Raw genomic sequence first — 55058 nt, 5'->3', positions numbered from 1 at the left:
CAGCGTGGGCGCCATCCAGCGCGGCCTGTTGCAGGTCGAGCAGCAAGGCGGCAGCAACTTCTTTGGCGAGCCCATGCTCAACATCGACGACATGATGCAAACGGTGGGCACGCAAGGGGTGATCAACATCCTGGCGGCCGACAAGCTGATGAATTCGCCGCGCCTGTATTCCACCTTTTTGCTGTGGATGCTGTCCGATCTGTACGAGAAACTGCCGGAAATTGGTGACCCCGACAAGCCCAAGCTGGTGTTTTTCTTTGACGAAGCCCACCTCTTGTTCAATGACGCACCCAAGGTGCTGCAAGAGCGCATTGAGCTGGTCGTGCGCCTGGTGCGCTCCAAGGGCGTGGGCGTGTATTTCGTCACGCAAAACCCGCTGGATATTCCCGACAGCGTGCTCGCCCAGCTGGGCAACCGCGTGCAGCATGCGCTGCGCGCCTTCACGCCGCGCGACCAGAAGGCCGTCAAGGCCACCGCCACCACCATGCGCGCCAACCCGGGCTTGAACATTGAAGCGGCCATCACCGAGCTGGCAGTCGGTGAGGCGCTCGTCAGCTTTCTCGACGAAAAAGGCCGCCCCAGCGTGACCGAGCGCGTTTATGTGCTGCCGCCTGGCAGCCAGATCGGCCCCATCAGCACCGAGCAGCGCCAGGCCTTGCTGAAAAATTCGCTGGTCGCTGGCGTCTATGACGCGCCGGTGGACCGCGAGTCGGCCTACGAGATCCTCAAGGCACGTGCCGGACAGGCCACGGCTGAGCAAGGCGGCAAGGCCAGCGCGGGCGCTGCAGGCGGCGCCGCAACCCCTGCTGATGGCGGCCTGATGGGCAGCATCAACGACATCCTGTTTGGCACCACCGGCCCGCGCGGGGGCAAGAAGGACGGCATCGTGCAGTCCATGGCCAAGTCCACGGCCCGCTCCTTTGGCACCAAGCTGGGCAACCAGATTCTGCGCGGCGTGCTGGGCAGCATCATGGGTGGCAAAAAATAAAACTGCCCGCCTGCGTGACCTGGCAAACCTGGCAGGCCTAACAGGGCGCAGGCAAAGAAAAAGCCGGCAATTGAACTGCACCCCAAAAGTTGGACATCCATCCAACCTTTGGGGTGTTTTTCATGGCGAAGTACGACGAGAGTTACAAGCTGGAAGTTGTCCAGGGCTACGTGCAGGGGCAGCATGGGTTCAGAGCACTGGCCCATGCTCACGGTCTCGACCAAGCGACAGTGCGACGTTGGGTAAAGAGCTACCAGCAGCATGGCCTATCAGGGTTGCGCAAGAAGTTCAGTCGCTACAGCGCTGACTTCAAACTGGCAGTGTTGCAGCGGATGTGGCGAGATGATCTGTCTGCACGAGAGACGATTACCTTGTTTGATATCCGGGGTGGCACGGGTGTCATCAGCGCCTGGGAGCTGCAATATCATGACGGTGGGCCGCAAGCACTTGCACCCCGGCCAAGAGGACGCTCCAAGAAGATGCCAAACCCACCCACAGCCAAGCCCGCACAGGCACAAGCAGTTATGTCTGCGGACGACACGCGTTCGCACGCAGATTTGCTCAAAGAGGTGAAGTACCTGCGCGCGGAGGTGGCGTACCTAAAAAAATTGGAGGCCTTGGTTCAGGCGAAAAAACAAGCTGCGCAGAAAAAGCGCGGATAGTGCTTGAGCTAAGGCCAGATCACGACCTCAAGGACTTGCTGCGGGCAGGTAAGCTGGCGCGCAGCACCTTCTATTACCAGGCTCAAGTGCACAGGAGAGGCGACAAATACGCTGAGCTCAAGGCTCAGATCCGATCTGTCTACGAGCTTCACAAAGGATGCTATGGCTATCGGCGCATTGCGCTTGAACTCAAGCGCAATGGCTGTCATGTGAACCACAAGAGCGTGCAGCGCCTGATGCAGGTAATGGGGATGAAGTCCCTGGTTCGGCCCAAGAAATATCGCTCCTATCGCGCCGGGCAGCACGCGGACGTGGCCAATGTGTTGCAGCGCCAGTTCATGGCCGAGCAGCCTAACCAGAAATGGGTGACGGACGTGACAGAGTTCAACGTCTTGGGTAAAAAGCTATACCTGTCGCCTGTCATGGATCTATTCAACGGCGAGGTGGTGAGCTATCAGATGAATACGCAACCGCGCTTGAAGATGGTGGGTGACATGTTGCGCAAGGCGCTAGGCAAGCTGGGCAGGGAGGAAAAACCATTGCTGCATTCCGACCAGGGCTGGCAGTACCAAAGTCGTGCCTATCGCCGCTTGCTGGCCGATCATGGCCTGGTGCAAAGCATGTCACGTCGGGGCAATTGCTTGGATAACGCAGCGATGGAGAGCTTCTTCGGAACCTTGAAGTCCGAGTTCTTCCACCTCAACAAGTTCAGCAGTGTGGCGCAGCTTCAAGAAGGTCTTCACCACTACATCCATTACTACAATCACCAACGCATCAAGCTAAAACTAAAAGGCCTGAGTCCGGTGCAATACCGGATTCAGGCCTTCAGTCCCTAGCTTCCAACTGTCCAACTTCTTGGGGTCAGTTCAAATGCCGGCTTTTTGTTCGCTTATGCGCTGCGCAGTCAAGTGCGATCGGTGCGTGCCAGGTGGTTTTCCAGTGCCCGCAGGCCCAGGGTCAGCATAAAGGTCATCAGCCAATAGGCGAGCGCCACAGCGAGGTAGGGCTCCCAGTAGCGGCCATAGGCGCCGGCCACGGTGCGCGCGGCATAGGCCATCTCGGCCAGGCCGATGGCCGAGACCAACGAGGTGTCCTTGAGCAACGAGATCATGTTGTTGCCCAGCGGCGGCAGCATGCGGCGAAAGGCCTGCGGAATCACCACATAGCGCATCATCTGGCCATGCGTCATGCCCAGCGACATGCCCGCCTGCTTCTGGCCCATCGCAATCGACTGGATGCCGGCGCGGAACACTTCGGAGATATAGGCCGCCGAGTTCAGCGTCAAGGCCACGACCCCCGACATCAGCGCGCCATGGTCCTGCTTGAGCGTGCGCGCCAGGTCACCGCTGATGAACAGCCCGTTGACCGGGTGCACGAACAAGGGCATCACGGCAAAATGCATCAGCAAGATCTGCACAAAGAGCGGCGTGCCCCGGAAAAAGCTGACATAGGCCGTCGATGGCCAGCGCAGCAGGTATTTGCACACGCCCTTCCAGGGCTGGTGACGCGTGTCGGCCAGGCGTGCCAGGGCCAGCATCAGGCCCAGCGCGCAACCCATGATCACGCAGGCCACCGTCATGCCGATGGTGACCATGGCACCCTGCCAAAACATCTGCTTGTATTCCACCAGGATATCGGGGCGGAACCAGCCGAACCACTCTACGGGGGTGTTGTTGTCCATCAATCCATTCCTTCAAACAAAATGACGGCCACAGGGCCGTCATTGCAACTGCGCCAAGCCTTGCCTTATTGGGGCTTGTAGTCCTGGTTGAACCACTTCTTGTAGATCACGTTGTAGCTGCCATCGGCGCGGATGGCGGCCAGGCCGGCGTTGATCTTGTCTTGCAGGGCCTTGTCGCCCTTGCGCACGACGATGCCGAAATGCTCCTTGGGGAAGCTCGCATCATCGACAGTCTTGAGCGCCGGGTACTGCGAGACGCGGTAGGCGATGACGCCGTTGTCGCCAATCGCCGCATCGACGCCGCCGGCGGCCAGCTCGGAGATGATCAGCGGTGTGCTCTCGAAGCGGCGGATATTGGCGCTGGTCTTGCCGACTTCGCGGCTCATCACATCGTCACCGGTCGAGCCGCTGACCACCGACACCTTCTTGTCCTTGAGGTCCTTGAGCGAGGCCACCGTGCTGTCCTTGGGCACGGCAATCAGCTGGCGGGCATCAAAGTAAGGCTGGGAGAAATCAAAGCTCTGCTTGCGCTTGTCGTTGATGGTCACGCCGGAGATGACAAAGTCCACATCGCCATTGTTGAGCGAGGCAAAGATGCTGCTGAACGGTGTGTTGACGATGCGCAGCTTCATGCCCTGCTGCTTGGCGATGGCATTGACGATGTCGATATCAAAACCCACGATTTGCTTGTCTTTGTTCTCGAACGCAAAAGGTGCGTAGGTCGCGCTCGAGGCCACCACGAGATCACGGCCCTGCGCTTGCGCCGCGCCCGCTGCCAACACCGAGACCGCTGCGGCACCGATGGCCAGCGCAAATTTTTTGTTCCACATACCCCAACCTTTAGCAACATAAGCCGATACAAGCGGCCGATTATACGTAAACGCCTATAGGCAACGGTGGTTACAGCCTGCCCGCCAGCGTTGCGCACAAGCTTGTCTGCCAGCCTCGCGAGCCAGGTGTCGGGCGCCGCAGCGACCCGCAGCGCTGCATGCAGCCTGCAGCACCCCCAAGGCGGACCACCAGAGCGACACCAAACCGCCAAAAAGCCACTACCATGAATCCCTCGATGCCTCTGCCACCCTGATCGACCATGAACGCCACCGCCGCCGCCACCCCGCTCCCCACTTTTGACGATGTGCAGGCCGCTGCCCAGCGCCTGCAGGGCGTTGCCCACCGCACGCCGGTCCTGCGCTCGTCCACCCTCGACCAATTGACGGGGGCAGAGTTCTTCTTCAAGTGCGAGAACTACCAGCGCATGGGCGCCTTCAAGTTTCGGGGCGGCTACAACGCGCTGGCCCAGTTCTCGCCGCAGCAGGCGCAGCGCGGCGCGCTGGCCTTTTCGTCGGGCAACCATGCGCAGGCGATTGCGCTGTCGGCCCGCATCCTGGGCATGCCCGCGGCCATCGTGATGCCCGAAGACGCCCCGGCGGCCAAGCTCGATGCCACGCGCGGCTATGGCGCCGAGGTCATCACCTATGACCGTTTTAGCGAAGACCGCGAGGCGATCAGCCAGCGCATTGCCCAGGCGCGCGGCATGACCCTGGTGCCGCCCTACAACCATGCCGATGTGATTGCCGGCCAAGGCACCAGCGCGATGGAACTGTTCCAGGACGTGCCCCAGCTCGACTACCTGTTTGTCTGCCTGGGCGGCGGCGGACTGCTGTCGGGCTGCCTGCTGTCGGCCAAGGCCATGGCACCCCAGTGCAAGGTCTATGGCGTGGAGCCGGAGGCCGGCAACGATGCCCAGCAATCGCTGCGCAAGGGCGAGATCGTCAAGATCGCCACGCCCCGCACCATTGCCGATGGCGCGCAGACCCAGGCACTGGGCGATCTGACCTATGCCATCATCCACCGCAATGTGACCGACATCGTCACCGCCAGTGACCCGCAGCTGGTGGACTGCATGCGTTTTTATGCCGAGCGCATGAAGATGGTGGTCGAGCCCACCGGCGCGCTGAGCCTGGCCGGGGCCCGCTTTGGCGGAGTCGATCTGCAGGGCGCCCGCGTGGGCGTGCTGATCAGTGGCGGCAATGTGGACCTGGGCCGCTACGCCCAATTGCTGGGCAGTGCCTGAGCCGCGGTTGGGACTGCAAAAGCCTACCATTCGGTAAATATATTCACCGGCAGCGCACGGCCACAGAGCGGCACTGCTACCATTGCGGCCAAAAATGACATTGGCAACTACCATGAGCACCGTTCACCTCATCGACCACCCGCTGGTCCAGCACAAACTCACCCTGATGCGCCGCAAGGAGGCATCGACCAACAGCTTTCGCCGCATGCTCGGCGAGCTGTCCACCCTGATGGCCTACGAAATTACACGCGATTTCCCGCTGCAGGATCTTGAGATCGAAACCCCGATGGAAAAGATGGTCGGCAAGGTCATCGATGGAAAGAAGCTGGCCCTGGTCTCCATCCTGCGCGCCGGCAATGGCTTTCTCGACGGCATGCTCAACGTGGTGCCCGGCGCCCGTATCGGCCACATCGGCCTCTACCGTGACCCCGAAACGCTGCAACCCGTCGAGTACTACTTCAAGATGCCCGACAACATGGGCGAGCGCGATGTGATCGTTGTCGACCCGATGCTGGCCACCGGCAACTCGGCCGCCGCCGCCGTGCAGCAGCTCAAGGACAAGTGCCAGCCCAAGTCGATCAAGTTCATGTGCCTGCTCGCAGCCCCTGAAGGCATCAAGACCATGCAGGCCGCCCACCCCGATGTGGACATCTACACGGCCGCCGTGGACCGCCAGCTCAACGACCACGGCTACATCCTGCCGGGCCTGGGCGACGCGGGCGACCGCATCTTCGGCACCAAGTAAGCCCAGCCACACCGCCTGCCCACCGCGCGCTGGGCATGCGAGGTCCGACGACGCCGCAGCTTGCCCATGGCAGGGCGTAGGACAAATCGCACACCCAACACGCAGCAGCTTTGGTTAAATGGGCTTCGGGGCATCATTGCCGGGAGACCACACCATGAGCTACCATCTGCTGGTTTTTGCGCCCACTGCCGCGCCCAAGGAGGCGTCGGCCTTTGGTCTCTGGTTCCAGGCGCAGACCGAATGGCCTGAGCACCATGACTATGAGGACCCGGCCGTCGCCACCTTGTCGCTCAAAGCCTGGTGCCTGGATATGATGCAGCGCTTTCCCCCCCGGTCAGGCCCTTACCGGGAAGAACTCCCACCCGAAGACAAAAGTCTGCTCGCCGACTACAGCATTGGCCGCAATATAGTTTTTGTGGCCGTGCAGCCGTCGCAGGCCAAGGCCGCACTGCAATTGGCGCGTGCGCTGGCAGCGCAGCACTGCGTGGGCCTGTACGAGGCCAGCGCATCGCCAGCCGCCGTGCGCCTGCCCGATGGCAACAATGGCTTGCAGGCGGCGTTTGACTGCAAGCCGGACATGGGCTGAGCAGGCCTCCAGAGTCAGCGCGCCGACTCGCTATCGCGGGCCTTGAGCACCATGCTATTGCCCGAGATGCTCACATCAAAGTAGCGCAGGAAGTTCTGCCCCAGCAGCGCATCGCGTGCGCTCTCACCGGTGTAACCGGTGCCCACGCGCAAGTCGTTGACGGCCAGCGGCCCCACTTCGATACGCTCGGCCCGGCTCATCATGCCCTGGCGCACGCCATTGGCCGTCTGAAAGCTGATCGGCACGCCTTCGCCCAAGTTCGCACGCTCGGCCACCGTATCGGTGATGCTGATCAGGCTGGCGCCAGTATCGACCATGAACTGCACCGGCACGCCGTTGACCGAGCCTGCGACGCGAAAGTGCCCGTCGCGGTCGCGGGGAATCTCCAGCACGCCATGGGCCATGACCTTGCCTTCGCTGGGCTTGCGGTAGACCTCGGTCACCAGGTAGATCGCCAACATCACGCCAATCCAGATGGCCAGCAGCAGCCAGGTCGTGCGCCGGCTGGCATCGGGTGGCGTGCGCACAGACCCTGGGCCGCCAGCGGGCTGCGGGCTGCCCGGCCATGGCGATGGATGCGCCGCGCCTGCGGGCTGTGCTGAAGAGGAGGAATTGGGGCGTCGGGTGCGTAAACGGCTCATGGATCAGGATTTTTTGCCTACGCAAGCAAACTGTGCGACGGCCGGTGACAAAGCATAAATCATACTGGCATGGCCCGGGCCACGCCGCTGCACTGTGCGCGCGGGCTTGTCGCGCTTCATTGGCGCCCGGCCGCAGCCGCCTGGCGGACAAGGTGAGCAGCAGGGACCGGGCTGGACTGGGGTAGGATTGCCGCCAGTTATCACCCTGCCCTGTTATTCATGACCATCGACCGTCGCCATTTGCTGCAATCCCTGGCGGGCTTTGCCGCCGCCGCTGCCCTGCCTGCGGGCTGGACCAACGCCCATGCAGCCCAGGCCCATTGGCCCAGCAAACCCCTGCGCTTTATCGTTGGCTACCCGGCGGGCTCCTCGCCCGACATGCAGGCACGCATGATCGCCCAGCCGCTGGCGCAGATCCTGGGCCAGCCCGTGGTGGTCGACAACCGGCCCGGTGCCAGCGGCAATATCGGCGCTGACCAGGTGGCCCGCGCGAGCGATGACCACAGCTTTGGCATTGTGGGCAATGGCCCGCTGACCTCGTCGCAGGCGCTGTACGCCAAGCTGCCCTACGACCCGGTCAAGGACTTTGCGCCGCTCGCCCTTGTGGGCGTATCGCCGCTGGCCTGGGTGGTGCCCGCCAGCGCGGGTGCGCAGACCGACAAGGCGCTCGCCAGCCTGCGCCAAAAAGGCAATGCCGCCAGCTATGGCTCCACCGGCCTGGGCTCGGGCGGCCATCTGGGTATGGAGCTGCTCAAAGATGCGCTGCATTTCGAGGCCGTGCACATCCCCTTCACCGGTGCGCCCGGTGTTGTTGGCGCGCTGATGGGCGGCCAGCTCGACTGCGCGCTGCTGCCCATATCTTCGGTGCTGCCGCTGGTGCAAAGCGGCAAGCTGGCGGCGCTGGCCGTCACCTCGGCCCAGCGCACGCAGCTGATGCCGCAGACGCCCTCGATGCGCGAAATCGGCGCCCAGGATGTGAATATCGAAGTCTGGAATGCGCTGATGGCCCCCGCCAGCATGCCGGCCGCCATCCGCAGCCAGTTGAGCGAGGCCTTGCTCAAGGTGCTCAACACCGCCGATATCCGCGATCAGCTGCTGCGCCAGGCCTGGACCTTGGAGGACGCGTCGCCCGCTGCGCTGCAAACGCGCATCAGCAGCGACCGCAAGATGTACAACGCCTTGATTGCGAAAAAGAAACTGCAGCTGGAGTGATACCCGCGCTGCTGCAACACCAAGGGCCCTCGCAGGGCCCTTTTTTTGTGCGCTAAGCCGACTTAGCGGCGCACCTGCAACGCACCCGGGTTGACGATATTCGACGGCCGGCCCCTGATGAAGTTGACCACGTTGTCGAAAGCCACGCCAAAGTATTGCTCGTAGCTGTCCTGCTCGACATAGCCAATATGGGGCGTGCAGATGCAGTTCTCCAGCCGCAGCAAGGCATGGCCCTGCAGGATAGGTTCGCTCTCGAACACATCGACGGCCGCAATGCCGGGGCGTCCCCGGTTGAGCGCGGCAATCAGCGCATCGGGCTGCACCAGCTCGGCCCGCGAGGTGTTGACGAAGGTGGCCGAGGGCTTCATCTGCGCCAGGTCCTCAAAGCTGATGCAGCCCTTGGTCTGCTCGCTCAGGCGCAGATGCACCGTCAGCACATCGCTATTGGCAAAAAAGAACTGCTTGCTCGGCGCCACCTTGTGGCCGTCGGACAGCGCCTTGGCGCGCGAGCCATCGCTGCCCCAGACCAGCACCTCCATGCCAAAGGCCTTGCCATAACTTGCAATCAGCTGGCCAATGCGGCCATAACCCCAGATGCCCAGCGTGCGCCCACGCAGCACTGTGCCGAGGCCAAAATTGGGCGGCATATTGGCCGCCTTGAATCCCGACTGCTGCCAGGCGCCATGCTTCAAGTTGGCAATGTACTGCGGCAGGCGGCGTGCTGCGGCCATGATCAGCGCCCAGGTGAGCTCGGCAGGCGCAACGGGAGAACCCACGCCTTCGGCCACCGCCACGCCGCGCTCGGTGCAGGCCGTCAAATCCACATGGGAGCCGATGCGCCCGGTCTGGGCAATCAGTTTGAGACGGGGGAGCTTGTCGAGCAGCAGGCGGTTGATATGCGTACGCTCGCGGATCAGCACGATGATGTCGGCATCCTTGAGGCGCACCGACAACTGTCCTAAACCCTTGACGGTATTGGTATAGACCTTGGCCGAATAGGCGTCGAGAACGGATGCACACTGCAGTTTGCGCACTGCATCCTGATAATCGTCCAAGATCACTATATTCATAGGAAGACCATTCTCGTCGAACGCCAACCAGGCTGCTTTGCCCCACGCAAGCCACCTGTACACGGCAGCGCGCTGGCAACATTCACCGAAAAACCGGTTTCTGAGCACCGCTGAGTACCGCATCAGCTATGAACATCATAGCATTGAATAATCTCGGCCCTTTGCCATGCCCACCAACTGGCGACATGCCTGCAACAACAGGCGGCTGCGCCACCCGTCCGTGCCGCCGCGCGCTATGCAAATCTTTGCACAAGCCGGTGCGGGGGCGCTGTCATCGCCCTGGCCGCCTGCTGCGTTGTGCACAGTGCGTCCAGCGCCCGCCAGACTGTTGCTTTCAACGCAAATTTAGATGCCGGGGCGCTGCAACGCTAGCGCTGGCTCACGCCGAGCGCTATAACAATTGCTTGTTACTTTGCTTTGTTGGTTGATAGCACTATGACGAATTTGGTCGCTCCATCCCGCAGTCGTTGCCCACAACAGATGTTGGCGCAAACCATGCAGGAATGGGGAGGAACAGACGACCTCTGGGTATTTGCCTACGGCTCGCTGATCTGGCGCCCGGAGTTCGAATTTTTGGAATGCCGCCACGCGCGGGTTTTTGGCTGGCACCGCGCGCTCAAGATGTGGAGCCACATCAACCGGGGCACGCCCGAATGTCCGGGTCTGGTGTTCGGCATGTTTTCGGGTGGCAGCTGCCGGGGCATGGCATTTCGCATCGCCCGCCAGCATGTGCCCGAGATGATGCCCCGCCTGTGGCAGCGCGAAATGGCCACCGATTCCTACGATCCCAAGTGGCTCGATTGCCAGACCGAAGACGGCCCCGTCAAGGCACTGGCCTTTACGCTGTCCAAATCCAGCCCGCGCTGCACGGGCACCTTGAGCGAAGAAGACTACCGCCGCATCTTCGCCCAGTCCTGCGGCATTTATGGCACTACCTTGGACTACGCCGAGTCCACCTACACGGCCCTCAAGAGCCGGGGCATCCAGGACCGCGCCTTGGAGCGCCTGCTGCGCCTGTCCGCCTCACGTGCCCATGCGGGCCAGCAAGCGCGCAGCCTGCTGGGCCAGCCAAGCCTCAGCACAGCCAGCTCTGCCACTTAAACCCCATTGCAACTGCTGAACCAGCGCGCCTGGTGCGCTGGCCTGAAGGCTGATCTCCCTACAACTGCGCCAGAAAAACAAACACCCCGCCTTTCTACAGCCAGATGGCCACGGAAGCGAGGTGCATGTTGAGAACGGATGGACTGTCTTTGGTCCATCCCGGGCGGGAATGTGCAGCTTCCGCGCCCTATTCGCAAGTAACGGCTCCATGGAGGAGCCGTCTACTGGGGTGGGTTGCCGGATTCAGTATCGGCAAGCAGGAAAAAAGAGCTACTGGCGCCAGTGCTTAGCGCTTGCGATCACGTTCGTCTTCTGGCCAGATGCTGAAAACATTTGCGGTGGTCATGTGAACAATCTCCTAAAGATGGGTGTTCAACGCCGGGGCTGACGAGGCGGTTGACAGCAGGCCTTAGAAATTTAAATGTTTACACATTGTTTACCTAGGTTGATTTAACCCATGAAAAACAACGATGAGAAATGTATCAAAAACTTGATTTAGGCTACATTTTCAGCATGTTATTGATATATATCATTGGCTTAAATCGTAAACGTAGAAAGTAACTTAAATTTACAGCAACACCATTTGATGTTTAGTAAATATTGCGTTCCGTCGTAATCTTGACAAATTTCAGGTCATTTTGATTTTAAATCGTCAATTATTTAGCCATTTAGACGTAAATATGGACGAAAAATCGACTGCGCAGCCACCCTGACTGCTGCTTACAGAACCCGCCAAGCGCAGGTGTTCAACGCACAATGACCTGCTTTTGCGGGTTCCAGCCATGGTTCAGTGGGCCATGGCCCTGGCCGGTATGCACATCGGCACCCGATTCAATGGCGCCCAGAATGTACTGCCGCGCCAGGCTGACGGCGGCCGGCAGTGGCTGCCCCAAGGCCAGCTGGCAGGCAATGGCCGATGACAGGGTGCAGCCGGTGCCATGGCCGTTGTGCGTGTGGATACGGGTGGAAGCCAGGCGCAGGCGCGCGCCGTCGGCAGTGGCCAGCAAGTCCACCACCTCGTCGCCCGGCAAATGGCCGCCCTTGATCAGCACGGCCTGGGCGCCCAGGGCCAGCAAATCCTGCGCCGCCTGCTCGAGCTGGTCGGCATGCACCAAGCTGCGGCCCAGCAGCAAACCCGCTTCGTCCAGGTTAGGGGTGATGAGTGCAGCGCGGGGAAACAGCTCGCGCACCAGCTCAGCCACTGTGGCCTCGGCAATCAGGCGGTCGCCGCTGGTGGCGACCATCACCGGGTCCAGCACCACATGGGGCAAGGCATAGCGGTCAATCGCCGCAGCCACCACTGCGACAATCTCGGGCGCGTGGAGCATGCCGATCTTGACGGCATCGCAGCCAATGTCCTCCAGCACGGCAGCGAGCTGCTCTTGCAGAAAGACTGGTGGCACGCCATGGATGGAGCGCACGCCTTGCGTGTTTTGCGCCGTCAGCGCCGTGATCGCGGTCATGCCAAAGCAGCCCAGCGCCGACATGGTCTTGAGATCAGCCTGGATACCGGCCCCCCCGCCGCTGTCGGAGCCTGCAATCGACAGCACCCGGGCATAACGGGGCAAGGAGACAGGAGAAGATGGGGTCAGTGAGGCCATGGCTGCAGTCCAAAAACAATGCCGGGCAACACTGGCCCGGCCTGGGCAAAATTATCCACGATTGTGACGACGGCTTGACACTGCACGGTGGTTGCAGCGCAGCGCTGTGCTTTAATGCAGCTTGAGACGAAACAGGGGTGTCCCTGCAGCGCTTTGGCTGCAGCGCGACTGAGATCAGACCCTGGAGCGCGCCGCCACGGTAGCGCTCCGCAACCCGATCCAGGTCATGCTGGCGTGGGGAGTTTTCGGCAGCTGCGCGCACTGTTTTGTCTATTGCCAAGCACAAAACATGTCCTCTCCGCCCTTCATTTCTCCCCAATCCCACATCACCATTTTGGGCGCTGGCCTGCTGGGCCGGCTGATGGCGCTGGAGCTGTCGGGGCGCGGCTTTTCCATCGATCTGTACGACCGGGGCGGGCCGGACGCTGAGCATGCTGCAGCGCGCGTGGCCGCGGCCATGCTGGCGCCCCTGGCCGAATCGGCCGTGACCGAGCACGGCGTGGTGCGCATGGGCCATTACGGGCTGCAGCGCTGGCCCGCGTTGCTTGCGCAGCTGGAGGCGCCGGTGTTTTTGCAGCAGGCGGGCACCCTGGTGGTCTGGCACCGGCAAGACGCACCCGAAGCCCAGCGCTTTCATGGCATCTTGCAGCGCACGCAGGCTGCCATTCCGGAGCTGCCGCATTTGCAAATGCTGGACCGTGCGCAGATCGCCGAGCTGGAGCCAGCGCTGGCGGGGCATTTTCAGGCGGCCTACTACCTGCCGGGTGAAGGGCAGTTGGACAACCGCCAACTGCTGGCCGCACTGGTGCCGGCGCTGCAGGCCCGGGGCGTGCGCCTGCACTGGCACCAGGCGCGTGAACTGGATGACTTCTCGCCCGGTGCGCAGGGCCAGCCCGACCTGCTGATCGACACCCGCGGCCTGGGCGCCAAACCCCAGTGGAGCCAGCTGCGCGGCGTGCGCGGCGAGGTGCTGCGTGTGCATGCCCCAGAGGTGCAGCTGCGCCGCCCCACGCGCCTGATGCACCCGCGCTACCCGATCTACATCGCGCCCAAGCAGGACCACCATTTTGTCATCGGCGCCACCGAGATCGAGTCCGATGACATGTCGCCGGCCAGCGTGCGCTCGGCGATGGAGCTACTGAGCGCCGCCTACACCGTGCACAGCGGCTTTGCCGAGGCACGCATCCTGGAGATCAACACCCAGTGCCGCCCGACTTTGCCCGATAATCTGCCAGCCATCCGCCAGGTGCGGCCAAGGGTGCTGGAGGTCAATGGCCTCTACCGCCACGGCTTCATGATCTCGCCAGCGGTGCTGGACTGCGCGGTCGAGCTACTGCTGACCGGCCAATCACCCCTGGCAACGCGCTTCGATCTGGATGTGCGCCTGCTCGCGGGCGCCTGATGGCCCGCAGCCCCCTGATGAGCCTAGACAAATGACGATACAGATTCTCTTGAACAACCAGGCCACCGCCTTGCCCGAAGGCGCCACCATCGCCGTGGCCCTGGCGCAGCTGCAGCCGCGCCCGCCGTTTGCCGTGGCCGTCAACACCGAATTTGTGCCCAAGGGCCAGTACGACAGCCGCCAGCTGCAAGCCGGTGACAAGCTCGAAGTCATCTCGCCCGTCACTGGCGGCTAAGCGCCGGCGCCATCTGCCCGGGCCACCCCCGCCCGGCCCCTGACCCGTATTTACCCAAGGCCTTTGCCATGAACGCCACTCCCTCCTCCGACGACGCCCTGGTGCTGTATGGCCAGCGTTTTCAAAGCCGCTTGCTGCTGGGCACCTCGCGCTACCCATCGCCCGCCGTGCTGGAAGCGGCCGTCGCCCGCGCCCAGCCTGCCATGGTCACCGCATCGCTGCGCCGCCAGGGCAGCAACGCTGCCGAGACCGGCAGCGATTTTTGGGCATTGCTCAAACGCCTGAATGTGCCGGTCCTGCCCAACACCGCCGGGTGCATGCGCCTGCAAGAGGCCATCACCACCGCGCAAATGGCGCGCGAGGTGTTCGAGACGCCCTGGATCAAGCTGGAGCTGATTGGCGACGACTACACCTTGCAGCCCGATACCTTGAACCTGGTGGAGGCCGCCTCCATCCTGATCAAGGACGGTTTTCAGGTGCTGCCCTACTGCACCGAGGACCTGGTGCTCTGCCAGCGCCTGGTCGATGTGGGCTGCCAGGCCGTCATGCCCTGGGCTGCCCCCATTGGCACGGGCCGTGGCCCCGTCAACCCGTATGCGATGCAGACCTTGCGCGAGCGCCTGGATGTGCCGCTGATCTGCGACGCGGGCCTGGGCCTGCCCAGCCATGCCTGCCAGGTGATGGAATGGGGCTTTGACGGCGTGCTGCTGAACACCGCCGTTGCGCTGTCGCAAGACCCGGTCGCCATGGCCGGCGCCTTTGCCGATGCCACCACCGCTGGCCACGCCGCCTTCCGCGCCGGCGCGATGCAGGCGCAGGACATGGCCCAACCCAGCACCCCGGTGCTGGGCACGCCGTTCTGGCACCAAAGCAGCTAAAAGGCCATGCCCATGCACGCCTCCGCCACCCCAGCCCAGATCGCACAGGCCATCACCGCCGCCCACCAGGCCGCCTTTGCCAGCTTTCCGCCGCAACCCACGCCCGCACTGCCCGCAGACCGCCAGCACGATGCCGTCTATGCCGGCGCCTTGGCCGCTTGCAGCGCACTGGGCTTTATCGCCATCGATGCCGAATGTCTGGCCAGCGCCTGGAGCGCGCAGACCGCCCGCACCGGCCAGTTCGATCCCCAGGCCTGGCCCACGCAAGCCGCCGATTTTGGCCTGCTGACCAGCGGCGGGCCTGAGGCCTTTGCGCCCTGCCCCCAGCGGCTGGGCCTCTATGCCGTGCTGCCAACGGCCGAATGGGTGGGCCGCATGGCCCGCACGGGCGTGCCTACGGTGCAGTTGCGCTTCAAATCCGACGACGCCCAGGCCATTGCTGCAGAGATCGCCGCAGCCGTGGCCGCCGTTGAGGGAACCGGCGCCCTGCTCTTTATCAACGACCACTGGCGCCAGGCGATTGCGGCGGGCAGCTATGGCGTGCACCTGGGCCAGGAAGACCTCGATGCGCTCAGCCCCGAAGAGTTAGCCGAGCTGCGCGCCAGCGGCGTGCGCCTGGGCGTCAGCACCCATGGCTATGCCGAGATGGTGCGTGCCAGCCAGGCCCAGCCCAGCTATATCGCGATGGGGGCGGTCTTTCCGACCACCTTGAAGAAAATGGCCACCGTCCCGCAAGGCTTGGCGCGCTTGGAGCGCTATGCCGCATTGACGCGCAGCTATCCCCAGGTGGCTATTGGTGGCATCTCGGCAGCAGAGTTTGCGCAGGTGCGCAAGAGCGGTGTCGGATCGATCGCCGTGGTGCGCGCCATCGCCAACGCAGGCAACCCCGAGGCCGCTGCCGCCGAGTTGATGGCGCTGATGGGCTAAGCGCGGCCCGCGCTACACCACATAAAGCAGCACGGCATCACGCCGCTGGGCCGCTGCCTGCCAAAAGCCGCGCAACGCGGCCTGCCGGCGCACCCACAGGCGCAGGGCTTCCAGGTCGGGCGCGCTGCCATCCTGCGTCTTTTGCCAGGCATGCATACGCTGCACCAGCTGGGCTGCGCTGATGGCGGCCAGCCGTTGCGCACTGTCCGTCACCAGGTCGGCCGGCCAGGCCCAGCACTGCTGGGCCAAGGTGCCCTCCACCGCCACACCGGGCTCGATCTCGGGCAGGCGCTGCATGTCCTGCTGCCACAGGCTGCCCTGGTCCAGCATGGCGAGCGGCCCGCCTTGCGCAGCACTGCGCTGCAGGTAGTCATCCATCGCCGATGGCTCGACCAGCAAGCCCCGCAGGCCATGGCGCGGCAGCGCATAAAAAAGTCCTTGCACGCTCATGCCGCCTCCCTGATCGCTGTTTTGAGCTGTTGCAGATGCGCGCTGTTGTCCGGGTCACAGATCTGCACCAGCAGCAGCGCTTTTTTCAGGTAGCTACGGCGGGCATCGGTCTGCCCGTGCGCCGCCAGAAAATCCGCAAACACCTCATAGGCACGCGCTGCTGCCAGCGAGTAACCCCGGCAACTGCGCTGCTGTATGCGCAAGGCCTGCTGCACAAGGGGCTTGACCCGCGCGGGCTGGAGGCGGATGGCAAACGCTGCGTAGCCGGCCAGCATGACAGACACCGCCTCCGGATCGGGCATGCGCTGGCCTTGCTGGTCCAGCCGGTCAAAGCTGTCCACGTACAGCGCCAGCCGCTGCCAGCATTGCAGCGCCTGCGCCGTCTCGCCCAGCGCTGCATGGCTGGCGGCCATGCGCTGCAACAGCGCGCACAGTGCCAAGGCCTGGGCTGCGGCGTTGACCCCGCTGCGCACATCGACCAGCGCCAGCGCTTGCGCATAGTGCTGCGTAGCACGCTGGTGCTCCCCCTCCGCCTGGTACCCATCTCCCAGGCGTTCCAGCGCCTGGCGCCGCAGCGTGGCGGGCACAGCAGCCCCCTCGCGCACGGCCAGCGCCAGCAAGGCCTGGCCATGCCCACGTTGGCGCGCCGTATCGCCCAGATGCTGGGCTAGCTCCATCGCATGCAGATGGTGCTGCGCCAGATCGGGCAGATCCCCGTTCTGGGCGGTCTGCAAGCCAATGGTCTGCTCACACAGTGCCAATGCCTGCGCCCAGTCCTGCACTTGCATCAGCAGCGGGTACTGCCCTGGCTGCAGTGCAGGGGTGGCAGTGGTGCCCGGCGCCATCTTGGGCGCGCGCAGGCGCTGCAAACAGGATTGCGCCTGCTGCACCGGTTGCGCCAGCTCGGCAAAAGCCGCGCCCAGATGCACCCCCATCTGCAGTTTTTTGCGCGCGGCATCGAGGTGTTCGGTTTGGTAGAAGGTCATCCCCTGCAGCAGATAGGCCATCGCCAAATGGGGATCGTTTTGCGGTTTACGGCTACGCTGCGCCAGGTACCTGACCAAGGTGTCCGCCTCGGCATGCGCGGTCTGGATATCCCGGTGTGCCAGCGCATCGCTAATATGCTTTTGCGCCATCTGGATGGCCAGCGACTTTTTGTCGGCCTGTAGATCGGCTGCAGGATCGGACTTGGGGTGCGGCAAGGGTGCTGCAGCCACCAGGGACTGGGCCACAGAGGCAAGCGCCGGGGCTGCTGCAGCCTGCACGCTCGCCGCTGGCTGCGATGCCTGCGCATCGAGCTGCGACTGGGCAAAGGCGGACAGGCGCGAATCCATGTCTTCCTCGACCCGAAAGTAGTCGAACAACCAAAAACCATCCCGCAGCAGCCAAAAGACCACCGGCCCGAGCAGGTAAGGCGCGTAGCGTGCAAGGGGACCTCCCCATAGCCACAGCGCCGCGCACAGCACGCTGATGCCCAGCTGCGCCACGGCGCTTGCATAACGCCCCAGATAAAAGCGGTGGGCGCCCAGCCACCCCACCGCCAACAACAGGCCCAGAGCCCATCGCGGATTTTTTTCCCCCATCCCTCATCCCTTGTGCTTTGTTTGGTCTGCACTTTGCCGCCCAGGCATGCACCGTATTGGCGCTGCCCAAGGCGGCATATATCGCGGGAAGTATAGCAACCGCTACCGGCTCCGCCAGGGCTGCCAGCGGGCGCGGAGCTTCAGTTGGCAGGCGCTGCCGCTTTGGCACCAGAGGGATTTAGCAAGAAAATCAGGCCTGCGCGAGGGCGCCATAGGGGCATGCCGCCGCTCTGCTGCCGCGCAATACCGATCGGCAGCGACCAGCAACGACCAGCTGCCGCCGGCATTGCCGTATCAAACATTTACCAAAACGGGCGCGTCGGTTTGGCGTTCGGGCTTGGTGAGTGCCGCTTGCATGACCTCGTGCGGTGGCAGATGCTTCATGCGGTGGTCGCTCCAGACCTGGCGCCAGCGGCGCGCACCGGGCATGCCCTGGCGCAGGCCCAGCATATGGCGGGCAATGGCGTACCAGTGCGTGCCGTGCTCGGCAGCCTCGCGCTCCATGTAGCGCACCATCGCCTCTTCGACCGATTCACGGCTGATGTCGTTGTTGGGCTCGGCGCCATAGAACAGCGCATCCCAACGGGCCAGCCACCAGGGGTTGTGGTAGGCCTCGCGCCCCACCATTACGCCATCGACCTGGTCCAGCTGTTCCAGCACCGTGGCGTCATCGGCAATGCCGCCATTGATCGCGATGGTCAGCTGCGGAAAGTCCTTTTTCAGCTGCGCCACCACCTCATAGCGCAGCGGCGGAATCTCGCGGTTCTCCTTGGGCGACAAGCCCTTGAGCCAGGCATTGCGGGCATGCACGACAAATACCTCGCAACCGGCCTCGGCCACCGTACCGATGAAGTCACGCACAAAGGCATAGCTCTCATTTTTGTCAATGCCAATGCGGTGTTTGACCGTTACGGGAATGTCCACCCCATCGCGCATGGCCTTGACGCCATCGGCCACCAATTCCTTCTCGTTCATCAGGCAGGCACCAAAGGCGCCGCGCTGCACACGCTCGCTGGGGCAGCCGCAGTTGAGGTTGACCTCGTCATAGCCCCAGTCCTGCGCCAGCTTGGCGCATTGGGCCAAGTCTGCGGGCTCACTGCCGCCCAACTGCAAGGCGACCGGGTGTTCCTCTGCAGAAAAGCGCAAATGCCGCGCCACATCCCCATGGATCAGCGCACCGGTCGTCACCATCTCGGTGTAGAGCAAGGTCTGGCGCGTGAGCAGACGGTGAAAATAGCGGCAATGGCGGTCGGTCCAGTCCATCATCGGCGCAACGGACATGCGTCCTGGCCAATGAAGAGGCGTTTTCCCTATGGAAACCAACGATTTTTCAACTGTCTGATTCGATGCCATTTGATCTAATTTCATGCCATTTTTAGCACTTTGGTGCTACATTCAGTGCAACAATTTTTCAATGTTGCACCGAGACTAAGGGAACCATAATCCGCCGTGAGCGCAAAGACGGAAGCGTGGGCTACACCGCCCAAGTCCGCGTCAAAAAGGGGGCAAGGTCGTTCACGCTGAAACCCAGACCTTTGACCGCGAAGCAGCCGCCAAAACCTGGATCAAGAAGCGCGAGACAGAGCTTGCGGAACCTGGCGCCCTTGATAAACCTGAAGACCCAATCCTATCTGTCGTCATCCAGAAGTACCTGGGGGATAAGCTCAAGCCACACGGGAAGACCAAGGATCAGGTTCTGCGCACAATTGCCAACTCTTGGCTTGGTGAGACACATTGCTCTCAGATCGACAGTGCGACGGTCATCAAGTACCTAGAAGGCCTTACCAGTCAGCCCCAAACCCGAGGCAACTACCTTTCCCACCTTTCCGCGATTTTCACTGTGGCCCGTCCTGCTTCGGGCTACCCCCTAGACAAGCAAGCTTGTGAAGACGCACGCGTGGTGGCTGAAAAGCTTGGGCTCATTTCCAGGTCAAAGCAGCGCACACGCCGCCCAACTCTTGAGGAGTTGAACAAGCTCATGACCTACTACTCGGTCTATGAGCGAAAGCGGGAGGATTCTATCCCGATGACCTACATCATACTGTTCAGCCTATTCTCCACGCGCCGACAGGAGGAAACCTGCCGCATCTTGGGCGAGGATGTGGATGCGGAAAACTCTGAGGTCATCGTTCGCGACATGAAAAACCCGGGTGAAAAGATAGGCAACGATGTCACCACCCTCCTCCCGCCAGAAGCTCTCAAGCTCATTCAGAATCGCAAGGTGGCAAAGGGTCGCATCTGGCCCTACAACGCTGAGTCTGTCAGCACGAGCTTTACTCGAGCATGCAAGCTACTCGGAATTGAAGATCTACATTTCCATGACCTTCGACATGAAGGGATCAGCCGGTTGTTTGAGATGGGCTGGAACATTCCTCATGTTGCGCAAGTTTCAGGGCATCGCTCTTGGCAGAGCTCGCAGCGCTACACCCAGTTCAAGAAGGTCGGAGACAGATACGAAAATTGGGAATGGAAGACCAAGCTTCTGGCTGGGTAGAGTTTTAGCCTGGTCGAACATGAGGGTGCGGCCCTCGCTTGACCTCCTTGTATCTCGCGGAGAGCCAGTGCGGCATCTCCCCCAAGATCTCATGCATCTCCCGGAGATTGGTGCCGCACATCCAAATTTGCGGCCAGCGCTGAAGCTCTCCCTCGTCAAACTCGAAACCTCGTAACAGGAGAGTCCCCGATTGGCGTTGCCGCCATACCTCGACACGCTCCAGCCCATGAATGATGAGCCGCATAGGCTCATTGCGATCTACCAGCCAAGTTTGGAAGCTGCCATCTGTCATTGCGGTACTGAGCAGCATTCCCATGGACTTAGCACGCCTGGCCAGTATTTCAGCCGGCAGGTAGACACCATTGAAGCACAGCCGAAGCACATAGGCATCACACCCAACCCGGCGCTTGCCCTCCAAATCTAGCTCAGTGCCAGGTGTCGCCATACCCAGGTATAGCCCTGGCAAATCTTGACCCGCAAATTTCCTGACTGCTTCCATTGCTCGCTCCATTTACTGTATAAATATACAGTCTTTTGGAGGTGTCTATGGATCAATCAAGATACTGGCGCTGGCACATCAAGAACGGCCAGGGGTGGCTGCAGACCACCGAGCACGAGCGATGGGATGGCATCAAGCCAGACTTCCCAGAGGCTATGCCGGTCTTGGGCACTATGATCTTGCACAGCACGCCACTGTCTTCTGATGCAGTGGCCCTTTATGAAAGCTTGGAGCCAGATGTCCCTTTCTGAACGCCGCGGTGTAGTCATTGGTCTTTGGCGGCCCTGGCGCCAGAACATGCGCGACCTTAGCGACGGCTGGTTCCCGTATTACGACTCGGGAAAGCAGATCCATCTGTTCTCTGAGTACCTGCAGGCCAGTCACCCTCACCTACTCGACATGCCAGGGCAGGCATATCAAACGATCCACCAGTGGATTGCGGAGGATGTCGAGGGTTAGGCGCGGGCCCAGCCGCAAACACCTCGACCGGTGCCAACGTCAGCAGCGCCTTGGCGTCCTTGATTGATCCTTCAAGCCACTGGTCCACATCAGCCAGCTCGATAGGTATCACGCTCCGCTTTTCTTGCTTGTCGAGAGTGAGCTTCGGGTCTGGCTTGTGCATGCGGCTCATCAGCGGGTGCTCATCTGCGTTGAGCGTGAGCATGGTGTAGCTCTCGATCAGCTCGCCGGTTGCCGGATCCTTCCAAGTATTCCACAGCCCCGCCAGGCCCCACGGGTCGACATCAGCCCGGGCAAACCGCCACCACACATTTTTCCCGCTCTCCCAGTTCGGCTCATCAAAGGTGGTCGCCGGGATGATGCAGCGCTGGCCGCGTTTCCACGGGTCTTTGAAGCTGGCCTTGTCCGCCACCTCCTCGGCACGGGCGTTGTTGGTGCTGTACTTGATGTCAGGCGTCTTGCTGAACCAAGGGATCAGGCCCCATCTCCCCACGGCAAGCTCTTTGCTGTAGCCAGGATCATCCACGGCGCGCCGGATGAATCCACCGGGTGATCGCGGGAACACATCGCGGGCCCCCAGGCCCAGCTGCCGGGGGTTCAGCCGCCAGTACTGCTGTATATAGCCTTCGTCTGGTGAGTGGTAGCGATTGCACATTGGAGCCTCTTGGCGCCAAGGTACAGGGGCCGGGATCTGGCCGATGTCATCCGAAATCGATTTTCGCGCACCGGGCCTCGTTCTCGCTTTTATTGACGCATGATTGCATGCGATGTACGCTGGCTGCTTCGATACAAATTATTGGAGAGAGAAGAATGAATTTTAAAAAGTCATTTTTGAAGTTGGCAGTGCCATTTAGCATGGCTTTTGCATTCATAATGCGTAAACGCTCAAGTCAAACCAGAATACCCGACGAAAGTCACATTTTCCAGAGCTATTGTCAATGGCACCCCTGTAGATCGAGTTCGGGAAACCTATTCTTGGGGCATACAAACTTTACCAGCTCATCGAATTTCCAGGGCAAATTCTGGATTTTTGCATCACACTTTTGCAACTGAAAAGCCAGCTGGAGCTTCAACGCAAGAATTGAAGTTCCGTTTCAGAACTGTCGGCACATTTACATCAAATCCTGGAGCGCACTTTTTTGCAATGGCAAGAGCTGAAAGCACGGGATGGTACAACCGAGGCAAGGGCTTGATCGTAGGTGGTCTAAGTGCAACAGCTAATCCCTGCCCTAGTGGCGTAACAAGCCAGCCTGAGACCTGGTTCATAGATCCAGCGAGCGGTAATGCGACCAACTACGTCTGGGGTGGCGCCAACTGCGGTAGTCCGCTACTAGATAATGTTTGGTACGATGTATTCATTCATGTGGCCGACAAAAACTGGTTTGCCTATCAAATCAAAAACCCAAGTGGGCAGTTGGTGGCAAATATTGCAATCCAAGACACAATTAACCAAGAGAATTCACTTATTAACAACAGGCTTAGCGGCTTCAGCTTCGGCCTCGTCTTTGCTAATAACATGTCCCAAGCCTGGACATTGGAATTCGATAATATTCAAATTACTTGGTTTTAACGTCACATGGGGCCATGTTTATGTTTGGCATCTACTGACTTGAAAACACGTTAGAAAAAATAGCCTCCCCAGTGCCGTAGTGGCGCCGGGGAGGCTCTCGCCGTGTGCTTTCAACCATTCGTCACGCGACAGTTATTCAAATGTCAAAAAACCCTCCGAAGAGGGTTCACGGATCAGCTGGATTTCCGTCGGCGCATGAAGCCTATGGATCCGGCTACGACCCCGGAGAGCAGCAGCATGCCAACGCCGCCCAGGGCGGGTACTGGTGTCGGGGTAGCTTGAACCACTGGTGCAGCAGTGATCACGATGGTGAAGGTTTGTTCTGCGACATGAACTGCCTTGGCCGCGAGTGTTGGTTGCACCGCGCTATCCATGGCCATGACCGAGAAGCTGTAAGTGCCAGTGGTCGTGGGCGTCCCGGAAATGATGCCGGTTGCCGTGTCGAGAGCCAGCCCAGGTGGCAGCTCGCCCGTCACGGAGAAGGTGTATGGAGGCAGGCCGCCTGTTAGCTGCAGAGGTTGAGAATATGCCGCTGCAACAACACCGCCTGCGAGCGTGATGTTTGGACCTGCACCCACAAACATCACGTCTGCGAGTGGAATAGCTTCTGCACTTTCGGGTGACGGAGCGCTGTCACCAATTGCGTTGGTTGCCACGACCGTGAACTTGTAGGGCGTACCATTGGTCAAGCCGGTGATCGTGCAAGAAGTTGCTGGCTCGGTGGCAGGGGCCACGATCTCGGTTGTGCATGAGCCGCCAGGAACGCCTGTCACGGTGTACTTAGTGATGGGGGAGCCGTTATCACTAGCAGCAGTCCAAGTGACAGTCAGCGATCGATCCGCAACATTTGAAACACTCACGGACGGAACAGGGTCCGGGCTTGTGACGTTGGCGGTATAAAAAACGCGCTCAAAAGCTGAACTTTCATTCAGCCCAGTAGCCCCGCCGCATCTCCAGCCCCCGCTCAAATTGCCTTGATTGGTATGAACACACATGCGAGTAGCACTTCCTTCACCCGAAGAATTTTGTGTGTCACAACTTGATCTGCTTACAGCCTGCCCTTCCGCAGCAAAACCCCAAGAATAGCTCGAATTGAAATACCATGCGACTCCATTGGCTTGGTGGGTGATAGCAAAGGCTGTTCCCGTATCCGTCATCACGTCGATTTTGGGAGCTTGGGCCAACACCTGCAGGCTGTTGGTCCCGGTGGCGCGACAGGCCATCATCAATTGCTTGCCACCGCAAGCCGTGGATATTTCTTCTATAGATTTCCCGTTTTTGTCAAATGTTTCTTTGTAACACTCCGACCACCCGCCATCTGTCACCGTTTGCACGGCAACGTTTTGCTGCACACCTACAGGGTTGTAAGTAGGAGTGGCAGCATTTGCTGCGGCCATGCATAACATCGACAAGCCCAGAAATGTCCCGCGTTGATAGAGATACATACGAACGCCTCAGTTAAAAATTGGAATAAGTTATCAGTTTAGTATTTTTAACATTTACAAACAACTGTTTCTCTATTTTTTTTGTTAGAGGTGTCCCGAGCATAGAGCTGCGCTATCCACAACTCATTGGAATTGGATTGTCGCAATGTGGACCGTGTTTACCGGCTGCAAGCTTGGCCGCTGTCGTCACCGCTCAGCCGGCGCTCGATGTTCACCTGGTCACGCAGCGCGGCTACTTCGGAGTTTCTTCGTCTAAGGTCGCTCCCGAGGATTGCGACCACACCGAGGCCTTCTGCAAGCTGGCGGTCGAGGGCTGCCGCTTTATCTGCGAGATCGCTGCGGGCAGCTGCGTCGGCTTGGGCTTGCGCGCGATAAGTGGCACTTCGACTGGCGGTGTCGCGGTGCAGGCGCTCAGCACGGGCAAGCTCAGCGCGCACATCAACATCAATGCCCGTCTTGAGATTCGCCAGTCGGTCGGCGTTGTAGATTGTGTCTTGGGCATGCTTGCTTTCCTTGATCGAAGTTTTCGTGTTTTCCACCAGCGCCGCATTTGACCTGGTGGATTCTTCTTTTGCTTGCTCGGAGCGGATTGATTCAATCTGCGCGCCCAGACGCCAGGCCTGCACATTCCAAGTGCCAATGGCGGCCAGGGCCATCCCAAGCAAGAGAGCAGCAGCATGTGTGTAGACCATGTTTACCCCTGTTCTGCTAAGCATTTGGCTTGCCTTTCTAGCTGCCGGGTCCACACGCCCTTGCAGCCTTTCGGCCCCCAGTTCTGCGGCAGCGAACAATCCCGGCCCGCTTGCTTCCGCCAGGCTGGCAGCGCGTTGCAGGCCTGCAGGTATTCACCGTTCAGCAGGTTGCGCCGCATCGAGCTCGAGCGCCAGTTTGTGATGCCGAACTGGTAGGTGAAGTCCATGTAGAGGTCATATTCGCCCTGGGTGAGCTTCACCCCTGGCAGACTGGCCCGGAACATGGCTTCGTCCTTGCTCTTGTGGCGCTTTGAGCAGTCTTCGCTGTGGAAGGATGGCCAGGCCTACGGCGTGCGCCGCTGGAATGGCAGCACCGGCACAGTAGCTGGCCAGCAAGGGCCTGGCCAGGGCGCATACAGCGTTGCCGATCCCCGACACTATGGCCCTGCAAAGCACAGCAACGAATTTCGCATCGTCCGCTGGGACAAAGCTGCTATGGCAGTAACCAGTGCCCACGGCAGCGGCCAGGCGGTGGCGGACCCGCGCGGCGGTAGCGATCCCACCCTGTTGCATGGGAAGCGCCATGTGACTGAATGGACAGGGCCGACCCGGACAGTGATTGCAGGCAGCACCTCGGGCGAAGGCGCATACGCAGTGGCAGATCCACGCTCAGGCATGGATGCCGGCCGTGCAGCATATCTCACTGGTGGGCACTATGGCGTAGTGCCCTGGGCCACGTCCGCCGGCGCAGTCAGCGGATCAGCTTGTCACGACAACGGCCGCTGGTCGGTCGCGGATCCACGGCCCATGCCAGCGCCTGCTGAAAAGCTGGTTTGCAGAATCGTGGCCGAAGACGGCTCCTGGCACCGCCCATTGACCAATCTGGAGCTTGCAGCGCTGCAGAGTCTGGTAGACCCTGAATAGCAGCTGGAACTGGATGGTCTGAGCGACCAGGCCTGGCGAGAGCGCATCGGCAACGCGGTGCCCAGCGCAGCCGGCGAAGCCATAGCGCACGTCATGGGCGAAACGCTCTTGCTCGCTTGGTCTGGAGAAACCTTCCTGCTGTCGGCCCAGCCAGTTTGGGTCAAACCCATGGCCGTCGCACTTTCTCTGCCAGTAGCTGCTTGGTAGCTGCCTGCTTCACCCGTACCATTGCCCGCCTTGAGCGGGCATTTCCACTTTTGGAGCCCCAATGTCTGAAACCACCCCTTCCGTTCCCCTCAAGACTGCACCCGGCTCTGCAACTTGGGATTTAATCGAGCAGCTGGTGCAGCTGGAGAGCAGCAAAAACCGACTGCACCTCGAATACATGGGTAAGGCCATGCCGGCCGATGTGTACCTGCGCTTCCAGAAGCTGCGCGACGAGCGTATCCCGGCACTGCTGGACCAGCTGCGCGCTGGCCTAGCCGAAGCCCCTGATCAACCGCCTGCCCATTTTGCTCACGCCTATGCGGACCAGCTCCTGTTGCGCTGCTTGGTGCCGAGTGAGTCGGCACCCCAAGCTCAACCCGCTGATGCACTGGATTTTGAAGCCGCAGCAAAGGTAATGGCCCAGCGGATGGATTACCCCTGGGAGCACATGCCAGAGGAAGGCAGATCGCACATGCGCGAGAGCGCAAGAAAAATTGTCAACGCCGCCATGGCTGCCGGCCAGGCCAAGTAGGAAGGTTGAAAGGCTACAGACGGTCTATCTCAGCAACAGCCTTAGTGAACAAGTTCAAGGCAGCATCGCTATCAATTGTGGCCATTAGATCGATGTCCAGCTCGTCAAGGCTAACGTCGCTGTACCCCATGGACCATGTCGCGTAGCGGCGCTCTTCCAGATCATCACCTGCATTCAGCTGCAGGAAGTCTGTATGCCTGCTGTCCTTGGGGAGCTTAGCCACCAACGCATCGACCTCGCTCGCAGGTCCTTCAATATATTGCGTAAAGCGCTCACCATCGAAAACCAGAATGCCAGTGATGCCGTGCGAGGCGTTGAACTCACGCGCCACCTTCACGATGTTCCCCACCTCAGTGGGGTCGCAGTCAGGTGCCAGCCGACTTGAATAGAGGAAAAAACTCAGTGGAGTGGACATAGCAGCACCTTTCATGAACTGATCCACTGTACACCCTCCCGAATTACATCTTTGCTTTTATGCAAATTCCTTTGGAAAACACACGAAACTTAATCAAGGTTGCACCATGACCACCCTGCACCTACCGCTCAAGCGCCAATACTTCGAGGCCATACGCGACGGCACCAAGCTCGAGGAATTCCGCTTGTGCACACCATACTGGGCCAAGCGCCTGGAGGACCGCGCGTATGACCGGATCATCCTGACCTCGGGCTACCCCGCCCGCGACGATCTTGCTCGGCGCCTGATAACTCCTTGGCGCGGCTTCATGGTGAAGACGATCATCCACCCGCACTTCGGCCCTAAACCTGTGCGGGTCTATGCTATCGATGTGAAGCAACCTTCGTGACCAAGTCACTTTTCCGAGTCGGTCACTGGCATATATGGCATCTTGGTTCAGGGAGCATTTTTGATGAGAAGAATTCGACACCTGACAAACCGACATCGAGCAAATTCCACCAACTTGGCTCTTGGATGGTTACTGGCTTTCAACGCTGGTGCAGTTAATGCGGGTGGCTTTCTAGTCCTGCACATGTACACCTCGCACATGACAGGATTCGCGTCACAGATAGCTGATGGCCTGGTCCTGGAAAACATGAAGATGCTTCTGAATGCGCTGGGCGCCATCTTGTCCTTCATGACCGGCGCAGCCGTCTGTGCTGTTTTGGTGAACTGGGGTCGAGAAAAGCATCTCTACAGCGTTTACGCGCTGCCGCTAATGCTGGAGGCATTGATGCTCTTGCCCTTCGGTCTGATGGGCGCTGTCACCCTCTCCTGGAACACGCCATTCGCTGTTCCCATCACGGTTCTGCTGCTCTCATTCATGATGGGACTTCAAAACGCTGTGGGCTCAAAGACCTCTGGTGGAAGCATTCGCACAACCCATATGACTGGGAACTTCACGGACCTGGGAATGGAATTGGGCAAGCTATTCTTTTGGAAGCGTAGTGGCACTGCTTGTAGGGTTCCAACAAACCGTGTGCAGCATAACTGGGTGCGCATGCGTGCCTCTGCTGGTCTGATTGGCATGTTCGTGCTGGGAAGCATTACGGGCGCAGTTGGCTTCAGCTACATCGGGTTTTTCTGTGTGGTGCCGCTGGCCGCGCTACTGCTCGCGGTGTCAGTGCCGCCATTTATTCATGATGCCAAGCACTCCAACGAGATGCGCGCATTTTTCCAAAAAAGGTGGTGATCACTGAATCACCACCGTCTTAAACAGCAAACCCGCCTAGTGAATTGACCCCAAGAAGTTGGACAGTTGGAAGCTAGGGACTGAAGGCCTGAATCCGGTATTGCACTGGACTCAGGCCTTTTAGTTTTAGCTTGATGCGTTGGTGATTGTAGTAATGGATGTAGTGGTGAAGACCTTCTTGAAGCTGCGCCACACTGCTGAACTTGTTGAGGTGGAAGAACTCGGACTTCAAGGTTCCGAAGAAGCTCTCCATCGCTGCGTTATCCAAGCAATTGCCCCGACGTGACATGCTTTGCACCAGGCCATGATCGGCCAGCAAGCGGCGATAGGCACGACTTTGGTACTGCCAGCCCTGGTCGGAATGCAGCAATGGTTTTTCCTCCCTGCCCAGCTTGCCTAGCGCCTTGCGCAACATGTCACCCACCATCTAATACGGCATTTCTGCTCATGGCTCAGTACAACGCCATGGCGGTGATTCCGCTTGATCAAGTAGTCAAGGACTACTTCCCGCACCTGGGAACGCAAAAGTTCCTGCGCAAGATCGCAGCGGGCGAAATCAAGCTCCCTTTGACCCGCATCGAGCCCAATTCACAGAAGGGGGCAAAGGGCATCCATCTCACTGATCTGGCCACCTACATCGATGCTCAACGAGCAGCCGGTGTAAAGGAATCGAAGCAGCTAAATGGCGAACGGGTGCAACAATAAAGCAACATCGAAAAAGAGAATCCCCATAAGTCTTTGTACTTATGGGGATTTTTTTCGTTTGCCTGTCCGATCCATCATCGGCGCAACGGACATGCGCCAGGGGCTGTGGGTAGAGAATCAGTCATGGTGGTTGCGCGGCCAAGGCGTGGCCCTCGAATGTGGTGGCCCACACAGGCAGAGGCAGCGCCTGCGGGCAATCGGCTATTTTAAATCCTGCGCAGCCAGGGCGCCGAGCAGCACCCCAAAAGCCTGTCATGGCGGGCCGACCTGTTCGCTCCACTGCCAAGCTTGACGCCCTAGTAATAATTGCCCAGCAACGACGCCACCTCGATGAGCAGCAAGATGGCAAACATGCGCGCAAGGCCACTGAGGTCCGAATCGGGGCCCAGAACCTCATCCTGGCGCGTGCCGTAGGGCCGGTACATGGCCGATGCGGTGGGTATGAGTGCAACGGCCAGACCAAACAGCAGGGTTTTGAGGCCAAACAACCAGGTCACCATGGGCGTGAACACGCTGGCAAACATGCGCGTGTACAGGTCAAAACCGACCCAGCTCAGCCCGTAGACGCTGAGGTAGACCATGACCAGCGAAACCACACAGGACAGCGCAGCCAGCGTAATCGAGGCATACATGCTGGCGACCACCAGGGGCAGCATCTCCGTGCGCACAGGGTCATAGCCGTGCTCGCGCAGGCGCTCAAAATGCCCCGCCTCGCGCAACTTGGTCAGTTGCGCACCTGCCGGAATCGAGCAGCGCATCGCGACAAACAAGGCCGCCGTCAGCGGGATGAGCTCGAGCACCAGCACGCGGATGACCATCTCGACAGCGACGCGCGAGAGGCCATAGCTCGTGGCGGTTACAAAGACGATCCGCGCCACCACCAGGCACAGCAAGGCGGCCAACGCGGTAAAGCCCAGCAGGATGGGCGCGGTGTCGACATACATGCGGCGCATCAGCCGCGCGCGGGTCTGCGGGCCGTAGCTGGTGGGCGACATCAGCATCACCAGCACGACCGCACCCAGGTAAAAAATACGCCACCAGGCCACCGCCCAGCGGCGCGCCGTGCGCCAGGTCCGGTGGGGCCATTGGGGTTGAAGCAGACTTGCCAGCATCAGGCGATCATAGGCGATCGGCGCCATCGTGGGCACCTGCCAGCAACATGGCTGGCAAGCCCAGACACTGCCACCGCGCCATGAAAAAGTGGCTCAAGACTTCTGGCGCGCCTTCCAGGCCTGCACCGCCTTCAAGGTCTGCTGCACATGCTCGAGCGGATCGCTGCCCTCATGCGCATAGATCACCTTGCCGTCAGGTGCAATCACGTAGGAGATGCGTGAAGCGGTGCCCGGCCGTGCGGCGGAGCCTGCGTCATAGGCCTGGATGGCCTTGGCATCGGGGTCGGAGGCGACGCTGAACTGGTCACGGCAGGCCTCGCTGGAGAAGCGCTGCATCGTGGCAATGTCGTCATGCGAGATACCGACGACCTGCGCGCCGGAGGCCGCAAAGCTCGGCGTGGCCTCGGCAAAGGCATGGGCCTCGATCGTGCAGCCCTGGCTGAAGGCCTTGGGGAAGAAGTACAGGACGACGGGGCCGCGCTTCAAGGCCTCGGCCATGTCAAAGCGCTGCACCTTGCCGGCCAGTGCCGACTGTGTGCTGAACATCGGTGCCTGGGCACCAACAGCCAGCGCCGCCTGGCTGGGCAGGCTGACCAGCGCTGCGCAGCCCATCACCACCGAGGCCAACGCCCCCACGAATTTTGCTTTCATAGTCGATCCTTCTGTTGTCATCTAGATACGCCCCAAGCCTGGGCCATTGGCGGCAGGCTCTGTTTTTCGCCTGCGCTCCATCGCTCCACACCACAGCCCCTAGAATATGCCACCTGGCGTGATGGCATACATCATCACCCCTTTGACTGTTTATGCAACTACCTCCTTGGCCGACTGTGCGAAAGCCATGCGAAGGTGTGACCCTCAAGGAGACAACAAGATGATGAAACACATTCTGCAATGCGCCGCCGTGGCGCTGACGGTGGGGGCCGCTTCGGGTGCCATGGCCCAGGGCTCGGCGACGGACTACCCCGGCAGCAAGCCGGTGCGCATGGTCGTGCCCTTCCCACCAGGCGGTGGCACCGATATTCTCTCGCGCATCATCGCGCAAAAGCTCAGCGAACAGAACCACTGGACGGTGGTCGCTGACAACCGGGCCGGCGCGGGCGGCACCATCGGTATCAGCGAAGTCGCCAAGGCCCAGCCAACGGGCTATGACATCGTCATGGGCCAGAAGGACAACGTGGTGCTGGGCTACTACCTGTACAAGGGCCTGCCCTGGAACCCCGCCAAGGACTTGACGCCCATTGCCCATGTGGCCTACTCGCCGGTCATCATTGCCACCTCGGAAAACAGCAAGTTCAAGACCTTGAACGATGTGATCGCCGCCGCCAAGGCCGACCCCGGCAAGATCACCTACGGCTCGCCCGGCAATGGCACCAGCATCCATATCGCTGGCGTGCTGTTTGAGAAGGCGGCCGGCGTCAAGCTGACCCACGTGCCGTACAAGGGCTCCAACCCCGCGCTGCTCGACACCTTGTCCGGCAATGTCGATCTGCTGGTGTCGTCCGTGCCCTCGGCCATTGGCCAGATCAAGGCCGGCAAGCTGCGTCCGCTGGCTGTTACCTCGGCCAAGCGCAGCAGCTCGCTGCCCGATGTGCCTACCGTTGCGGAACTGGGCATGAAGGGCTTTGATGTGAGCACCTGGTATGGCCTGTTTGGCCCCAAGAACCTGCCCGCCCCCATCGTCAGCAAGCTCAACACCGAGGTCAACAAGCTACTGGGCCAAAAGGAAGTGCAGGATTCCATCCTGGCCCAAGGCGCCGAGCCCCAGGCCATGTCCGTATCGGACTTTGACAAGTTCTTCCACAAGGACTTCCAGGATGCCAAGGCCATTGTTGAAGCCTCGGGCGCGACCATCCAGTAAGCCCCAGGGCTGGGATACGGCAAGGGCACCTCGCAGGTGCCCTTTTTTTATGACCAGGCCAATGGCCCGATGGTGATCAATGGCAATGCCAGCGCTCAGGCACCGTCGCCCTGGAAGGCCTGGCGGCGCAAGGTCACCACCAAGGTATCGCGGTGGCCGGGGGCATCGCCCAGCGGCTGGATCGGCGTGCTCTCATGGATCATCCGGGCGTCGTCGAGCAGCATCAGCGACCAGGGCTCGGTGAGCGTAAAGCGCAGGCCTTGCGGGCCCTGGGCGTCGAACACCCGCGTCTCCCCGCCTTTGATGCCCTCGCGTGCCACCAAAAACACCGCCACCAGATCCACGCCATCGCGGTGCGCACCTTCGGGGGTGGGCCGGCCAATGCCCTCGGCGGTGTCGATGCGGAACTGGTGGGCCTCGGTATACCAGGGCGCGTGCTCCGCACTGGGAAACAGTGCCTGCGCCGTGTGACCCAGCGCACGCATGATCTGGCGCCAGGCGGGCAGCGACTGGGTGCTGGCTGCGACGGGCTCAAACCAGCGCTGCATGCCGCCATGCAAGGCGTTGTACTCCACCGGCTGCCAATGGGCACGGTGGGCTACGGACTCAACCTGGTCATCCTGCACCACATAGCAGGAATGGCGGCGCTTGCGGTAGCGCCCGCCGTCTTTGAGGTAGGCATCATGGGGCATGGCCTCCCAGTGGCTGCCGAGCGCTGCCAGGTCATCGGGCGGGCAGGCTGCCCACTGCGCCACGGCGGCGGGGCTGAGCACCGCATAGCCATAGGCGCGCAAAGTGCCGTCCACCTGGTCGGCATCACAATAAGGAGGAGGAAAGGACTGCATGTAAAACTCCGTCAAGCGGGCGAGCTTACGGCGGTCACAAAAGCATTGCGTGCTGCACAACTTTGGGCAGCGCCGCAGCGCTGCCCGGTAGCCATCCACTCAACGAAAACGGCAACAAGCCGGGTGCCGTCGCTGACATTACTGGCGAACGACCAGCACGGGGATCAGGCTGTCGCTCAGCACGCGCTGGGTCACGCTGCCCAGCACCAGCTTTTCCAGGCCCTTGCGGCCGTGCGAGCCCATCACAATGAGGTCGGCGCCGGTGGTTTTGACCGCTTCCATCACCCCGTCGTGTACGGAGTGGCCTTCGCCCATGACGGTGTCCACAGGAATACCGGCCTGCTCCATCGCAGTTTTGACCGCGTCCAACGCGGTGTGCGCATCGGCAGTGGCAGCAGAAAGGTACTGCGCCTGGCCATAGGCAAAATCGGCGCCCACGCCGGTGAAGGGATAGGGATCTATCACATACACCGCAGTGACCTGGCTGCCAAAGGCCTTGGCAAGACCGGCGGCCTTGTTGACCGCGAGCATGGAGGTGGCAGACCCATCGACCGGCACCAGAATATGTTTGAACATAGCGTCACTCCTTTTTGTTGTTGCATGCATAACTTACTCTAAAACGCAGGGCCCGGCAAACCTGGCAGGCCCTGCAGCACTGCCACCTATGCGGCAGTTGCAAGCGGTTTGCGCTGCATCAACGGGTGGCGCCGCGCCAGCCCGCGCCGCATAATGTTTGCACCGCCCTGCTGGGCCCTAACCCCTCTTCAAACGATGACAACATCCCTGCGCTCCCTGGGTCGATCCGCCCTGCAAGTCTCGCCGCTGTGCCTGGGCGGCAATGTATTTGGCTGGACGGCTGACGAGGCCACCAGCTTTCGCCTACTCGATGCCTGGCTGGATGCCGGCATGAACTTTGTCGATACCGCTGACGTGTACTCGCGCTGGGCGCCTGGCCACAGCGGCGGTGAATCGGAGCGCGTGCTCGGCAAATGGCTGCGCAGCTCGGGCAAGCGCGCGCAGGTGGTGTTGGCCACCAAGGTCGGCAAGGATATGGGCGAAGGCAAGGTCGGCCTGCGCCCGGAGTACATCCGCCAGGCGGTCGACGCCTCTCTGCAGCGCCTGCAGACCGATTACATCGACCTCTACCAATCGCATGACGACGACGCGCAGGTACCGCTGGCCGATGTGATGGGCACCTTTGGCGAGCTGATCGCCGAGGGCAAGGTGCGTGCCGTGGGCGCCAGCAACTACAGCGCAGCGCGCCTGGCAGAGGCGCTGCAGACCAGCGAGCAGCATGGCCTGGCGCGTTATGAGAGCCTACAGCCGCTTTTCAACCTCTACGACCGTGCCGTGTTCGAGCAAGAGCTGCAGCCGCTGTGCGTAGCGCAGGGCGTGGGCGTCATCAATTTCTACAGCCTGGCTGCCGGCTTTTTGACCGGCAAGTACCGCAAGGCCGAGGATGCGAGCAAAAGCCCGCGCGGCGCCAAGACCACCCAGCTGTATCTGAACGACCGGGGCTTGCGCATTCTGGCCGCGCTCGAACAGGTGAGCAGCCGCACGGGCGCCCCGATGGGCGAGGTGGCCGTGGCCTGGGTCATGCGCCAGCCGGCCATTGCCTCGCCGATTGCCAGCGCCAGCAACCTCGAGCAGCTGCAGTCGCTGATCCGCGCCAGCCAATTGCAGCTCGATGCCGATGCGATGGCCACGCTCAACGCCGCCAGCGCCGAAGCTTGAGCGAAGGCTGGCGACAAGCCTAGGCCAGCAGAGCCGGCAAAATCTGCGCCGAGGGCAAGCGCCAGCAGCGGTCGGCCACGCTGTCGAGCGCGGTCGGCTCGGGGTTGATGACCACCACATGGGCGCCGCCCCGGGCGGCGATATGGGCCAGGCCAGCCGCCGGGTAGACATGGCCGGAGGTGCCAATCACCAGCATCAGGTCGCAGGCCTTGGCGGCATCTTGCGCCTGCTGCAGCTCGGCATGGGGCAAGGCCTCGCCAAACCAGACCACCGCCGGGCGCAGGTAGTTGCCGCAGCCAGGGCATTGCGGCGGTGCATCGCCTTCGGTAAAGCGGGCGTCGCAACAGGGCTTGGGCGGCAGCAGCCAGCGGTTGTCCATCAGATTGCCATGCAGGCACAGCACTGGCGTACTACCAGCACGCTGGTGCAGGCCATCGACGTTCTGCGTAACCAGGGTCATCCGGCCGGAGTGGCGCGCCTGCCATTGGGCCAGCGCCACATGGCCGGCATTGGGCATCACCTGGCGGACCAGATCGCGGCGGTACTGGTACCAGTCCCAGACCCGCTGCGGATGGGCCAGAAAACCCGCCTCGCTGGCCATCTCCTCGGGGCTGAACTGCGTCCAGTAGCCCGTCTGCGCATCGCGGAAGGTGGGCACGCCGGACTCCGCACTGGCCCCCGCCCCCGTCAGCACCAGCAGATGCCGCGCATTGTGCAAGCGCTGTCGCAGGCTGGCAATTTCTGTATCGGCAAGCGGCAGCGCTGCGGAGGTATCCAAAGGAGCAAAAGACATAGAGGCGGCAGTGAAGAACAGGCGCCCAGCATACGGCAAGGCTTGGGCTCCACCGCTCCAGTCCAGCATCGCCGTGCAGGGCGAGCTCTAGGCGGCTTACATTCAGAAACGGTCATCACGATTTGGAGATGGACACGATGGACGGGCCGAGCCCAGAATGGCTGACCCACGACGAGGAGACAAGAATGCAATTCATCCCCTATCTGAACTTTGATGGCGATTGCGCCGAAGCCATGGCCTTTTACGCCCAGCTGTTTGGCGGCCAGATCATGCACCAGATGCGCTTTAGCGACATGCCGCCTGGCGAAGGCATGCCACCGCTCCCGCCTGAGGCGCAGTCGCGCCTGATGCATGCCCACCTGCAAGTGGGCAGCCAGGCGATCATGGCCTCGGACACGATGCCTGCGATGCCTGGCGCCAGCGCCGAGACCTGTGGTGGCGGCTATCTCAAACCCCAAGGCATTTGGGTGTCCATCGGTGTCGATTCCGTAGCAGATGGCGAGCGCATCTTCAACGGTCTGGCTGACGGTGGCCAGGTGGCCATGCCCTTTTCAGCCACCTTCTGGTCGCCCGGTTTTGGCATGGTGACCGACCGTTTTGGCACCCCGTGGATGGTGAACGTCCAGACGCAGCCCGCTGCATAAGGCCCTCGTCTCCTCACCGCACAACCGCACACCACCTGCACCGAACCACACCCTATGTCTCTACAACCCCATCCCCAGGATCTGGTGCTCAGCCGCCTGATCCATGCCCCCGCCGCCACGCTCTACCGCTGCTGGACCGAGCCCGCCCTGCTCACCGAGTGGTTTGTACCCAAGCCCTGGACCATTGCCAGCGCCCAAGTGGATGTGCGTGTGGGCGGCGGCAGCCAGATTGTCATGCGCGACCCGCAAGGCAACGAGTACCCCAATGCCGGCGTGTACCTGGAGGTAGTACCCAACCGCAGGCTGGTCTTTACCGATGCCTACACCGCTGGCTGGGTGCCCAGCGCCAAACCGTTCATGACGGCCATCATCGAGTTTGAGCCCGAAGCGGGCCTGACCCGCTACACCGCCACCGTGCGCCATTGGAGCGAAGAGACCCGCAAGCAGCACGAGGCGATGGGATTCCACACCGGTTGGGGCGTGGCCACCGACCAGCTCGTGGCGCTGGCTGCCAGCTTGTAGTTGCGTCCTCGCGCTGCGATGTAGCGCCCACCCATAACAGCGCCGCTCGAGCGCCCAGGAGACTACCATGCCTTATGTCGATGGATTTGTGCTGCCCGTGCCCCGCGCCAAGCTCGACGCCTACCGAGCCATGGCCGAGGCGGCCGGCAAGGTCTGGATGGAGCACGGCGCACTGCAGTACTGGGAATGTGTGGGCGACGATGTGCCTGACGGCGAAGTCACCTCGTTTCCGATGGCGGTCAAGCTTCAGGCGGACGAGGTCGCTTGCTTTTCCTGGATCGTCTACACCTCGCGCGCTGAGCGCGACCGCATCAATGCTGCGGTGATGGCCGACCCGCGCCTGGCAGACATGCAACCGGCCAACATGCCGTTTGATGCCAAGCGCATGATCTTTGGCGGATTTACGCCGGTCGTGCAGCTGGGGACTTGATAAGGCCACCAAGCCCACCTAGAGCCGCTGCGCCGTATCAGGCCACTACGCCGGCCATCTCCACGCGCACCAGCAGCCCCTTCAAGGCCTCGCTCTTGCGCCATTGCAACCGGCCTTCGTAGCCTTGCACGATTTGCTGGGTAATCGACAGGCCCAGGCCCGTGCCATCAACCGTCTCATCAAAGCGCTGGCCCCGCGCGCCGGCTGCCTGCATTTGTGCGGCCGTCATGCCAGGGCCGTCGTCCTCCACCTGCAGCACCAGGCCTTGGGTGGCGCTGCCATGCACCGTCAGGCGCACCTGGGAGGCTGCCCATTTGCCCGCGTTGTCCAGCAGATTGCCCAGCAGCTCTTCCAGATCGGCGCGCTCGCCCCGCCACCACAGCGCGACACCCTCCTCCACCAGTTGCCAGTCCAGGTCGCTGGCCTGGTGCAGTTGGCGCAGCATCGCCAGCATCTGCCGCGCGCAGGCCAGCACATCCACAGGCAAGCCGGCGCTTGGCCCATGCACCAGGGTGGCATCGCTGAAGGTACGGGCCTGGTAGCGGTCAATCAGCCGCGCCATCGCCGTGGTCTGCTGCAGCACCAGGTCCGCCGGCAGGGCTGCACCGCTGCCGGCATGGGCCATCAGCAGCGACAAGGGTTTTTTCAGCGCATGGTTGAGGTCGGCTGCATGCGAGCGTGATCGCTCCACCACCTGGGTATTGCGCGCGAGCAAGGCGGCCAGCTCCTGCTGCAAGGGCTGCAGATCGGCACCCAGCGGCAGCTGCGCAATCTGCTCGGTGGCGGGCGCAGCGCCTGGCAGCGGCTTGTCCAGGCCGGCAATCACACTGACCAGACGCTTGAGCGGCGCCAGGCCCACGCGCAGCTGCAGCCAGACCAGCGCGCCAATCAGCAGGATCAGCATGGCGCTAGTGATTCCCAAAATCTGGTCAATGCGGCGCAGGCTGGCCATCAGCGGCTGAGCCGGGCCAAAGACCTGCAAGTGCATCGGCGCGGCGCCCGCTGCCAGCTGCACCGAAAAATGCTGTACCAAAAGCGGCTCCTGCTGCGGGCCCCGGGCCTGCTGCAAGCGTTCGCTGCCCCACAGCCGGGCTGGGCTCACCACCAGGTCGGGCTGGTCCCACAGCGAGCGCGAGCGCGCCAGCACCACCGGCTCTGCGGCTGTTCGCAGGGGCGCGCGCGCCTGGCCCTGCAACTGCCAGTACCAGCCCGAGAAAATGGCGCTGAACTCGTCGCTGCCGCCCGCCGCCTCTTGCACCCGGCCATCGGGCAGCAGCGCCAGGCGCGCGTGGATGCGCTCGGATTTTTCCTCCAGGCTGCGCGACATGCTGCCCAGCAAGCTGGCATGCACCTCATAACGCAGCCACCAGCCGCCCAGCCCCATCACCAGCAAACTGGGCACGATGACCAGGGCGGCCATGCGCGCAGCCAGCGACCAGCGCCGCGCAGGTGAGCGCCGCGCGGGCGGCCGCTCGTGGGCAGAACTGGGAGGGAAGGCCATGGTGCGGCGGGGCTACAGCAGCAGCTAGCTGGGCGCGTTCAGCCGAAAGCCCTGGCCGCGCTCGGTCACCAGCAGATCGGACTGGCGCAGCTTGCGCCGTATGCGGCCGATCAGCACATCAAGCGTGTTGGAGTCCGGGTCCAAATCGCGGGCATAGACATGCTCGCTGATCTCGGTGCGCGTGAGCACCCGGTTGGGGTGGTGCATCAAATAGGCCAGAATCTTGTGCTCCTGCGCCGTCAGCTGCAAACCCTGGCCGTCGTGCAAAAAGCGGCCGGCCGTTACGTCGTATTCTAGGCAGCCCGCGCGCAGCACGGTGGCCGCACTGCCAGTGCTGCGGCGCAGCATGGCACGCAGGCGCAGCACCACCTCGTCGAGCATGAAGGGCTTGGTCAGGTAGTCATCGGCACCGGCGCCAAAGCCGGCCACCTTGTCGCTCCAGCGGTTGCGCGCCGTCAGGATCAGCACCGGCCAGTGGCAACCCGCCTCGCGCCAGTCGCGCAACACCGTCAGCCCATCGCGCTGGGGCAGGCCCAGGTCCAGCACGGCTGCGTCGTAGGGCTCGGTGCTGCCGGCAAACGATGCGGCATCGCCATCGGCTTCCACATCCACTGAGAAACCGGCACGCGCCAGTGCCTGCTGCATTTGCGCGGCCAGTTCCGCATCGTCTTCGACCACCAGAATTCGCATCAGCGCTCAATCCTCCATCTTTTGTTGGAGCACCTGCAGGCTGCGTGCATCCACCTTGAGCTTCAAGGTGCTGCCATTGCCGTGCAGCAGTTCGATCTCGTAATAAGAGCCCTGGCCCTCGTCATGCTCCAGCTCCACTTCGAGCACCTGGCCCGTGAAGCGCGGTGCCAGCGCCTGCAATACCTCGTCAGCCCGCTTGAGCGGCGCCGGGTTGCGTGCCTTGGCCTGGGCGGGGGGCAGCACTTGGCCGGTCGCGGCCTCCATCACCAGCTTGCGGTAGCCTTGCTGGTCGGCGCTGAGCTTGATTTCATAGACGCCCCGGCCCTGGCTGTCGCGCTCAAACTCCACATCGGTGATGCGGCTGGCGTGCTGCTGCGCCAGCTTGGCCAGGTACTGGGCCAGCTCCCGCATCCCCAGCGCCTGCGAGCGGTCCTTGGCCACGCGCTGCACGGTCTGGCCACTGGCCGCGTCGATCAGCAGCTCCTGCTTGAGGCCCTGGCTGTCCACCAGCTTGATCTCGTAGCGCAGCTCGCCCTGGGGGCCGCGCTTGGTCTCGACATCCACCACGCGGCCGGCCTGGCTCGCGGCAATGTCGCTCAGGATCGCGGACAAGGGCTTGTACTGGCCAGTGGCCACCGCCGCACGCACCGCGTCATGCTCGGCGGCTTGGCTGGCGCCGCCCAGCAGCAAGCTGCAGGCCAGGGGCCAGGCAGCGATGCGAGAAAAGCGGGGGGGAATTTGCGCCATGGCAGGCATTATGACAAGCACGATTAAACAGACCATGAACGGTCGCTTCACACTGCGTTTAGGCAAGGTTTTCAATACTTCAGTCCATGACGAATCAGCCAGCTGCTGGTTTGCATGTCACCACATTGAAGGGATTGAACCATGAAGAAGACCACCATCGCCTGCATCCTGGGTGCCGCCAGCATCGCTGCCAGCCTGCCGTTTGCCGCCCAGGCCTACAACGCCCAGGAAGTGCTCAACAGCATCAGCGCCAGCGGCCTGGTCGCAGCGCAAGACCTGGAAAAGCAATACGGTTACTGGACTGCCAAGGCTACCCAGCAAGACGGCAGCCGCGCCTATGTGCTGGTGAGCGATGCCGACGGCAGCCTGGTGGCCCTGCGCAAGGCCGAGCTGGGCAGCACCTACCCCGGCGCCAGCCAGGTCGCTGCCAAGCTGCAGTCGCTGGGCTACGGCCAGATCAAGGAAGTAGAGTTTGACGACGGCTTCTGGGAAGCCAAGGTGCGCGGCGCCAACGGCGTTAAGCAAAAGCTGGTGCTGCACCCGGTAAGCCTGGATGTGCTGTCCCAACCCGGCCAGCCTGCTCCCACGCCGGGCGCGGGGGCCGGCAGCGCGGTCTTGAGCGCGGCGCAAATCCAGCAGCTGCTGACCCAGGCGGGCTACACCCACATTCACGACCTGGAGCTCGATGACGGCATCTGGGAAGCCGATGCGATCAATGCCCAGGGTTTCCGCGTGGATCTGAAGATCCACCCTGAAACCGGTGCGGTGCTGCGCGAGAAGCTGGACGACTAAGTCGCCCTCGCCCTTGCGCGCACGCGCTGCGGTCTGCACAAAACAAAAAGGCTGAGCCCGCTAGGGTCCAGCCTTTTTTTCGATGCCCCCGCGCCTCACGCGGTGAGCCAGCGGAAACAGCGTTTTAACCGGCCTTTGCAGGCGTGCGCTGGCGCAGCGCTTCATACAGACACACGCCACTGGCCACCGACACGTTGAGGCTGGAGACAGCGCCCATCATCGGGATGCCGATCAGCTCATCACAGGTCTTGCGGGTGAGCTGGCGCATGCCATCGCCTTCGGCACCCAGCACCAGGGCCACGGGGCCCTTGAGGTCCACCTGGTACAGCGTGTTGGGGGCGTCGTCGCTGGTGCCGATGATCCAGACATTGCGCTCCTTGAGCTCTTTCAAGGTACGCGCCAGGTTGGTCACCATGAAGTACGGTACCGTCTCGGCAGCGCCACTGGCGACCTTGGCCACGGTGGCATTGATGCCGACTGCATGGTCCTTGGGCGCAATCACCGCATGGGCACCGGCACCATCAGCCACGCGCAGGCAGGCACCCAAGTTGTGCGGGTCGGTCACACCGTCGAGCACCAGCAAGAGCGGCGAGGTGACACCGGCTTCTTCCAGGTCGTCGAGCAGCTCATCGAGGGTGCGAGTATCCTTGATCTCTTCGACGCGCGCGGCCACACCCTGGTGGCCATGCGAGCCCGCCAGCTTGGCGATGCGTGGTGCATCCGCCTCGATCAGCCGCACCCCCGCCTCTTTGGCGCGCTCCAGAAATTGGCGCATGCGCGCGTCGCGGCGCGTGGACTCGAAATAGACTTCGATGATCGATTTGGGCGCAGTCTTCATGCGCACACCAACGGCATGGAAGCCGAACAACACTTTGGGGGATGACATAGGGCAGCATTATCGCTGCTTGCCCATACCCCGGGGGGCGCAGCGACCATCCCATGCAGGGGCGACAAGCTGCGCCTTGGCAAACCCGGCCATATCTGCGACGCTTGCAGCGACTTTGAACAGGCTCCCCCCATGACCTCTACCGCCTCCGCGGCCTTTGCGGCCCACCTGATCGATGTGCATGGCAGCGATGCTGCCCAGCCCGTGCCTGAGCCCCATCTGCAGCCCTTGCAGTTTTTGCAGCACCTGTACCGGGTTGCCGTGCGCGATGCGCTGCCGCTCGAAGGCCTGCGCAAGCATTTGCCAGCCGTACCCAAGGGCCGCACCTTGGTGGTTGGCGCGGGCAAGGCCGGCGCGGCGATGGCGCAGGCGCTCGAGCAGCTCTGGCCCGCGCAGGCACCGCTGTCGGGCCTGGTCGTCACCCGCTATGGGCATGTTCCGCCGCGCCCGCCGGGCCTGGTCCAGCGCATCGAGGTGGTGGAAGCGGCCCACCCGGTGCCCGATGCTGCCGGCCTGCAAGCGGCCCAGCGCATGCTGGCCTTGACCGAAGGGCTCAGCGCCGATGACCTGGTGATTTGCCTGATCTCGGGCGGCGGCTCGGCATTGCTGACCCTGCCGGCCGAGGGCCTGACCCTTGCCGACAAGCAGCGCATCAACCGCGAGCTGCTCGACAGCGGCGCCCACATTGGCGAGATGAACTGCGTGCGCAAGCACCTCTCGCGCATCAAGGGCGGGCGCCTGGGCGCAGCCTGCCATCCGGCGCAGGTGGTCAGCCTGCTGATCAGCGATGTGCCGGGTGATTCGCCGGCCATCATCGCCAGCGGCCCGACAGTGCCAGACCCCAGCACCTGCGCCGATGCGCTGGCAATCCTGGAGCGCTATGCGATTGCGGTACCTGAGCCGGTGCGCGAGGCGCTGCACAGCGGCTTGCTGGAAACCCCCAAGCCCGGCGACCCGCGCTTTGCCGGCCACCAGGTGCAGCTGATTGCCACCCCGCAGCAGTCCTTGCAAGCAGCAGCCGCTGCCGCGCGTGACGCGGGCATTGCCTGCCATGTGCTGAGCGACGAGATCGAAGGCGAATCCCGCGAGGTGGCCAAAGTGCATGCTGCGCTGGCGCGGGCTGTGGCGCTGCATGGCCAGCCCTTTGCCCGGCCCTGCGTGATTCTGTCAGGCGGTGAGACCACGGTGACGGTGCGCCAACCAGCCGAAGGTGCTGCGCGTGGCCGGGGCGGCCGTGCCGGCGAGTTCTGCCTGGGCCTGGCCCAGGCACTGCAGGCCGTGCCTGGCGTATGGGCGCTGGCCGCTGATACCGATGGCATTGATGGCGTGGAAGACAATGCAGGCGCCGTGGTGACCCCCGACACCCTGGCCCGCGCCGCCGCCTTGCAGCAAAAGCCCTCTGCCTACCAGGACCGCAATGACAGCTATGGCTTTTTTGGCCCACTGGGCGATCTGGTGGTGACCGGCCCCACGCACACCAATGTGAACGATTTTCGCGCACTGCTGATTCTGCAGCCGCTGGAAACCGCCATGAAAAAAGCGGCCAGCTAACGCCGACCGCTTGGTCGTGGTTTACCTGGCTCAGCGGCTGCCAAAACGCCCACGGCAACCGCGCGTGACCCAGATGCGGCGCGCGCGGTCGTCATAACCCCAGGTATAGCCTTCGCGGCAGCTGTCGCTGGACAACTGCTCCAGCAGCACCGGACGGCCCCAGCGCGCATTCCAGTCGCAGCTGTTGTCGCGGCGGTCGTCGCTGCTGCAGGTCAGCTCCCGGCCCTGGCCATATCCAGGATTGGGCCGGCCGCCGCCGTAGCCGCCACCGTAACCGCTGCTGATGGCAAAATCGGCGCGGCAGCCGCGGCTGACCCAGACCATATCGCTGCGTTGGCCCCAGCTGCGGCCCTCGTCGCAGCGAGCGTCGGAGAGCTGGCGGGCAACCTCGACCCTGGCGCCACGCGGAATGGCGCATTCGCGCATGCGCCCGTCGTTGCTCTCGCAGCGCACCAGCTGGTTACTGCCACCGCCACCACCCCAGCCACCGCCGCCACCTCGGCTATCGGCAAAACGGGCCCGGCAACCATCGGTCACCCAGACCACGCCGCCACCGCGGTGGCCCCAGCTGCGGCCTTCGACGCAAGAGGCGCTCGACAAGGTCTCGCTCACCAACGGATCGCGAAACGGCGTGCGGCATTCGCGCGTGCGCCCGTCCTGGCTCTCGCAGGTCACCTCGCCGTCGCGCCCATACTGCGCCTGTGCGGTGGGGGCGATGGCCGCCAAAGCCAGTGCCAGTGCGCCCAGTGCAGCGCCGCTCCATGTGGTGTTTTGCATTGCTCTGTCCTCATTGTTGTCTTCGATGGGGGCCAAGGTTAACCCGAAATGGCTGCCGGTCATGTAAGCGAAGTCAGCAAAAAGGCGAGCCGCAGCTCGCCCGGGTCATGGCCGGTTGCCACCTAACGATGCTCAGGGCATCACGGGCGGAATATAGGCCAGGGTCTGCCCCAGGAACCACAGCAGGAACAGCACCACCGGGATGTGCACCAGCAGCTGCACAAAGGTAAAGCCGATCAGGTCGCGCGCCTTGAGGCCCAGCACGCCCAACAGCGGCAGCATGTAGAAGGGGTTGATCAGATTGGGCAGTGCCTCGGCGGCGTTGTAGATCTGCACGGCCCAGCCCAGGTGGTACTGCAGGTCGTTGGCCACCTGCATCACATACGGCGCCTCGATGATCCACTTGCCGCCGCCCGACGGAATGAAAAAGCCCAGAATGGCCGAGTACACGCCCATCAGCAGCGCATAGGTGTCATGCGTGGCGATCTGGGTGAAGAAGGTCGAGATGTAGTGCGCAATGGTGTGGCCATCGACGCCCTTGACCTCTGTCATGATCGCAGCAATCGAGCCATACAGCGGGAACTGGATCAGCACACCGGTGGTGGTGGGCACGGCGCGCGCGACCGCATCCAAAAAGCTGCGCGGGCGCCAGTGCAGCAGCGCGCCCACCATCAGAAAAATCAGGTTGTAGGTGTTGAGGCCCGAGATCGCCTGGATCGCCGGCTTGCTGGAGAACTCTTCGACCATCCAGCCGACTGCCAGCAGCACCAGAAAAATGATCAGCAGCGGGCTGTGCTCCAGCCATTCACCGGGCCGCGTGGGCTTGGTCACCGGCTGCGCCTCGGCGCTGATGTCCACCTGGCAGGCGGCAGCATCCTTGGCGTTGGCAGCGCCCGGGGCCGTCACATAGGCAATCACCAGCGAGATCAGCACCAGGGCCAGCAGCATCACGCCCGATTGCCACAGGAAAATCGTCTCGGTAAACGGGATCACACCAGTAATCGCCAGGATCGACGGCGGCAGGCTGGCCGGGTTGGCCTGCAGCTGCGCGGCCGACGAGGAAATGCCCAGCGCCCAGACGGCACCCAGGCCCAGGTAGGCCGCAGCGCCGGCGGCCCGGTAGTCCATTTTCAGGTCGGTGCGGCGGGCCAGCGCCTTGACCAGCAGGCCGCCAAACACCAGGCTCAAGCCCCAGTTGAGGAGCGAGGCCACCATCGAGATCAGCGCCACCCAGGCCACCGCACTGCGGCCATTGCCAGGCACCTTGGCCAGCGCTTCAATCAGGCGCGACGCGGGCTTGGAGCTGGCCACCACATAGCCGCCAATCACCACAAAGGCCATTTGCATCGTGAACGGGATCAGGCTCCAAAAGCCCTTGCCAAAAGCCTTGCTCGTCTCTTGCACCGGCACACCAATGGCCAGGGCCGCTGCCACCACAATCGCAATCCCCACGACCGCAAACACCCAGGAATCGGGAAACCACTTCTCGGCCCAGGCCGCACACCGCATCGCAAACCGCGCCGAGCGGCTCTCTTCCAATTGCACCGACATAGTCACCTTTCTGTCTCGCGTTAATTTCAAAGCGCGGCGATCTTCTCATGCGGACAGGTCAATTTCGTTAAGTGCGACTACGTACCGCCATGCGAAATGGTCAGAGTGGCGAAGTGCTGGCTGCTGTGCGTACGCAAAAAAGCCCCCTGCATTGCAGGAGGTTCGTTGGGGGATGCGAAGCGGCTTAAGGGGCTATCAGACCCGCTCGGCCACCCAGGCCTGAACGCCCGCCAGCGCTTGCGCCAGGCCCGCTGGGTTGGTGCCGCCAGCCATCGCCATGTCGGGCTTGCCGCCGCCCTTGCCGCCCACTTGCTGGGCGACAAAGTTCACCAGTTCACCGGCCTTGACCTTGCCAATACTGTCCTTGGTCACGCCTGCGGCCAGCTGTACCTTGTCGCCGTCGATAGCCGCCAACACGATGGCAGCGGTGCCCAGCTTGTCCTTGAGCTTGTCCATGGTGTCGCGCAGCGCTTTCGCATCGGCGCCATCCAGGGTGGCAGCCAGCACCTTGATGCCCTTGACGTCCACCGCCTGGCCGGCCAGCTCATCGCCCTGGCTCGACGCCAGCTTGCCCTTGAGCTGGGCCAGTTCCTTCTCCAGCGCCTTGATCTGGTCGAGCGCACCACCGATGCGGTGGTTCAGCTCAGCCACTGGGGCCTTCAAGGTGGCAGCGGCTTCGTCCACGGTCGATTCGAGCGACTGCAGGTAGGCCAGCGCGTTCTCGCCGGTCACCGCTTCGATACGGCGCACGCCAGCGGCCACGCCGCCTTCGGCGACGACCTTGAACAGGCCAATGTCACCGGTGCGCTGCACATGGGTGCCGCCGCAGAGTTCCCGGCTCGATCCAATGTCCAGCACGCGCACGGTCTCGCCGTACTTTTCACCAAACAGCATCATCGCGCCGGTCTTTTGTGCGCTCTCGATGTCCATCACGCGCGCGCCGGTTTCGGTGTTCGCCAGGATCTCGGCATTCACGCGCTTTTCGATCTCGCGCTTTTGCGCATCGGTCACCGGGCTGTTGTGGGCAAAGTCAAAGCGGGTGCGTTCCGCATTGACCAGGCTGCCCTTTTGCTGCACATGGTCGCCCAGCACTTCACGCAGCGCCTTGTGCATGATGTGGGTGACCGAGTGGTTACGCATGGTGGCGGCGCGCAAGGCGGTATCGACCTCGGCTTGCACCGCATCGCCCACCTTGAGGCTGCCCGCAGCGAGCTGGCCGTGGTGGCCAAACACATCGGCCTTGATCTTCAAGGTGTCTTCCACGACAAAGCGGTTGGCACCGGCCGAAATCACGCCCTGGTCGCCCACCTGGCCACCCGACTCGGCGTAGAACGGGGTGGTGTCCAGCACAACCACGGCCGTCTGGCCAGCGTTGATCGCGTTGACGCTGCTGCCATCGACATACAACGCCACGACCTTGGCGGCCTCGCTCAGCTGCGTGTAACCGGTGAAGGCATTGGCCGCGCCGGTGTATTCCAGTGCGCGGTCCATCTTGAACTTGCCCGCTGCGCGGGCCTGGCTCTTTTGCTGCTCCATCGCGGCATGGAAGCCCGCCTCGTCCACGCTCAGGCCGCGTTCGCGCGCCACGTCGTTGGACAGGTCCAGCGGAAAGCCGTAGGTGTCATGCAGCTTGAAGGCCACATCACCGGGCAGCACCTTGGCGCCACCGGCCAGTGCGCTGTCCAGGATGTCCATGCCATGGGCCAGGGTCTCGAAGAAGCGCTTTTCCTCGACCTTGAGCACCTCGGTGATGCGCGCTTCCTGCTCGCGAATCTTGGGGTAGGCATCGCCCATCACGGCGACCAGGTCCTTGACCAGCTTGTGGAAGAAGGGGGTCTTCTGGCCCAGCTTGTAGCCGTGGCGGATGGCGCGGCGGATGATTCGGCGCTGCACATAGCCGCGGCCTTCGTTCGAGGGGATCACGCCATCGGCCACCAAGAAGGCGGTCGCGCGGATGTGGTCGGCGATGACCTTGAGCGATGGGGTTTCCAGATCGTCGATATGGGTCTCGCGTGCAGCGGCCTTGATCAGCGCCTGGAACAGGTCGATCTCGTAGTTGCTGTGCACATGCTGCAAGATGGCAGCCAGGCGTTCCAGGCCCATGCCGGTGTCGACGCAGGGGGCTGGCAGCGGCTTGACCGAGCCGTCTTCGGCCATGTCGAACTGCATGAACACGTTGTTCCAGATCTCGATGAAACGGTCACCGTCTTCATCGGGCGAGCCTGGAGGGCCGCCGGCAATGTGCGGGCCGTGGTCGTAGAAGATTTCAGAGCAAGGGCCGCAAGGGCCGGTGTCGGCCATCATCCAGAAGTTGTCGCTCTTGTAGCGGCCGCCCTTGTTGTCGCCAATGCGGATCACGCGCTCTGGGGGCAGGCCGATCTCCTTGGTCCAGATGTCGTAGGCCTCGTCGTCTTCTTCATAGACGGTGGCCAGCAGCTTCTCGGCCGGCAGCTTGTAGACCTCGGTCAGCAGCTCCCAGGCCCACTTGAGCGATTCGCGCTTGAAGTAGTCGCCAAAGGACCAGTTGCCCAGCATCTCGAAGAAGGTGTGGTGGCGCGCGGTATAGCCCACGTTTTCCAGGTCGTTGTGCTTGCCACCGGCACGCAGGCAGGTCTGCACGCTCGTTGCCCGGGTGTAGGGGCGCTTGTCCGTGCCCAGAAACACATCCTTGAACTGCACCATGCCGGAGTTGGTGAACATCAGCGTCGGATCGTTGCCCGGCACCAGCGGGCTGGACGGAACAATGGTGTGCCCCTTGGACGCGAAAAAGTCCAAGAAGGTCTTGCGGATCTCAGCGACGGAAAAAGTGGGTGTACTCATGGTGTGATGCAGTGGTGGCGCCTGCCCGCTTCCCCTGAAGCGGTGCGGGCGCGAATCTTCCATTATAGGGTTTGGTCGCAACCGCAGCACCAGGGCAGCCTGTGCAAGGGCCCCTGGCGCGTGATGCGTAGTCTTCCAGCGGTTTACTGGGGCACGGGCAGTGGCGCCGCCTTGCGCTTGCCCTCCTGCTCCTTCATGCGCTTTTCATGGGCTTCGAGCTTGCGCTGCGCAGCCTCTTGCTTGGCATCGTATTCCTCTTGGGCCTCGCTGATGCTGTCCGCCCGGTCTTCGTTGTGGCGCTGCAGCGTGCGCTGCTTGCTGTCCACCTTGCCAGCCTGGCTGGTGGCACGGCGGGCGGCATCCTGCTCGCGGCGCTGCTGCTGCTCGGCAATGCTCTCGGCATTGCGCTTGGGCGCATGGCTGCTGCGCTGGGCCGCCTGCTCGTCGTGCTCTTTCTGGCGCTGCTCCAGATCGGGCTGGTTCAGGGCACCTCCATCCAGTGTGGGGTGCTTGCGCTCAAAATCGCTTTGCTTGTTGGCGCGGGCATCGCGCTGGTTGGCGGTTTTCTCGTCACGCTCTTGCGCATTGATGGCCAGCTCGCGCTGGCGCAGCGCGCGCTCTTCGGTGTTGTACTGGCGGCGCACCTTCTGCAGGCAGTCGGTCACCGCAAAGTGCTGGTAGCAGATCTTTTCGTTGTTGGCCAGGCGCGCTTCGCTGTCCTTGCGCTCCAGCGTGATCTGGGCACGCGCCTGCGTGCGCTCCTGCGCATTCGAGGTTTTGCCGGAGGCCGCATGGGCCAGGCCGGTGGCAGCCAGCAGCACCAGCACGGTGACAGTGTTCAAACGAGGCATAGGGGCCCTCTCTTCTCAGGTCAGCGCGGTATCGACCACGCGTCGCTCTAGCGACAAATACTCCTGCGACTGCATCTCGTTGAGGCGCGAGACGGTGCGCGGAAACTCATGGGACAGCGGCCCTTCGGTGTAGAGCTGCTCGGGCGGCACGGCGGCCGACATGATGAGCTTGACCCGGCGGTCATAGAGCACATCGACCAGCCAGGTAAAGCGGCGTGCGGGCGAGGCCATGTTGACGAACATCTGCGGCACATTGGACAGCAGCACGGTGTGGAACTGGGTGGCCAGCTCCAGGTAGTCATTTTGCGAGCGCGGGTTGACGCACAGTTCATGGAAATCGAACCAGATCACGCCCCCTGCGCGGCGGCGCGGCTTGAGCTCGCGCGACTCAATCTTGAAGACTGGTTTTTCGTCAGGCACCTCGGCCAACTGGCCAAAGGTCTGCTCCATCGCTGCATCGGCCTCCGGGCCCAGCGGGCAATGGTAGAGCTGGGCCAGCTCCAGCGCGCGGCGGCGGTAGTCGGTGCCGTTGTCGACATTGATCACATCCATGCGCGCGTTGAGCAGGTCGATGGCTGGCAGAATGCGGTCGCGGTGCAGGCCATCGGGGTAGAGGCCATCGGGCGTGAAGTTGGAGGTGGTGACAAAGCCCACGCCGTTGTTGAACAAGGCCAGCAGCAAGCGGTAGAGGATCATCGCATCGGTGATGTCCGCCACATGGAACTCGTCAAAGCAGATCAGCTTGTACTTCTTGGCGATCTTGGCGCCCAGCACATCGAGCGGGTCCTGCGTGCCCTTGAGCAGGGTCAGCTCGCGCTGCACCTCGCGCATGAACTCATGGAAATGCAAACGCACCTTGCGGCGCAGCGGCACGGCGTTGAAGAAGCAATCCATGATGAAGCTCTTGCCGCGCCCCACCCCGCCATACATGTACACCCCGCGCGGAATGTCGGGGTGGTTGATCAGCTTCTTGATCGGGTTGGAGCGCTTGTTCTTGTACTGCTCCCACTCATCGGCACAGCGCTGCAAGGCGTCCACCGCACGCATCTGTGCAGGATCACTTTGAAAACCCTTGGCCTTGAGTTCGGCCTCGTATGCATCTCTTACCGCTGTACCCATGGGTGTCTCAATCTCTTGTTGCTATAAATGACATAGCCTCTGGCGCAGAACCAATCTGCACCAGAGGCCATTTTCGCCTAAAACTTCAGGATCAGAAGTTCAGGGTGCGCTTGTCCACGGCCAGGGCCGCTTCCTTGGTCGCTTCCGACAGCGATGGGTGGGCGTGGCAGATACGGGCGATGTCTTCGCTCGATGCCTTGAACTCCATCGCCACCACGGCTTCGGAGATCAGCTCCGAAACCATCGGGCCGACCATGTGCACGCCCAGGATTTCGTCGGTCGTGGCATCGGCCAGGAACTTGACCATACCGGTGGTATCGCCCAGCGCACGTGCGCGGCCATTGGCCAGGAACGGGAAGGTGCCAGCCTTGTAAGCGACGCCGTCGGCCTTGAGCTGCTGCTCGGTGCGGCCCACCCATGCGATTTCGGGGCTGGTGTAGATCACCCATGGAATGGTCGCAAAGTTCACATGGCCGTGCTGGCCCGCAATGCGCTCGGCCACGGCAACGCCCTCTTCCTCGGCCTTGTGGGCCAGCATCGGGCCACGCACGACGTCGCCCACTGCCCAGACGCCAGGCAGGTTGGTCTTGCAGTTCTCGTCCACGACGATGGCACCACGCTCGTCCAGGGCCAGGCCCACGGCTTCGGGGTTCAGACCGATGGTGTTGGCCACGCGGCCGATGGACACGATCAGGCGGTCCACGTCCAGCTGCTGGGCTTCACCCTTGGCATTGGTGTAGCTGATCTGCACGCCCTTTTTGTCGGCCTTGATATCGCCAACCTTCACGCCCAGCTCGATCTTCAGACCTTGCTTGTCAAAGGACTTCTTGGCTTCCTTGGCGATTTGCTCGTCGATGGCGGGCAGGAACTTGTCCATGCCTTCGAGCACCGTCACTTCGGTGCCCAGACGGCGCCAGACCGAGCCCATTTCCAGGCCGATCACGCCAGCACCGATCAGCGCCAGCTTCTTGGGCGCAGCGCCCAGGCGCAGTGCGCCGTCGTTCGACAGAATCTTGTCTTCGTCGAAAGGCACGCCAGGCAGAGCGCGGGCATTGGAGCCAGTGGCCACAATGATCTGCTTGCCGGTGATGGATTCTTCGTCCTTGCCCGCGACCTTGATTTCGTAGCCGCCATCAGCGGCCTTCACGAAGGAGCCACGGCCGTGGAAGAAGGTGACCTTGTTCTTTTTGAACAGGTACTGGATGCCGTCGTTGTTTTGCTTGACGACGGTGTCCTTGCGGGCAATCATCTTGGCCACATCCATCGTGACCTTGCCAGTCGAGATGCCGTGGTCTGCAAAGTGCAGGTTGGCATGCTCGAAATGCTCGGACGACTGCAGCAGGGCCTTCGAGGGAATGCAGCCCACGTTGGTGCAGGTGCCGCCCAGGGCTGGACCGCCAGCGGCGTTCTTCCACTCGTCGATACAGGCCACTTGCATGCCCAACTGGGCTGCACGGATGGCCGCTACGTAGCCGCCGGGGCCGCCGCCGATCACGACGACATCAAATTGCTTGCTCATGATTAATCCAATGGTGTTAGTTCAAAACTGCCCTGGTGCAATGCCACACCGAAGAGGCCCGTTTTGGTGGTCAGTTGCTCGTCGTTTTGACGACCAAACGACAAGGTGGTGCCGGGATGGGTGCGGCAGACGAACATGAAGGAGCCGGACTCCAGGCATGCAATCTTGCCGCCAGCGCGCATCACCGCCCAGCCCATCTCTTCATAGCCCTGGGCCTTGAAGGGGATGAGCGGCAGCGGCGCGCCGGGCTCGCCGACAAACGAAATGGCCCATTGCGGGCCATTGCCGTCCGCCTTCGCGCCGGGCACCTCCTTGGCGGAGGTGACCGGGCGGATGCGAACCTGTGATGGGGCAGGCAGACCCCGGCGCGCAGCCTGGGTGCCTGCTGCCCACTGGAAGCGATAGTCACCGCTCCAGCTTTGCGTGGCGACATCCTGCGCTGCAGGACGGGACAACGTCCCGCAGGCGCCCAGCACAAGTGCGGACGCTGCAGCCACCAGAACGCGTAGCATCACTGCCCGGCGACCCGATTACAGGTCGAACAGCAGACGCGATGGATCTTCCAGCGCATCCTTCATCGCCACCAGACCCAGCACGGCTTCGCGGCCGTCGATGATGCGGTGGTCGTAGGACATCGCGAAGTAGTTCATCGGACGCACCACCACTTGGCCGTTTTCGACCACAGCGCGGTCCTTGGTCGCGTGCACGCCCAGGATGGCCGATTGGGGCGGGTTGATGATCGGGGTCGACATCATCGAGCCGAAGGTGCCACCGTTGGAGATGGAGAACGTGCCGCCGGTCATGTCTTCGATGCCCAGCTTGCCGTCAGCAGCCTTCTTGCCGAATTCGGCGATCTTCTTTTCGATGTCGGCAAAGCTCATCTGGTCTGCATTGCGCAGGATGGGCACCACCAGACCGCGTGGCGAGCCCACGGCGATACCGATGTCGAAGTAGCCGTGGTAGATGATGTCGGTGCCATCGACCGACGCGTTCAGCACGGGGTACTTCTTGAGTGCATGCACGGCCGCCTTCACGAAGAAGGACATGAAGCCGAGCTTGACGCCGTGTTCCTTGGTGAAGTCGTCCTGGAACTTCTTGCGCAGCGCCATCACGGGCGCCATGTTCACTTCGTTGAACGTGGTCAGGATCGCGTTGGTCGACTGCGACTGCAGCAGACGCTCGGCGATACGGGCACGCAGACGGCTCATCGGCACGCGCTGCTCTGGACGCTCGCCCAGGTCTTGGGCAGCGGCGGGCGACGCCACCTGGGGCAGCGACTTGGTCGGTGCGCCGGTGGGTATCACGGCGGCGGTGGACTTGACGCCACCGGCCACAGCGGCCAGCACATCACCCTTGGTGACGCGGCCGTCCTTGCCCGAGCCGGCCACAGCGCCGACTGCCAGGTTGTTGTCCGCCAGCAGCTTGGCTGCAGCTGGCATCGCCACATCGCCCTTGTTGCCACCGGCAGCTGCAGGCGCAGAAGCGGGGGCGGGAGCGGCAGCAGCTGGCGCAGGTGCTGCGGCAGCGGGGGCTGCAGCGGCGCCGGCCACGGCTTCGGTATCGATCTTGGCGATCAGCTGGTCAGCGATAACGGTCGCGCCGTCGCCTTGCACGATCTCGGTCAGCACACCAGCGGCAGGCGCTGGCACTTCGAGCACGACCTTGTCGGTTTCGATCTCGATCAGGATTTCGTCGACAGCAACAGCTTCACCGGCCTTCTTCTTCCAGGTGAGCATGGTGGCTTCAGCGACCGACTCGGACAGCTGGGGGACTTTGACTTCTACGATTGCCATAACAATTCTTTCTGTATTCGTTAAATGCTGAGGTCGAGCTTACTTGGTCAGCACAAAGCCCTTGAGCTTGCCGAATGCGCCTTCGACCAGCGCCTTTTGCTGCTCTTGGTGCAGGTGCGAATAGCCCACGGCAGGCGATGCCGAGGCGGCACGGCCGGAGTAGCCAAGCTTTTGGCCGTCGAGCATGTTCTCGTGGATGTAGTGCTGCACGAAGAACCATGCACCCTGGTTTTGCGGCTCGTCCTGGCACCACACCACTTCCTTGGCGGCGCTGTACTTCTTGAGTTCAGCGGCAAAAGCCTTGTGGGGGAACGGATAGAGCTGCTCGATACGGATGATGGCCACATCGGTGCTGCCTTCTTCGGTGCGCTTCTTGACCAGGTCGTAGTAGACCTTGCCCGAGCAGGCGATCACGCGCTTGACCTTGTCGGCCTTGGCAACGATGGCCTCATCGCGCTCACCGATCACGGTCTGGAAGCCACCGGAGGTGAATTCCGACACGGGCGAGGTTGCGTCCTTGTTACGCAGCAGCGACTTGGGCGTCATGATGATCAGCGGCTTGCGCAGCGGACGCACCATCTGGCGACGCAGCAAGTGGAAGATCTGCGCAGCCGTGGTCGGCTGGGTCACTTGCATGTTCTGGTCCGCCGACAGCTGCATGAAGCGCTCCAGGCGTGCCGAGCTGTGCTCGGGGCCCTGGCCTTCGTAGCCGTGTGGCAGCATCAAGGTCAGACCGTTGATACGGCCCCACTTGACTTCACCGGAGGCGATGAACTGGTCGATCACCACTTGCGCGCCGTTGGCGAAGTCGCCGAACTGCGCTTCCCAGATCACCAGGGTGTTGGGATCGTTGGAGGCGTAGCCATATTCGAAGCCCAGCACGGCCTCTTCGGACAGGATGGAGTCGATCACGGTGAACGGCGCCTGGTTGTCAGCGACGTTCTGCAGAGGGATGTAGGTGCCCTCATCCCACTTCTCACGCTTTTGGTCGTGCACGACCGAGTGGCGGTGGGTAAAGGTGCCGCGGCCGCTGTCTTCGCCCGACAGGCGGATGGGGTAGCCCGAGGCCACCAGCGAGGCGTAGGCCATGGTCTCACCCATGCCCCAGTCCACGTTGATGTCGCCACGGCCCATCGCTGCGCGGTCGTCATAGACCTTCTTGACCAGCTGGTGCGGGTTCACCGACTCCGGCAGGGTCGTGACGCGCTCGGCCAGACGCTTCCACTCGGCCACGGGAATGGCGGTGTCGGCGCTGTCGGTCCACTTCTGCTTGAGGAAGGGGCTCCAATCCACCGCGTACTGGCTCTTGAAGTTGGTCAGCACCGGGTCGACCGTGTGCTTGCCCGCATCCATGGCCGCGCGGTAGGCCTTGACCATGTCGTCGCCCAGCGTCTCGCCCAGCCCTTGCGTGGCCAGCTTGTCGGCGTACAGCTTGCGCGTGCCGGGGTGCTGGGCAATCTTCTTGTACATCAGCGGCTGGGTCAGTGCAGGCGTGTCCTGCTCGTTGTGACCGA

General features: G+C 62.3%; 55 protein-coding genes and 2 pseudogenes (2 of these 57 cut by a window edge). 25 read left to right on the top strand and 32 right to left on the bottom strand.

Annotated features, from left to right (window positions below; translation table 11 throughout):
* Both DCO45_RS09480 and DCO45_RS09475 read left to right on the top strand, forming a co-directional pair.
* Positions 1 to 988: the 3' portion of a helicase HerA-like C-terminal domain-containing protein gene (locus DCO45_RS09480; RefSeq protein WP_116925612.1), read on the top strand. The gene continues 533 nt to the left of window position 1, outside the view; the window shows 988 of its 1521 coding nt (coding positions 534–1521); the start codon falls outside the window, past its left edge; it ends in the stop codon at positions 986 to 988.
* 122 nt (positions 989 to 1110) lie between these two features.
* A protein-coding gene (locus tag DCO45_RS09475; protein WP_116925611.1) for an IS3 family transposase occupies positions 1111 to 2486 on the top strand; the annotation gives its coding sequence in 2 pieces (ribosomal slippage) (positions 1111 to 1600 and positions 1600 to 2486; 1377 coding nt in all).
* Positions 2487 to 2554: 68 nt separating this feature from the next.
* On the opposite strand, the gene DCO45_RS09470 is transcribed toward DCO45_RS09475, so the two are convergent.
* Together DCO45_RS09470 and DCO45_RS09465 are read right to left on the bottom strand one after the other, a co-directional pair.
* Positions 2555 to 3331, bottom strand: a complete 777-nt coding sequence (locus tag DCO45_RS09470; protein ID WP_116925610.1) for an amino acid ABC transporter permease — start codon at positions 3329 to 3331, stop codon at positions 2555 to 2557.
* A gap of 65 nt (positions 3332 to 3396) precedes the next feature.
* A complete protein-coding gene (locus tag DCO45_RS09465; RefSeq protein ID WP_021028432.1) occupies positions 3397 to 4161 on the bottom strand; it encodes a basic amino acid ABC transporter substrate-binding protein in 765 nt (254 codons plus the stop codon).
* A 260-nt stretch (positions 4162 to 4421) separates the two neighbouring features.
* Here DCO45_RS09465 and DCO45_RS09460 point away from each other — a divergent pair, with 260 nt between their 5' ends.
* From DCO45_RS09460 to DCO45_RS09450, 3 genes are all read left to right on the top strand, one after another.
* A complete protein-coding gene (locus tag DCO45_RS09460; RefSeq protein WP_116925609.1) occupies positions 4422 to 5405 on the top strand; it encodes a threo-3-hydroxy-L-aspartate ammonia-lyase in 984 nt (327 codons plus the stop codon).
* A 112-nt stretch (positions 5406 to 5517) separates the two neighbouring features.
* Complete coding sequence (gene upp, locus DCO45_RS09455; protein ID WP_021028434.1) at positions 5518 to 6150, top strand: uracil phosphoribosyltransferase; 633 nt, start codon at positions 5518 to 5520, stop codon at positions 6148 to 6150.
* A gap of 154 nt (positions 6151 to 6304) precedes the next feature.
* On the top strand, positions 6305 to 6736 hold the full coding sequence (locus DCO45_RS09450; RefSeq protein WP_116925608.1) for a hypothetical protein: 432 nt from the start codon (positions 6305 to 6307) through the stop codon (positions 6734 to 6736).
* Between the two features lie 14 nt (positions 6737 to 6750).
* Here DCO45_RS09450 and DCO45_RS09445 read toward each other — a convergent pair whose 3' ends face one another.
* Positions 6751 to 7377, bottom strand: coding sequence for a retropepsin-like aspartic protease (locus tag DCO45_RS09445; protein ID WP_243419301.1), 627 nt, complete (start codon positions 7375 to 7377; stop codon positions 6751 to 6753).
* Positions 7378 to 7596: 219 nt separating this feature from the next.
* Between DCO45_RS09445 and DCO45_RS09440 the strand changes: the two genes are divergently transcribed.
* Positions 7597 to 8589, top strand: coding sequence for a tripartite tricarboxylate transporter substrate binding protein (locus DCO45_RS09440; protein WP_116925607.1), 993 nt, complete (start codon positions 7597 to 7599; stop codon positions 8587 to 8589).
* Positions 8590 to 8651: 62 nt separating this feature from the next.
* Here the strand turns inward: DCO45_RS09440 and DCO45_RS09435 are convergent, their stop codons facing one another.
* Positions 8652 to 9659 carry a D-2-hydroxyacid dehydrogenase family protein gene (locus DCO45_RS09435; protein WP_116925606.1) on the bottom strand — a complete coding sequence of 336 codons (1008 nt, stop codon included), beginning with the start codon at positions 9657 to 9659 and terminating at the stop codon, positions 8652 to 8654.
* Between the two features lie 435 nt (positions 9660 to 10094).
* On the opposite strand from DCO45_RS09435, the gene DCO45_RS09430 reads away from it, so the two are divergent.
* Positions 10095 to 10760: a gamma-glutamylcyclotransferase gene (locus DCO45_RS09430; RefSeq protein WP_116925605.1), complete on the top strand. Its 666-nt coding sequence runs from the start codon at positions 10095 to 10097 to the stop codon at positions 10758 to 10760.
* A gap of 746 nt (positions 10761 to 11506) precedes the next feature.
* Here the strand turns inward: DCO45_RS09430 and thiD are convergent.
* The gene (gene thiD, locus DCO45_RS09425; RefSeq protein ID WP_116925604.1) at positions 11507 to 12361 is read right to left on the bottom strand and encodes a bifunctional hydroxymethylpyrimidine kinase/phosphomethylpyrimidine kinase; all 855 of its coding nucleotides are present in this window, start codon (positions 12359 to 12361) and stop codon (positions 11507 to 11509) included.
* Between the two features lie 289 nt (positions 12362 to 12650).
* Between thiD and DCO45_RS09420 the strand changes: the two genes are divergently transcribed.
* The 4 genes from DCO45_RS09420 to DCO45_RS09405 all read left to right on the top strand — a co-directional run bounded on the left by DCO45_RS09420 (position 12651) and on the right by DCO45_RS09405 (position 15803).
* Positions 12651 to 13763, top strand: coding sequence for an FAD-dependent oxidoreductase (locus DCO45_RS09420; RefSeq protein WP_116925603.1), 1113 nt, complete (start codon positions 12651 to 12653; stop codon positions 13761 to 13763).
* 37 nt (positions 13764 to 13800) lie between these two features.
* Positions 13801 to 13998, top strand: a complete 198-nt coding sequence (thiS, locus tag DCO45_RS09415; protein ID WP_027011261.1) for a sulfur carrier protein ThiS — start codon at positions 13801 to 13803, stop codon at positions 13996 to 13998.
* A 68-nt stretch (positions 13999 to 14066) separates the two neighbouring features.
* A complete protein-coding gene (locus DCO45_RS09410) occupies positions 14067 to 14876 on the top strand; it encodes a thiazole synthase (protein ID WP_116925601.1) in 810 nt (269 codons plus the stop codon).
* Between the two features lie 6 nt (positions 14877 to 14882).
* Positions 14883 to 15803 carry a thiamine phosphate synthase gene (locus DCO45_RS09405; RefSeq protein WP_116925600.1) on the top strand — a complete coding sequence of 307 codons (921 nt, stop codon included), beginning with the start codon at positions 14883 to 14885 and terminating at the stop codon, positions 15801 to 15803.
* 12 nt (positions 15804 to 15815) lie between these two features.
* Here the strand turns inward: DCO45_RS09405 and DCO45_RS09400 are convergent, their stop codons facing one another.
* The 3 genes from DCO45_RS09400 to dusA all read right to left on the bottom strand — a co-directional run bounded on the left by DCO45_RS09400 (position 15816) and on the right by dusA (position 19189).
* A complete protein-coding gene (locus tag DCO45_RS09400; RefSeq protein ID WP_116925599.1) occupies positions 15816 to 16253 on the bottom strand; it encodes a hypothetical protein in 438 nt (145 codons plus the stop codon).
* Positions 16250 to 17836, bottom strand: a complete 1587-nt coding sequence (locus DCO45_RS09395; protein ID WP_116925598.1) for a TM2 domain-containing protein — start codon at positions 17834 to 17836, stop codon at positions 16250 to 16252. The genes DCO45_RS09400 and DCO45_RS09395 overlap by 4 nt, the downstream gene beginning before the upstream one ends.
* A 294-nt stretch (positions 17837 to 18130) precedes the next feature.
* Positions 18131 to 19189, bottom strand: a complete 1059-nt coding sequence (gene dusA / locus DCO45_RS09390) for a tRNA dihydrouridine(20/20a) synthase DusA (protein WP_269780244.1) — start codon at positions 19187 to 19189, stop codon at positions 18131 to 18133.
* A 487-nt stretch (positions 19190 to 19676) separates the two neighbouring features.
* On the opposite strand from dusA, the gene DCO45_RS23200 reads away from it, so the two are divergent.
* Complete coding sequence (locus tag DCO45_RS23200; protein WP_232539335.1) at positions 19677 to 20330, top strand: site-specific integrase; 654 nt, start codon at positions 19677 to 19679, stop codon at positions 20328 to 20330.
* A gap of 806 nt (positions 20331 to 21136) precedes the next feature.
* On the opposite strand, the gene DCO45_RS09370 is transcribed toward DCO45_RS23200, so the two are convergent.
* Positions 21137 to 21943, bottom strand: coding sequence for an SOS response-associated peptidase family protein (locus DCO45_RS09370; protein WP_116925594.1), 807 nt, complete (start codon positions 21941 to 21943; stop codon positions 21137 to 21139).
* A 375-nt stretch (positions 21944 to 22318) separates the two neighbouring features.
* On the opposite strand from DCO45_RS09370, the gene DCO45_RS22640 reads away from it, so the two are divergent.
* A complete protein-coding gene (locus DCO45_RS22640; protein WP_133248118.1) occupies positions 22319 to 22858 on the top strand; it encodes a hypothetical protein in 540 nt (179 codons plus the stop codon).
* Positions 22859 to 23031: 173 nt separating this feature from the next.
* On the opposite strand, the gene DCO45_RS09365 is transcribed toward DCO45_RS22640, so the two are convergent.
* The 3 genes from DCO45_RS09365 to DCO45_RS09355 all read right to left on the bottom strand — a co-directional run bounded on the left by DCO45_RS09365 (position 23032) and on the right by DCO45_RS09355 (position 25279).
* Positions 23032 to 24303: a fibronectin type III domain-containing protein gene (locus DCO45_RS09365; RefSeq protein ID WP_116925593.1), complete on the bottom strand. Its 1272-nt coding sequence runs from the start codon at positions 24301 to 24303 to the stop codon at positions 23032 to 23034.
* Between the two features lie 158 nt (positions 24304 to 24461).
* Entirely contained in the window at positions 24462 to 24995 is a 534-nt protein-coding gene (locus tag DCO45_RS09360) for a hypothetical protein (protein ID WP_116925592.1), read from the bottom strand.
* Between the two features lie 2 nt (positions 24996 to 24997).
* Complete coding sequence (locus tag DCO45_RS09355; RefSeq protein WP_116925591.1) at positions 24998 to 25279, bottom strand: glycoside hydrolase family protein; 282 nt, start codon at positions 25277 to 25279, stop codon at positions 24998 to 25000.
* A 22-nt stretch (positions 25280 to 25301) separates the two neighbouring features.
* Here DCO45_RS09355 and DCO45_RS23195 point away from each other — a divergent pair.
* Together DCO45_RS23195 and DCO45_RS09345 are read left to right on the top strand one after the other, a co-directional pair.
* Positions 25302 to 26126, top strand: a pseudogene (locus DCO45_RS23195) (DNA cytosine methyltransferase); the annotation flags it as partial.
* Between the two features lie 61 nt (positions 26127 to 26187).
* The gene (locus DCO45_RS09345) at positions 26188 to 26658 is read left to right on the top strand and encodes a hypothetical protein (protein ID WP_133248117.1); all 471 of its coding nucleotides are present in this window, start codon (positions 26188 to 26190) and stop codon (positions 26656 to 26658) included.
* A 13-nt stretch (positions 26659 to 26671) separates the two neighbouring features.
* On the opposite strand, the gene DCO45_RS09340 is transcribed toward DCO45_RS09345, so the two are convergent.
* The gene (locus DCO45_RS09340) at positions 26672 to 27073 is read right to left on the bottom strand and encodes a BLUF domain-containing protein (protein ID WP_116925760.1); all 402 of its coding nucleotides are present in this window, start codon (positions 27071 to 27073) and stop codon (positions 26672 to 26674) included.
* Positions 27074 to 27179: 106 nt separating this feature from the next.
* Here DCO45_RS09340 and DCO45_RS09335 point away from each other — a divergent pair, with 106 nt between their 5' ends.
* Together DCO45_RS09335 and DCO45_RS09330 are read left to right on the top strand one after the other, a co-directional pair.
* Positions 27180 to 27461 carry an ASCH domain-containing protein gene (locus DCO45_RS09335; protein ID WP_116925589.1) on the top strand — a complete coding sequence of 94 codons (282 nt, stop codon included), beginning with the start codon at positions 27180 to 27182 and terminating at the stop codon, positions 27459 to 27461.
* A 63-nt stretch (positions 27462 to 27524) separates the two neighbouring features.
* Positions 27525 to 28304 carry a YoaK family protein gene (locus DCO45_RS09330; RefSeq protein ID WP_116925588.1) on the top strand — a complete coding sequence of 260 codons (780 nt, stop codon included), beginning with the start codon at positions 27525 to 27527 and terminating at the stop codon, positions 28302 to 28304.
* 73 nt (positions 28305 to 28377) lie between these two features.
* On the opposite strand, the pseudogene DCO45_RS09325 reads toward DCO45_RS09330, so the two are convergent.
* Positions 28378 to 28737, bottom strand: a pseudogene (locus DCO45_RS09325) (IS3 family transposase); the annotation flags it as partial.
* A gap of 14 nt (positions 28738 to 28751) precedes the next feature.
* On the opposite strand from DCO45_RS09325, the gene DCO45_RS09320 reads away from it, so the two are divergent.
* The gene (locus tag DCO45_RS09320) at positions 28752 to 29009 is read left to right on the top strand and encodes a pyocin activator PrtN family protein (RefSeq protein WP_243419300.1); all 258 of its coding nucleotides are present in this window, start codon (positions 28752 to 28754) and stop codon (positions 29007 to 29009) included.
* A gap of 296 nt (positions 29010 to 29305) precedes the next feature.
* On the opposite strand, the gene DCO45_RS09315 is transcribed toward DCO45_RS09320, so the two are convergent.
* Both DCO45_RS09315 and DCO45_RS09310 read right to left on the bottom strand, forming a co-directional pair.
* Positions 29306 to 30121 (bottom strand): ABC transporter permease, encoded by an 816-nt coding sequence (locus DCO45_RS09315; protein ID WP_116925758.1) that lies wholly within the window; start codon positions 30119 to 30121, stop codon positions 29306 to 29308.
* Positions 30122 to 30214: 93 nt separating this feature from the next.
* Positions 30215 to 30772: a peroxiredoxin gene (locus DCO45_RS09310; RefSeq protein ID WP_116925587.1), complete on the bottom strand. Its 558-nt coding sequence runs from the start codon at positions 30770 to 30772 to the stop codon at positions 30215 to 30217.
* A 220-nt stretch (positions 30773 to 30992) separates the two neighbouring features.
* On the opposite strand from DCO45_RS09310, the gene DCO45_RS09305 reads away from it, so the two are divergent.
* Positions 30993 to 31979, top strand: a complete 987-nt coding sequence (locus DCO45_RS09305) for a tripartite tricarboxylate transporter substrate binding protein (RefSeq protein WP_116925586.1) — start codon at positions 30993 to 30995, stop codon at positions 31977 to 31979.
* A gap of 95 nt (positions 31980 to 32074) precedes the next feature.
* Here DCO45_RS09305 and DCO45_RS09300 read toward each other — a convergent pair whose 3' ends face one another.
* The gene (locus DCO45_RS09300) at positions 32075 to 32824 is read right to left on the bottom strand and encodes a 2OG-Fe dioxygenase family protein (protein WP_116925757.1); all 750 of its coding nucleotides are present in this window, start codon (positions 32822 to 32824) and stop codon (positions 32075 to 32077) included.
* A gap of 138 nt (positions 32825 to 32962) precedes the next feature.
* Positions 32963 to 33400: a universal stress protein gene (locus DCO45_RS09295; RefSeq protein WP_021028467.1), complete on the bottom strand. Its 438-nt coding sequence runs from the start codon at positions 33398 to 33400 to the stop codon at positions 32963 to 32965.
* Between the two features lie 195 nt (positions 33401 to 33595).
* On the opposite strand from DCO45_RS09295, the gene DCO45_RS09290 reads away from it, so the two are divergent.
* The gene (locus tag DCO45_RS09290; RefSeq protein WP_116925585.1) at positions 33596 to 34558 is read left to right on the top strand and encodes an aldo/keto reductase; all 963 of its coding nucleotides are present in this window, start codon (positions 33596 to 33598) and stop codon (positions 34556 to 34558) included.
* Between the two features lie 19 nt (positions 34559 to 34577).
* On the opposite strand, the gene DCO45_RS09285 is transcribed toward DCO45_RS09290, so the two are convergent.
* The gene (locus DCO45_RS09285) at positions 34578 to 35351 is read right to left on the bottom strand and encodes an NAD-dependent deacylase (RefSeq protein ID WP_116925756.1); all 774 of its coding nucleotides are present in this window, start codon (positions 35349 to 35351) and stop codon (positions 34578 to 34580) included.
* 185 nt (positions 35352 to 35536) lie between these two features.
* Here DCO45_RS09285 and DCO45_RS09280 point away from each other — a divergent pair, with 185 nt between their 5' ends.
* The 3 genes from DCO45_RS09280 (at position 35537) to DCO45_RS09270 (ending at position 36947) form a co-directional block, all read left to right on the top strand.
* Entirely contained in the window at positions 35537 to 35995 is a 459-nt protein-coding gene (locus DCO45_RS09280; RefSeq protein WP_116925584.1) for a VOC family protein, read from the top strand.
* Between the two features lie 54 nt (positions 35996 to 36049).
* Positions 36050 to 36517, top strand: a complete 468-nt coding sequence (locus DCO45_RS09275; RefSeq protein WP_116925583.1) for an SRPBCC family protein — start codon at positions 36050 to 36052, stop codon at positions 36515 to 36517.
* Positions 36518 to 36584: 67 nt separating this feature from the next.
* Positions 36585 to 36947, top strand: a complete 363-nt coding sequence (locus DCO45_RS09270; RefSeq protein ID WP_116925582.1) for a DUF1428 domain-containing protein — start codon at positions 36585 to 36587, stop codon at positions 36945 to 36947.
* 37 nt (positions 36948 to 36984) lie between these two features.
* Here DCO45_RS09270 and DCO45_RS09265 read toward each other — a convergent pair whose 3' ends face one another.
* Genes DCO45_RS09265 through DCO45_RS09255 form a run of 3 tightly spaced genes read right to left on the bottom strand, consistent with a single transcriptional unit; the run spans position 36985 to position 39885 of the window.
* Positions 36985 to 38448 carry a sensor histidine kinase gene (locus tag DCO45_RS09265; protein ID WP_116925581.1) on the bottom strand — a complete coding sequence of 488 codons (1464 nt, stop codon included), beginning with the start codon at positions 38446 to 38448 and terminating at the stop codon, positions 36985 to 36987.
* A gap of 24 nt (positions 38449 to 38472) precedes the next feature.
* On the bottom strand, positions 38473 to 39138 hold the full coding sequence (locus DCO45_RS09260) for a response regulator transcription factor (protein WP_116925580.1): 666 nt from the start codon (positions 39136 to 39138) through the stop codon (positions 38473 to 38475).
* A 6-nt stretch (positions 39139 to 39144) separates the two neighbouring features.
* Positions 39145 to 39885, bottom strand: coding sequence for a PepSY domain-containing protein (locus DCO45_RS09255; RefSeq protein ID WP_165841168.1), 741 nt, complete (start codon positions 39883 to 39885; stop codon positions 39145 to 39147).
* 141 nt (positions 39886 to 40026) lie between these two features.
* Between DCO45_RS09255 and DCO45_RS09250 the strand changes: the two genes are divergently transcribed.
* The gene (locus DCO45_RS09250; RefSeq protein WP_116925578.1) at positions 40027 to 40677 is read left to right on the top strand and encodes a PepSY domain-containing protein; all 651 of its coding nucleotides are present in this window, start codon (positions 40027 to 40029) and stop codon (positions 40675 to 40677) included.
* 124 nt (positions 40678 to 40801) lie between these two features.
* Here DCO45_RS09250 and rlmB read toward each other — a convergent pair whose 3' ends face one another.
* Positions 40802 to 41563 carry a 23S rRNA (guanosine(2251)-2'-O)-methyltransferase RlmB gene (gene rlmB, locus DCO45_RS09245; RefSeq protein WP_116925577.1) on the bottom strand — a complete coding sequence of 254 codons (762 nt, stop codon included), beginning with the start codon at positions 41561 to 41563 and terminating at the stop codon, positions 40802 to 40804.
* A gap of 132 nt (positions 41564 to 41695) precedes the next feature.
* On the opposite strand from rlmB, the gene DCO45_RS09240 reads away from it, so the two are divergent.
* Positions 41696 to 43114 carry a glycerate kinase gene (locus DCO45_RS09240; RefSeq protein WP_116925576.1) on the top strand — a complete coding sequence of 473 codons (1419 nt, stop codon included), beginning with the start codon at positions 41696 to 41698 and terminating at the stop codon, positions 43112 to 43114.
* Between the two features lie 30 nt (positions 43115 to 43144).
* Here DCO45_RS09240 and DCO45_RS09235 read toward each other — a convergent pair whose 3' ends face one another.
* The 9 genes from DCO45_RS09235 to DCO45_RS09195 all read right to left on the bottom strand — a co-directional run.
* Entirely contained in the window at positions 43145 to 43891 is a 747-nt protein-coding gene (locus DCO45_RS09235) for a DUF3011 domain-containing protein (protein WP_116925755.1), read from the bottom strand.
* A gap of 132 nt (positions 43892 to 44023) precedes the next feature.
* Positions 44024 to 45442, bottom strand: a complete 1419-nt coding sequence (locus DCO45_RS09230) for a TIGR00366 family protein (protein ID WP_116925575.1) — start codon at positions 45440 to 45442, stop codon at positions 44024 to 44026.
* A gap of 195 nt (positions 45443 to 45637) precedes the next feature.
* Entirely contained in the window at positions 45638 to 48262 is a 2625-nt protein-coding gene (gene alaS, locus DCO45_RS09225; protein ID WP_116925574.1) for an alanine--tRNA ligase, read from the bottom strand.
* A gap of 143 nt (positions 48263 to 48405) precedes the next feature.
* Positions 48406 to 49113: a hypothetical protein gene (locus DCO45_RS09220; protein ID WP_133248116.1), complete on the bottom strand. Its 708-nt coding sequence runs from the start codon at positions 49111 to 49113 to the stop codon at positions 48406 to 48408.
* Between the two features lie 15 nt (positions 49114 to 49128).
* The gene (gene zapE, locus DCO45_RS09215; protein WP_116925572.1) at positions 49129 to 50232 is read right to left on the bottom strand and encodes a cell division protein ZapE; all 1104 of its coding nucleotides are present in this window, start codon (positions 50230 to 50232) and stop codon (positions 49129 to 49131) included.
* 91 nt (positions 50233 to 50323) lie between these two features.
* The gene (gene lpdA, locus DCO45_RS09210) at positions 50324 to 51751 is read right to left on the bottom strand and encodes a dihydrolipoyl dehydrogenase (protein WP_116925571.1); all 1428 of its coding nucleotides are present in this window, start codon (positions 51749 to 51751) and stop codon (positions 50324 to 50326) included.
* A gap of 2 nt (positions 51752 to 51753) precedes the next feature.
* Positions 51754 to 52206, bottom strand: a complete 453-nt coding sequence (locus tag DCO45_RS09205) for a hypothetical protein (protein WP_116925570.1) — start codon at positions 52204 to 52206, stop codon at positions 51754 to 51756.
* Positions 52207 to 52281: 75 nt separating this feature from the next.
* Positions 52282 to 53544, bottom strand: a complete 1263-nt coding sequence (gene odhB / locus DCO45_RS09200) for a 2-oxoglutarate dehydrogenase complex dihydrolipoyllysine-residue succinyltransferase (RefSeq protein ID WP_116925569.1) — start codon at positions 53542 to 53544, stop codon at positions 52282 to 52284.
* Positions 53545 to 53583: 39 nt separating this feature from the next.
* On the bottom strand, positions 53584 to 55058 hold the 3' portion of the coding sequence (locus DCO45_RS09195) for a 2-oxoglutarate dehydrogenase E1 component (RefSeq protein ID WP_116925568.1). It continues 1405 nt past the right edge of the window; only the last 1475 of its 2880 coding nucleotides appear in the window; its start codon lies beyond the right edge, outside the window; the stop codon is at positions 53584 to 53586.

It is taken from the genome of Comamonas sp. JNW, from assembly GCF_003105075.1.
GTDB lineage: Bacteria > Pseudomonadota > Gammaproteobacteria > Burkholderiales > Burkholderiaceae_C > Comamonas > Comamonas squillarum.
The sequence above is the reverse complement of the archived record's forward strand: the minus strand, read 5'-3'. Positions and strand labels throughout refer to the sequence as shown.

Coding starts and splice junctions, on each gene's coding strand:
- DCO45_RS09470 (WP_116925610.1), bottom strand. CDS start 3,331: ATGGACAACAACACCCCCGTAGAGTGGTTCGGCTGGTTCCGCCCCGAT.
- DCO45_RS09465 (WP_021028432.1), bottom strand. CDS start 4,161: ATGTGGAACAAAAAATTTGCGCTGGCCATCGGTGCCGCAGCGGTCTCG.
- DCO45_RS09460 (WP_116925609.1), top strand. CDS start 4,422: ATGAACGCCACCGCCGCCGCCACCCCGCTCCCCACTTTTGACGATGTG.
- upp (WP_021028434.1), top strand. CDS start 5,518: ATGAGCACCGTTCACCTCATCGACCACCCGCTGGTCCAGCACAAACTC.
- DCO45_RS09450 (WP_116925608.1), top strand. CDS start 6,305: ATGAGCTACCATCTGCTGGTTTTTGCGCCCACTGCCGCGCCCAAGGAG.
- DCO45_RS09445 (WP_243419301.1), bottom strand. CDS start 7,377: ATGAGCCGTTTACGCACCCGACGCCCCAATTCCTCCTCTTCAGCACAG.
- DCO45_RS09440 (WP_116925607.1), top strand. CDS start 7,597: ATGACCATCGACCGTCGCCATTTGCTGCAATCCCTGGCGGGCTTTGCC.
- DCO45_RS09435 (WP_116925606.1), bottom strand. CDS start 9,659: ATGAATATAGTGATCTTGGACGATTATCAGGATGCAGTGCGCAAACTG.
- DCO45_RS09430 (WP_116925605.1), top strand. CDS start 10,095: ATGACGAATTTGGTCGCTCCATCCCGCAGTCGTTGCCCACAACAGATG.
- thiD (WP_116925604.1), bottom strand. CDS start 12,361: ATGGCCTCACTGACCCCATCTTCTCCTGTCTCCTTGCCCCGTTATGCC.
- DCO45_RS09420 (WP_116925603.1), top strand. CDS start 12,651: ATGTCCTCTCCGCCCTTCATTTCTCCCCAATCCCACATCACCATTTTG.
- DCO45_RS09410 (WP_116925601.1), top strand. CDS start 14,067: ATGAACGCCACTCCCTCCTCCGACGACGCCCTGGTGCTGTATGGCCAG.
- DCO45_RS09405 (WP_116925600.1), top strand. CDS start 14,883: ATGCCCATGCACGCCTCCGCCACCCCAGCCCAGATCGCACAGGCCATC.
- DCO45_RS09400 (WP_116925599.1), bottom strand. CDS start 16,253: ATGAGCGTGCAAGGACTTTTTTATGCGCTGCCGCGCCATGGCCTGCGG.
- DCO45_RS09395 (WP_116925598.1), bottom strand. CDS start 17,836: ATGGGGGAAAAAAATCCGCGATGGGCTCTGGGCCTGTTGTTGGCGGTG.
- dusA (WP_269780244.1), bottom strand. CDS start 19,189: ATGGCATCGAATCAGACAGTTGAAAAATCGTTGGTTTCCATAGGGAAA.
- DCO45_RS09370 (WP_116925594.1), bottom strand. CDS start 21,943: ATGTGCAATCGCTACCACTCACCAGACGAAGGCTATATACAGCAGTAC.
- DCO45_RS09365 (WP_116925593.1), bottom strand. CDS start 24,303: ATGTATCTCTATCAACGCGGGACATTTCTGGGCTTGTCGATGTTATGC.
- DCO45_RS09360 (WP_116925592.1), bottom strand. CDS start 24,995: ATGGTCTACACACATGCTGCTGCTCTCTTGCTTGGGATGGCCCTGGCC.
- DCO45_RS09355 (WP_116925591.1), bottom strand. CDS start 25,279: ATGTTCCGGGCCAGTCTGCCAGGGGTGAAGCTCACCCAGGGCGAATAT.
- DCO45_RS09345 (WP_133248117.1), top strand. CDS start 26,188: ATGTCTGAAACCACCCCTTCCGTTCCCCTCAAGACTGCACCCGGCTCT.
- DCO45_RS09340 (WP_116925760.1), bottom strand. CDS start 27,073: ATGTCCACTCCACTGAGTTTTTTCCTCTATTCAAGTCGGCTGGCACCT.
- DCO45_RS09335 (WP_116925589.1), top strand. CDS start 27,180: ATGACCACCCTGCACCTACCGCTCAAGCGCCAATACTTCGAGGCCATA.
- DCO45_RS09330 (WP_116925588.1), top strand. CDS start 27,525: ATGAGAAGAATTCGACACCTGACAAACCGACATCGAGCAAATTCCACC.
- DCO45_RS09320 (WP_243419300.1), top strand. CDS start 28,752: ATGGCTCAGTACAACGCCATGGCGGTGATTCCGCTTGATCAAGTAGTC.
- DCO45_RS09315 (WP_116925758.1), bottom strand. CDS start 30,121: ATGCTGGCAAGTCTGCTTCAACCCCAATGGCCCCACCGGACCTGGCGC.
- DCO45_RS09310 (WP_116925587.1), bottom strand. CDS start 30,772: ATGAAAGCAAAATTCGTGGGGGCGTTGGCCTCGGTGGTGATGGGCTGC.
- DCO45_RS09305 (WP_116925586.1), top strand. CDS start 30,993: ATGATGAAACACATTCTGCAATGCGCCGCCGTGGCGCTGACGGTGGGG.
- DCO45_RS09300 (WP_116925757.1), bottom strand. CDS start 32,824: ATGCAGTCCTTTCCTCCTCCTTATTGTGATGCCGACCAGGTGGACGGC.
- DCO45_RS09295 (WP_021028467.1), bottom strand. CDS start 33,400: ATGTTCAAACATATTCTGGTGCCGGTCGATGGGTCTGCCACCTCCATG.
- DCO45_RS09290 (WP_116925585.1), top strand. CDS start 33,596: ATGACAACATCCCTGCGCTCCCTGGGTCGATCCGCCCTGCAAGTCTCG.
- DCO45_RS09285 (WP_116925756.1), bottom strand. CDS start 35,351: ATGTCTTTTGCTCCTTTGGATACCTCCGCAGCGCTGCCGCTTGCCGAT.
- DCO45_RS09280 (WP_116925584.1), top strand. CDS start 35,537: ATGCAATTCATCCCCTATCTGAACTTTGATGGCGATTGCGCCGAAGCC.
- DCO45_RS09275 (WP_116925583.1), top strand. CDS start 36,050: ATGTCTCTACAACCCCATCCCCAGGATCTGGTGCTCAGCCGCCTGATC.
- DCO45_RS09270 (WP_116925582.1), top strand. CDS start 36,585: ATGCCTTATGTCGATGGATTTGTGCTGCCCGTGCCCCGCGCCAAGCTC.
- DCO45_RS09265 (WP_116925581.1), bottom strand. CDS start 38,448: ATGGCCTTCCCTCCCAGTTCTGCCCACGAGCGGCCGCCCGCGCGGCGC.
- DCO45_RS09260 (WP_116925580.1), bottom strand. CDS start 39,138: ATGCGAATTCTGGTGGTCGAAGACGATGCGGAACTGGCCGCGCAAATG.
- DCO45_RS09255 (WP_165841168.1), bottom strand. CDS start 39,885: ATGGCGCAAATTCCCCCCCGCTTTTCTCGCATCGCTGCCTGGCCCCTG.
- DCO45_RS09250 (WP_116925578.1), top strand. CDS start 40,027: ATGAAGAAGACCACCATCGCCTGCATCCTGGGTGCCGCCAGCATCGCT.
- rlmB (WP_116925577.1), bottom strand. CDS start 41,563: ATGTCATCCCCCAAAGTGTTGTTCGGCTTCCATGCCGTTGGTGTGCGC.
- DCO45_RS09240 (WP_116925576.1), top strand. CDS start 41,696: ATGACCTCTACCGCCTCCGCGGCCTTTGCGGCCCACCTGATCGATGTG.
- DCO45_RS09235 (WP_116925755.1), bottom strand. CDS start 43,891: ATGCAAAACACCACATGGAGCGGCGCTGCACTGGGCGCACTGGCACTG.
- DCO45_RS09230 (WP_116925575.1), bottom strand. CDS start 45,442: ATGTCGGTGCAATTGGAAGAGAGCCGCTCGGCGCGGTTTGCGATGCGG.
- alaS (WP_116925574.1), bottom strand. CDS start 48,262: ATGAGTACACCCACTTTTTCCGTCGCTGAGATCCGCAAGACCTTCTTG.
- DCO45_RS09220 (WP_133248116.1), bottom strand. CDS start 49,113: ATGCCTCGTTTGAACACTGTCACCGTGCTGGTGCTGCTGGCTGCCACC.
- zapE (WP_116925572.1), bottom strand. CDS start 50,232: ATGGGTACAGCGGTAAGAGATGCATACGAGGCCGAACTCAAGGCCAAG.
- lpdA (WP_116925571.1), bottom strand. CDS start 51,751: ATGAGCAAGCAATTTGATGTCGTCGTGATCGGCGGCGGCCCCGGCGGC.
- odhB (WP_116925569.1), bottom strand. CDS start 53,544: ATGGCAATCGTAGAAGTCAAAGTCCCCCAGCTGTCCGAGTCGGTCGCT.